General features: G+C 64.3%; 52 protein-coding genes and 1 pseudogene (2 of these 53 cut by a window edge). 39 read left to right on the top strand and 14 right to left on the bottom strand.

Translation table 11 applies throughout. From position 1 onward, the window contains the following. From JJE66_RS24130 to JJE66_RS24100, 7 genes are all read right to left on the bottom strand, one after another. Positions 1 to 388, bottom strand: the 5' portion of a protein-coding gene (locus JJE66_RS24130; protein WP_200516968.1) for a GNAT family N-acetyltransferase. It extends 188 nt beyond the left edge of the window; 388 of the gene's 576 nt are visible here — the first part of the coding sequence; its start codon is at positions 386 to 388; its stop codon lies off the left edge, out of view. Positions 389 to 391: 3 nt separating this feature from the next. Then, positions 392 to 2,749: an Orn/Lys/Arg decarboxylase N-terminal domain-containing protein gene (locus JJE66_RS24125; protein WP_200516967.1), complete on the bottom strand. Its 2,358-nt coding sequence runs from the start codon at positions 2,747 to 2,749 to the stop codon at positions 392 to 394. A gap of 85 nt (positions 2,750 to 2,834) precedes the next feature. Further along, complete coding sequence (locus tag JJE66_RS24120; RefSeq protein ID WP_200516966.1) at positions 2,835 to 4,022, bottom strand: cupin domain-containing protein; 1,188 nt, start codon at positions 4,020 to 4,022, stop codon at positions 2,835 to 2,837. A gap of 206 nt (positions 4,023 to 4,228) precedes the next feature. Continuing rightward, positions 4,229 to 6,436, bottom strand: a complete 2,208-nt coding sequence (locus JJE66_RS24115) for a xanthine dehydrogenase family protein molybdopterin-binding subunit (protein WP_200518748.1) — start codon at positions 6,434 to 6,436, stop codon at positions 4,229 to 4,231. Positions 6,437 to 6,444: 8 nt separating this feature from the next. After that, complete coding sequence (locus JJE66_RS24110; protein ID WP_200516965.1) at positions 6,445 to 7,461, bottom strand: xanthine dehydrogenase family protein subunit M; 1,017 nt, start codon at positions 7,459 to 7,461, stop codon at positions 6,445 to 6,447. Continuing rightward, positions 7,458 to 7,949 carry a (2Fe-2S)-binding protein gene (locus JJE66_RS24105; protein WP_200516964.1) on the bottom strand — a complete coding sequence of 164 codons (492 nt, stop codon included), beginning with the start codon at positions 7,947 to 7,949 and terminating at the stop codon, positions 7,458 to 7,460. The genes JJE66_RS24110 and JJE66_RS24105 overlap by 4 nt, the downstream gene beginning before the upstream one ends. A 145-nt stretch (positions 7,950 to 8,094) precedes the next feature. Further along, entirely contained in the window at positions 8,095 to 8,574 is a 480-nt protein-coding gene (locus tag JJE66_RS24100; RefSeq protein ID WP_200516963.1) for an Lrp/AsnC family transcriptional regulator, read from the bottom strand. Positions 8,575 to 8,707: 133 nt separating this feature from the next. On the opposite strand from JJE66_RS24100, the gene ald reads away from it, so the two are divergent. Next, on the top strand, positions 8,708 to 9,823 hold the full coding sequence (gene ald, locus JJE66_RS24095) for an alanine dehydrogenase (protein WP_200516962.1): 1,116 nt from the start codon (positions 8,708 to 8,710) through the stop codon (positions 9,821 to 9,823). 11 nt (positions 9,824 to 9,834) lie between these two features. Here ald and JJE66_RS24090 read toward each other — a convergent pair whose 3' ends face one another. After that, positions 9,835 to 11,745 (bottom strand): NAD(P)/FAD-dependent oxidoreductase, encoded by a 1,911-nt coding sequence (locus JJE66_RS24090; protein WP_200518746.1) that lies wholly within the window; start codon positions 11,743 to 11,745, stop codon positions 9,835 to 9,837. Between the two features lie 248 nt (positions 11,746 to 11,993). Here JJE66_RS24090 and JJE66_RS24085 point away from each other — a divergent pair, with 248 nt between their 5' ends. The 3 genes from JJE66_RS24085 to JJE66_RS24075 all read left to right on the top strand — a co-directional run bounded on the left by JJE66_RS24085 (position 11,994) and on the right by JJE66_RS24075 (position 14,670). Next, positions 11,994 to 12,212, top strand: a complete 219-nt coding sequence (locus JJE66_RS24085) for a hypothetical protein (RefSeq protein ID WP_200516961.1) — start codon at positions 11,994 to 11,996, stop codon at positions 12,210 to 12,212. A gap of 111 nt (positions 12,213 to 12,323) precedes the next feature. Further along, positions 12,324 to 13,382 (top strand): putative sulfate exporter family transporter, encoded by a 1,059-nt coding sequence (locus JJE66_RS24080; RefSeq protein ID WP_200516960.1) that lies wholly within the window; start codon positions 12,324 to 12,326, stop codon positions 13,380 to 13,382. 316 nt (positions 13,383 to 13,698) lie between these two features. Next, on the top strand, positions 13,699 to 14,670 hold the full coding sequence (locus JJE66_RS24075; protein ID WP_200513218.1) for an IS110 family transposase: 972 nt from the start codon (positions 13,699 to 13,701) through the stop codon (positions 14,668 to 14,670). Positions 14,671 to 14,885: 215 nt separating this feature from the next. Here the strand turns inward: JJE66_RS24075 and JJE66_RS24070 are convergent, their stop codons facing one another. The 5 genes from JJE66_RS24070 to JJE66_RS24050 all read right to left on the bottom strand — a co-directional run bounded on the left by JJE66_RS24070 (position 14,886) and on the right by JJE66_RS24050 (position 19,533). After that, positions 14,886 to 15,758 (bottom strand): ABC transporter ATP-binding protein, encoded by an 873-nt coding sequence (locus tag JJE66_RS24070; protein ID WP_200516959.1) that lies wholly within the window; start codon positions 15,756 to 15,758, stop codon positions 14,886 to 14,888. Next, a complete protein-coding gene (locus tag JJE66_RS24065) occupies positions 15,755 to 16,666 on the bottom strand; it encodes an ABC transporter permease (RefSeq protein ID WP_200516958.1) in 912 nt (303 codons plus the stop codon). Before JJE66_RS24065 ends, JJE66_RS24070 begins: the two co-directional genes overlap by 4 nt. Beyond that, entirely contained in the window at positions 16,663 to 18,084 is a 1,422-nt protein-coding gene (locus tag JJE66_RS24060) for an ABC transporter substrate-binding protein (RefSeq protein ID WP_200516957.1), read from the bottom strand. The genes JJE66_RS24065 and JJE66_RS24060 overlap by 4 nt, the downstream gene beginning before the upstream one ends. Before the next feature lie 165 nt (positions 18,085 to 18,249). Continuing rightward, complete coding sequence (locus JJE66_RS24055; protein WP_200516956.1) at positions 18,250 to 19,023, bottom strand: Crp/Fnr family transcriptional regulator; 774 nt, start codon at positions 19,021 to 19,023, stop codon at positions 18,250 to 18,252. A gap of 180 nt (positions 19,024 to 19,203) precedes the next feature. Then, a complete protein-coding gene (locus tag JJE66_RS24050) occupies positions 19,204 to 19,533 on the bottom strand; it encodes a DUF971 domain-containing protein (RefSeq protein ID WP_200516955.1) in 330 nt (109 codons plus the stop codon). Positions 19,534 to 19,732: 199 nt separating this feature from the next. On the opposite strand from JJE66_RS24050, the gene JJE66_RS24045 reads away from it, so the two are divergent. The 16 genes from JJE66_RS24045 (at position 19,733) to mmsB (ending at position 37,413) form a co-directional block, all read left to right on the top strand. Further along, positions 19,733 to 20,506, top strand: a complete 774-nt coding sequence (locus JJE66_RS24045; protein WP_200516954.1) for a ferredoxin--NADP reductase — start codon at positions 19,733 to 19,735, stop codon at positions 20,504 to 20,506. Positions 20,507 to 20,609: 103 nt separating this feature from the next. Further along, positions 20,610 to 22,352, top strand: coding sequence for a fumarate reductase/succinate dehydrogenase flavoprotein subunit (locus JJE66_RS24040; protein WP_200516953.1), 1,743 nt, complete (start codon positions 20,610 to 20,612; stop codon positions 22,350 to 22,352). A gap of 34 nt (positions 22,353 to 22,386) precedes the next feature. Next, the gene (locus tag JJE66_RS24035; RefSeq protein ID WP_092226673.1) at positions 22,387 to 22,620 is read left to right on the top strand and encodes a ferredoxin family protein; all 234 of its coding nucleotides are present in this window, start codon (positions 22,387 to 22,389) and stop codon (positions 22,618 to 22,620) included. 2 nt (positions 22,621 to 22,622) lie between these two features. Continuing rightward, positions 22,623 to 23,600: a HEAT repeat domain-containing protein gene (locus JJE66_RS24030; protein WP_200516952.1), complete on the top strand. Its 978-nt coding sequence runs from the start codon at positions 22,623 to 22,625 to the stop codon at positions 23,598 to 23,600. Positions 23,601 to 23,714: 114 nt separating this feature from the next. Then, positions 23,715 to 24,887: a fumarylacetoacetate hydrolase family protein gene (locus tag JJE66_RS24025; RefSeq protein WP_200516951.1), complete on the top strand. Its 1,173-nt coding sequence runs from the start codon at positions 23,715 to 23,717 to the stop codon at positions 24,885 to 24,887. Positions 24,888 to 25,195: 308 nt separating this feature from the next. Beyond that, the gene (gene ytfQ, locus JJE66_RS24020; protein WP_200516950.1) at positions 25,196 to 26,161 is read left to right on the top strand and encodes a galactofuranose ABC transporter, galactofuranose-binding protein YtfQ; all 966 of its coding nucleotides are present in this window, start codon (positions 25,196 to 25,198) and stop codon (positions 26,159 to 26,161) included. A 114-nt stretch (positions 26,162 to 26,275) separates the two neighbouring features. Then, complete coding sequence (locus tag JJE66_RS24015) at positions 26,276 to 27,817, top strand: sugar ABC transporter ATP-binding protein (RefSeq protein WP_200516949.1); 1,542 nt, start codon at positions 26,276 to 26,278, stop codon at positions 27,815 to 27,817. Beyond that, positions 27,814 to 28,806 carry an ABC transporter permease gene (locus tag JJE66_RS24010; protein WP_200516948.1) on the top strand — a complete coding sequence of 331 codons (993 nt, stop codon included), beginning with the start codon at positions 27,814 to 27,816 and terminating at the stop codon, positions 28,804 to 28,806. The genes JJE66_RS24015 and JJE66_RS24010 overlap by 4 nt, the downstream gene beginning before the upstream one ends. Beyond that, positions 28,803 to 29,783 (top strand): galactofuranose ABC transporter, permease protein YjfF, encoded by a 981-nt coding sequence (yjfF, locus tag JJE66_RS24005; protein WP_200516947.1) that lies wholly within the window; start codon positions 28,803 to 28,805, stop codon positions 29,781 to 29,783. Before JJE66_RS24010 ends, yjfF begins: the two co-directional genes overlap by 4 nt. After that, complete coding sequence (locus JJE66_RS24000) at positions 29,780 to 30,556, top strand: FadR/GntR family transcriptional regulator (protein WP_200516946.1); 777 nt, start codon at positions 29,780 to 29,782, stop codon at positions 30,554 to 30,556. Before yjfF ends, JJE66_RS24000 begins: the two co-directional genes overlap by 4 nt. After that, positions 30,553 to 31,479, top strand: coding sequence for a Gfo/Idh/MocA family protein (locus JJE66_RS23995; protein WP_200516945.1), 927 nt, complete (start codon positions 30,553 to 30,555; stop codon positions 31,477 to 31,479). The genes JJE66_RS24000 and JJE66_RS23995 overlap by 4 nt, the downstream gene beginning before the upstream one ends. A gap of 2 nt (positions 31,480 to 31,481) precedes the next feature. After that, positions 31,482 to 32,558 (top strand): aldose epimerase family protein, encoded by a 1,077-nt coding sequence (locus tag JJE66_RS23990; protein WP_200516944.1) that lies wholly within the window; start codon positions 31,482 to 31,484, stop codon positions 32,556 to 32,558. Further along, entirely contained in the window at positions 32,555 to 33,436 is an 882-nt protein-coding gene (locus tag JJE66_RS23985) for an SMP-30/gluconolactonase/LRE family protein (protein WP_200516943.1), read from the top strand. Before JJE66_RS23990 ends, JJE66_RS23985 begins: the two co-directional genes overlap by 4 nt. A 73-nt stretch (positions 33,437 to 33,509) precedes the next feature. Beyond that, a complete protein-coding gene (gene chvE / locus JJE66_RS23980; RefSeq protein ID WP_200516942.1) occupies positions 33,510 to 34,583 on the top strand; it encodes a multiple monosaccharide ABC transporter substrate-binding protein in 1,074 nt (357 codons plus the stop codon). Between the two features lie 65 nt (positions 34,584 to 34,648). Further along, positions 34,649 to 36,226, top strand: a complete 1,578-nt coding sequence (gene mmsA / locus JJE66_RS23975; RefSeq protein WP_200516941.1) for a multiple monosaccharide ABC transporter ATP-binding protein — start codon at positions 34,649 to 34,651, stop codon at positions 36,224 to 36,226. Beyond that, a complete protein-coding gene (gene mmsB / locus JJE66_RS23970; protein ID WP_200516940.1) occupies positions 36,223 to 37,413 on the top strand; it encodes a multiple monosaccharide ABC transporter permease in 1,191 nt (396 codons plus the stop codon). The genes mmsA and mmsB overlap by 4 nt, the downstream gene beginning before the upstream one ends. A gap of 83 nt (positions 37,414 to 37,496) precedes the next feature. Here mmsB and JJE66_RS23965 read toward each other — a convergent pair whose 3' ends face one another. Then, complete coding sequence (locus tag JJE66_RS23965) at positions 37,497 to 37,652, bottom strand: hypothetical protein (RefSeq protein ID WP_200516939.1); 156 nt, start codon at positions 37,650 to 37,652, stop codon at positions 37,497 to 37,499. Between the two features lie 131 nt (positions 37,653 to 37,783). Here JJE66_RS23965 and JJE66_RS23960 point away from each other — a divergent pair. The 19 genes and pseudogenes from JJE66_RS23960 to JJE66_RS23870 form a co-directional block, all read left to right on the top strand. Then, positions 37,784 to 38,360 (top strand): annotated as a pseudogene (locus tag JJE66_RS23960) (cytochrome c oxidase subunit 3 family protein). Between the two features lie 2 nt (positions 38,361 to 38,362). Beyond that, positions 38,363 to 38,623 carry a cytochrome C oxidase subunit IV family protein gene (locus tag JJE66_RS23955; protein ID WP_200516938.1) on the top strand — a complete coding sequence of 87 codons (261 nt, stop codon included), beginning with the start codon at positions 38,363 to 38,365 and terminating at the stop codon, positions 38,621 to 38,623. Between the two features lie 111 nt (positions 38,624 to 38,734). After that, a complete protein-coding gene (locus JJE66_RS23950; protein ID WP_200516937.1) occupies positions 38,735 to 39,187 on the top strand; it encodes a cytochrome c in 453 nt (150 codons plus the stop codon). Positions 39,188 to 39,225: 38 nt separating this feature from the next. Then, positions 39,226 to 40,572 (top strand): cbb3-type cytochrome c oxidase subunit I, encoded by a 1,347-nt coding sequence (locus tag JJE66_RS23945; protein WP_200516936.1) that lies wholly within the window; start codon positions 39,226 to 39,228, stop codon positions 40,570 to 40,572. A 61-nt stretch (positions 40,573 to 40,633) separates the two neighbouring features. Next, complete coding sequence (locus tag JJE66_RS23940; protein ID WP_200516935.1) at positions 40,634 to 41,446, top strand: CbbQ/NirQ/NorQ/GpvN family protein; 813 nt, start codon at positions 40,634 to 40,636, stop codon at positions 41,444 to 41,446. Between the two features lie 11 nt (positions 41,447 to 41,457). Further along, the gene (locus JJE66_RS23935; RefSeq protein WP_200516934.1) at positions 41,458 to 43,371 is read left to right on the top strand and encodes a nitric oxide reductase activation protein NorD; all 1,914 of its coding nucleotides are present in this window, start codon (positions 41,458 to 41,460) and stop codon (positions 43,369 to 43,371) included. A 78-nt stretch (positions 43,372 to 43,449) separates the two neighbouring features. After that, complete coding sequence (locus tag JJE66_RS23930; RefSeq protein WP_200516933.1) at positions 43,450 to 44,112, top strand: HAD family hydrolase; 663 nt, start codon at positions 43,450 to 43,452, stop codon at positions 44,110 to 44,112. Positions 44,113 to 44,120: 8 nt separating this feature from the next. After that, positions 44,121 to 45,071 (top strand): sugar-binding transcriptional regulator, encoded by a 951-nt coding sequence (locus JJE66_RS23925; protein ID WP_200516932.1) that lies wholly within the window; start codon positions 44,121 to 44,123, stop codon positions 45,069 to 45,071. Positions 45,072 to 45,394: 323 nt separating this feature from the next. Further along, positions 45,395 to 46,705, top strand: coding sequence for a sugar ABC transporter substrate-binding protein (locus JJE66_RS23920; RefSeq protein WP_200516931.1), 1,311 nt, complete (start codon positions 45,395 to 45,397; stop codon positions 46,703 to 46,705). Between the two features lie 89 nt (positions 46,706 to 46,794). Next, positions 46,795 to 47,667, top strand: a complete 873-nt coding sequence (locus tag JJE66_RS23915) for a carbohydrate ABC transporter permease (protein ID WP_200516930.1) — start codon at positions 46,795 to 46,797, stop codon at positions 47,665 to 47,667. A 3-nt stretch (positions 47,668 to 47,670) separates the two neighbouring features. Continuing rightward, entirely contained in the window at positions 47,671 to 48,501 is an 831-nt protein-coding gene (locus tag JJE66_RS23910) for a carbohydrate ABC transporter permease (RefSeq protein WP_200516929.1), read from the top strand. A 16-nt stretch (positions 48,502 to 48,517) separates the two neighbouring features. Continuing rightward, entirely contained in the window at positions 48,518 to 49,525 is a 1,008-nt protein-coding gene (locus JJE66_RS23905; protein ID WP_200516928.1) for an ABC transporter ATP-binding protein, read from the top strand. Positions 49,526 to 49,544: 19 nt separating this feature from the next. Continuing rightward, positions 49,545 to 50,318: an SDR family NAD(P)-dependent oxidoreductase gene (locus tag JJE66_RS23900; protein ID WP_200516927.1), complete on the top strand. Its 774-nt coding sequence runs from the start codon at positions 49,545 to 49,547 to the stop codon at positions 50,316 to 50,318. A gap of 38 nt (positions 50,319 to 50,356) precedes the next feature. After that, the gene (locus tag JJE66_RS23895) at positions 50,357 to 52,003 is read left to right on the top strand and encodes an FGGY-family carbohydrate kinase (protein WP_200516926.1); all 1,647 of its coding nucleotides are present in this window, start codon (positions 50,357 to 50,359) and stop codon (positions 52,001 to 52,003) included. A gap of 17 nt (positions 52,004 to 52,020) precedes the next feature. Continuing rightward, positions 52,021 to 52,956 (top strand): carbohydrate kinase, encoded by a 936-nt coding sequence (locus JJE66_RS23890; RefSeq protein ID WP_200518744.1) that lies wholly within the window; start codon positions 52,021 to 52,023, stop codon positions 52,954 to 52,956. A 122-nt stretch (positions 52,957 to 53,078) separates the two neighbouring features. After that, positions 53,079 to 54,500, top strand: a complete 1,422-nt coding sequence (locus tag JJE66_RS23885) for an amidase (RefSeq protein WP_200516925.1) — start codon at positions 53,079 to 53,081, stop codon at positions 54,498 to 54,500. 84 nt (positions 54,501 to 54,584) lie between these two features. Further along, the gene (locus tag JJE66_RS23880) at positions 54,585 to 55,535 is read left to right on the top strand and encodes an ABC transporter permease (protein ID WP_200516924.1); all 951 of its coding nucleotides are present in this window, start codon (positions 54,585 to 54,587) and stop codon (positions 55,533 to 55,535) included. After that, positions 55,532 to 56,425, top strand: coding sequence for an ABC transporter permease (locus JJE66_RS23875; protein ID WP_200516923.1), 894 nt, complete (start codon positions 55,532 to 55,534; stop codon positions 56,423 to 56,425). The genes JJE66_RS23880 and JJE66_RS23875 overlap by 4 nt, the downstream gene beginning before the upstream one ends. Beyond that, positions 56,425 to 56,881, top strand: partial view of an ABC transporter ATP-binding protein gene (locus JJE66_RS23870; protein WP_409362842.1) — the 5' portion only. It continues 560 nt past the right edge of the window; the window shows 457 of its 1,017 coding nt (coding positions 1–457); its start codon is at positions 56,425 to 56,427; its stop codon lies off the right edge, out of view. The genes JJE66_RS23875 and JJE66_RS23870 overlap by 1 nt, the downstream gene beginning before the upstream one ends.

Raw genomic sequence — 56,881 nt, 5'->3', positions numbered from 1 at the left:
GGCGGAAGCCGGCCGCCGCACAAGCGTCGATCAGCTCCTGGAGCAGCAAGCGCCCGACCCCGCGGCCGAGATGCTCATGGTGGACGTAGATCGAGTGCTTGGCCGTGTAGCGGTAGGCCGGGCGCTTGCGAAACAGCACCGCATAGGCATAGCCGACGACCTCGCCGCGATAGGTAGCGACCAGATGCGGCAGGCGGGTCTGCTTCAAATTCTTGCGCCGGTCGCGCAGATCGTCCGGCTCCGGCGCGCCGGTTCCCTCGACGTCGCGTGGCACACCATTGCGGACGTGATGGCGGTAGATCGCCAGCATCGCCTCGACATCGCTCTCGCGCGAGGGCCGGACCAGGACCGGCTCGTCGTCTGCGCGCATGACGGCTGTTTCGTTCATCGGCTACTCGGTCGCGACGTAAGTATAGAGCCCGATGCGGCCCTGCGCATCGACCTCCTTGTAGACGCCCTGGATTTCGACATCGAAGCCCGGAAAGGTGTTGAAGCAGGCCTCGAACATCTTGAGATAATCGATCATGGGCTTGGCCCGTTCCGTCAACCGCTCGCCGGGGACGATGGTTGCGATGCCGGGCGGATAGACCACGAAGGGCGTGGTGGCGATGCGGCCTGCGATCGCCTCGATCGGCAGATAGTCGACATCGTTGCGGATCAGGCGGCGCGCGGCGTCGCGGGGGGACATGGCGATCTCCGGCATATGCTCCGGCAGGAACTGCCGCGCCTGCAGCGCGCTGACGTCGGCGGCGCGGAAGAAGCGGTGCATGTCGCCGCAGAGATCGCGCAGACGCACGCCGGCATAGCGCGCCTGCCGCCGCTGGTAGAATTCGGGGATCGCGTCGGCCAGTAGCGCATTGTCGTCGTGTAGGCGCTTGAAGGCGACGAGGCCGGAGATCAGCGTACCGGCCTTGCTGGCCTCGACGCCGGGGGTGAGCAGGAAGAGCAGCGAGTTGAGGTCGTTCTTCTCGGGGACGATGCGGTTTTCGCGCAGATATTGCGCGACCACCGGCGCGGGGATGCCATGCTCGGCATAGATGCCGGTGGCCCGGTCGAAGCCGGGCGTCAGCAGCGTCAGCTTGTTCGGGTCGGTCATGGCAAAGCCTTCGGTGAGGCCGGGGAAGCCATGCCAGGTGGTGTCGGGGGAGAGCTGCCACAGGGCAGGATTGGTGGCGAGCTCATCGGTAGAGAGTGTCTCCCAGGCGACGTTGTGCGCGGCACCGGGGCGGCTGACGTCGGGGATGGCGACGCGGTCCGGAACGAAGGGCTCGAAGAACCAGCGCCGGTCCGGGTTCTGCTCCTTCTCCTCGAACTCCCTGCGCATCGCGCGGATCTTCTTGCGCAGCTCGATGCCGAGGCGGATCGTGTCGTCCCACAGCACTTCGCCGGAACGGCCTTTCATCATCTGCGCGCCGACGTCGAGGGAGGCGAACAGCGGATAAAACGGCGATGTGGAAGCGTGCTGCATGAAACTTTCGTTGAAGCGGCGGTGCTCGACGCGCCGCTTCTGGCCGCGGATGTGACGGTCCTTGATGTGGATCTGCGAGGCCTGCGAGAAGCTCGCGAGCTGCTTGTGCGTCGACTGCGTCGCGATGATGCCCGGCGCCTCCGGCGGAAGGTTGGCTAGGCCCATGGCAAAGCGGCCGGCATAGAGCGGGTGGAATTTCATGAAGCCGGCCCAGGCCTCGTCGAACAGGATGTATTCGCAGAGATGGCCGATGCGCTTCAGGATCATTTCGGCGCTGTGGATCGTGCCGTCATAAGTGCACTGCTCGACTACGGCGACACGGAACGGCCGTTCCTTGCGCCAGGCCTCCTTGTCCGTAACCAGCGGATGATTGCGGATCGCCTCGCGCAGAGCCTTCTCGTCCAGCACGTCCCAGCGCATCGGGCCGATCAGGCCCCAGGCATTGCGGATGGTCGGCACATAGACCGGGACGCCGCCATTGATCATCAGCGCGCCGTGATGGGCGGCCTTGTGGTTGTTGCGGTCGAACAGCACGAGGTCGCCGTCGGTAACGAGCGCGCCGAGCGCGACCTTGTTCGAGGTCGAGGTGCCGTTGAGCACGAAATAGGTTTTCTCGGCGCCAAAGATCGCGGCGGCTTCCTTCTGCGCCTTCAGGGCCGGGCCCTCATGGGTGAGGAGATCGCCGAGATCGAGCACGGAATTGTCGAGGTCGTCGCGGAACACGGATTCGCCGAGATGTTCGACGAAGACCCTGCCGATCGGGCTGCGGTTGTAGAACACGCCGCCGTTATGTCCCGGGCAGGTCCAGAGCTGGTTGCCTTCCTCGGCATAATCGACCAGCGCGCCGAAGAACGGCGTCTTCAAGGTCTCGGCATATTGCTTGAGCCGGCTGATCAGGTTCTTGGCGATGAACGTCGGCGTCTCCTCGGACAGGAAAACATAGCCGTCGATGAAATCCAGCACCTCGACCGGCAGATCCTCGAACCGCTTGCGCCGGATCAGGAGGATGATCGGGAAGTCGAGACCGCGGCGCCGCATCAAATTGATCAGCGCCGAGGTCTTGCCTTCCAGGCCCTTCTTGCCCCAGTCCACCACCATGCAGCCGATCGCGGCATCGGTTTGCACCGCCATCTCGGCGTCTTCCAGTTTGCGCGCCCGGACCACCTCGAAGCCGGAGCGCTGGATCTCCTCGATGATCTGGTTGAAGCGGACGCCCTCGAGGTCGTCGGTGTCGAACACAGGTGCGGCGAACAGGAAGTTGAAGCGCTTGAAATAGTCCATGTCAGATCCCGAATGTGCGAGTCCGACAGGTCTCTGCACATTCGATGACAGTTCTATGACGGTGGCGCGCGCTGCTGTGGAACGCTCAGCTTGCCGCGGCGATGATCATCCGCTTTCGCCCGAAATTCGCCACCGCCGCCTCCGGAACACCGAAATTGTTGGCCAGCAGATGGCGCGGCGCCTTTGCCAGCCAGTCGCCGAGGCTGCTCTCGCGATATGCGCCGTTGTCGAGCACGCCGATGATCTCGGCGTCGTCCTTGCTGATGTTCTCGATCGAGTGGCCGCAATTGCGCGGGATGTAGGCGCAGTCCCCGGGCGACAGCTCGGTGACGGCGACGCGCTTGTCGAAGGCGAACAGGGTCACCCGCGTACGTCCCTTCAGCACGTAGTGCCATTCGTTGGCATCGGTGTGCCAATGCGGTTCGTGCATCGCGCCGGGCTTGAGCTTGAGGACCAGCCCGGTCATTCCGCTCGAGACCGGAAACTCCTTGGCGGAGGCCACGTAGAGCTGGCCGCCGGCCGTGCTGACACGTGGTTTCTGGGACATCAGCGCGAAGCGGTGGGTCCGGTCGCGATCCAGCGCGCGTGCAGTCTTCGCCTGCGGACCGTCGAGCGCCAGCACCTCGCCCTGCATGATGTAGGTCTCGGCCTTCGGATCCGGGCTGAACGTCTCCGTGGAGACACCCAGCGCCTGCGACAAGGTCGGCGCGTCGTAACGGCTCATCCAGTCGCTGATGCCGAACGTGCCGTGCTCGGAGTAGAGTCCGTCGTCGAACGCGAGGATGGCGTGGCAGGGGGCCGGGCCCAGCGTCTGGATGGCGTGGCTGTGGCCGGTCGGAAAATACCAGAGATCGCCGGGTGCGAGGTTGACGATCTCGAGCTGGCCATCCGGATCGACCACCGTCACCTGGCAATGGCCGTCGACGACGTAGGCCCACTCGGCCGAATTGTGCCAATGCATTTCCCGGGCGCCGCCCGCGTTGACGAAGAGATGCGCGCCGGCAATTCCGGTCGCGAGCGGAAGGGTGCGGGTGGTGACCTCGCGCGCCCAGCCTCCCGACGTGGCCTTGATCGGCCCCTTGTCGAGCGATGCGGTGAAGACCATGGGATCACCGGATTTGCGCGGGATCGTCTTCAGGAATTCGGATGCAGGGGCAACGTCGTAGCCGGCGGCATGTCCGTCGGGCGCTGCGAGCGCGGATTTGGTGGCGCCGAGGACGCCGGCACCGAATGCAACGGATTGAATGAAGATACGGCGGCTGGATTTGAGCATTGGAGACCCCGAATATCAGATGGTTGTATGAATGGAATCGCGAAACCGGCTACGTCGCGTCCTCCATCATCTGGGTCTGATGAACGCCCCCTTGCGCCTCAACCGTTCGGCTGAATGGCACCTCAATTATCTTTGATGATGAAATGAAAGCTGCTGTGAAGTGGCGCGCTTGACAGCGCGTTCCGACGCGCGGCCGGCCTCATTCCTCAGTCGAGCAGCTTGTCCAGGGTGATCGGGAAGCGGCGGATGCGTTTGCCGGTGGCGTGATAGACCGCGTTGGCGATGGCGGCGGGAACGCCGACCAGGCCTATTTCGCCCAATCCCTTGACACCAAGCGTGTTGATGCGCGCATCGGGTTCCTCGACAAAGATCACCTCGATGTCGTGAACGTCCGCGTTCACCGGGATGTGGTATTCGGCGATGTTCGGGTTCATGATGCGGCCGAAACGGTGGTCCATCACCGTCTCCTCGTGCAGCGCCATTCCGACACCCCAGACCAGGCCGCCCATGATCTGGCTGCGCGCGGTCTTGGTGTTCAATATCCGACCCGCGGCCACGGCGCTGACCATCCTGGTGACGCGGATGACGGCGAGCTGTTCGTCCACTTTGACCTCGGCAAACACTGCGGAATGTGTATTGCGCGCGTGCGATTTATCTTCCGGAAACTGGTTCAGCTTTTCTCTTTCGATGCGTTCGACCCGGCCGTGGCGCATCGCATCAGCGATTGAGACTGCACGGTGCCTGTCCCGGGCACTGGCGATGGCGCCGTCGCTGAGGACAGTATCGGTGACCTCGGCATCGCCGAGCGCCGATCCCGGCATTGTCCTTGCGAGGCGCAAGAGCTCAGCGCGCACGTCCTCGGCTGCGGCGAGCACCGCATGGGCGGCGGAGGCGGCCATCCAAGAGCCACCTTCGACGGGGGCCTGCGGCAGCGTGGAATCGGCGAGCTTGACGCTGATGTTCTCGATCGGCAGGCCGAGTGCGTCGGCGGCGATCTGCGCCACGATAGTATAGGTGCCGGTGCCGATGTCCGACGCCGCGCAGGACACTTCGGCGTGTCCGTTCGCGGTCAGCACGATGCGGGCTGCCACCGGCATCTGCAGAGCCTCCCATACGCCCGTCGCCATCCCCCAGCCGACGAGGTCGTTGCCGTCGCGCATGGTGCGTGGCTCGGGATTGCGTTTGCTCCAGCCGAAACTGTCCGAACCCTGCTGGTAGCATTCGCGGAGTCGCTTGCTGGTGTAGGGAAGATCCTCGCTCTGGTCGCGATCGGAATAGCAGCGCAACCGCAGCTCGACCGGATCGAGCTTGAGGGCCACCGCCAGCTCATCCATGGCGCATTCCAAAGCGCAGACACCCGTCGCCGCGCCGGGCGCGCGCATATCGGAGGGGGTGGAGACGTCCAGCGGCACCAGCTTGTGCGTGAGGCGTGTGTTCGGGCTCGTGTAGAGCTGGTCCGCCCAGCCGGCGTCATTGCGGGAAAACTCTTCATAGCGCGAGGTCACCGCGATCGCCTCATGCGTGATCGCATCCAGCGTTCCGTCAAGTTTGGCCCCGAGGCCGACGCGCTCGATGGTTGCCGGCCGAAAGCCGAGACCGTACATCTGTTGCCGTGTCAGAACCACGCGCACTGGCCGCTTCAGCGCCAGTGCGCCGAGGCTCGCAAGCACCACTTGGTGCTGCGGCCGCAGACCGGAGCCGAAGGCGCCGCCAACATAAGGCGAGATGACGCGGATTTCGTCCGGCTCTTTCATCAAGGCGCTGCATAGATATTTCTGGACGTTCTGTACACCCTGCGTCTTGTCATAAACGATGAGCTTGCCGCCGGGTTCAAAAACCACCGTTGTGGCAAACAGCTCCATCGGATTGTGGTGCTCGGTCGGGATGACGTAATCCGCCTGATGCCTCACGGCAGCCGTAGCGAGCGCGCTCGGAGCATCGCCGCGTGGCTTGTGCGGCTTTTCGACCTCGAAGGCCCTGTCGCGCTCGCGCTCGAGGTCGGTCGCGAAGGATTGGTCCTGCTGATATTCGATATGGAGCAAGGTCGCGGCGAATTTTGCCGTCTCCCAATCCTCGGCAAGGACCAGCGCGATGGGCTGGCCATTGAATCTGACCTCGTCGTCATAGAGCGGACGGAACGGAGAGCCTTTTTCCGGCGCGACTTCATCCTTCCAGGCTTCGTCCTTGTCCGCCATCGGCGGGCGATGGGCGTGCGTGAGGACATCCAGCACGCCCTTCACGTTCAGGGCGTCAGTGGCCTCCAGCCGCGAAATGCGTCCCCTTGGAATGGTGGCTTCGACGACAAAGCCGTGCACGAGGCCGTCGGCGGCGAACTCGCCGGCATACTTTGCGGCGCCCGTGACCTTGGCGCGACCGTCAACGCGGGACGTGGGTGTTCCGACATAGGCATTCATCGGTGTTCTCACGCGATCTTCTTGTGGGACTGCGATTGCGGCGTGGCATTTGCGGCTTGCGCTAGCGTACGAACGATGGCACGGCGGGCAAGCGCGATCTTAAAGCCATTGTGGGCGTAGGCCTTGGCCCCCTGCAACAGCGCATCCGCGGCGCGCGCGAAATTGGCTTCCGCCGCCGGCTGTCCGCGCAGCAGGGCTTCGGCCTCCAGCTTGCGCCATGGCTTGTGCGCGACCCCGCCGAGCGCAAGGCGCGCCTCGCCGATCTGCTCGCCATCCAACTCCAGCGCGGCTGCGACAGAGACCAGCGCGAACGCATAGGACAACCGGTCGCGAATCTTCAGGTAGCTGTAGCGCTCTGAAAATCCGCGCGGCGGCAGCTCGATCGCGGTGATGATCTCGCCTGCGGCCAGGTTCGTGTCGAGATGCGGGGTATCGCCGGGCAACCGATGGAAATCCACGAGCGGCATGGTCCGGTCGCCGGACGGGCCGGTGATGCGCACGCGCGCGTCCAGTGCTGCAAGTGCCACGCACATGTCGGACGGATAGACCGCGATACACGCCTCGCTCGTGCCAAGAATGGCGTGACCGCGATTGGCGCCCTCGATTGCCGAGCAGCCCGTGCCGGGGTGACGTTTGTTGCACGGCGTCGCGGTGTCGTAGAAATAGGCACAGCGCGTCCGTTGCATCAGATTGCCACCGACGGATGCCATGTTGCGCAACTGCGCCGATGCGCCGGCGAGAATGGCGCTGCCAAGGAGGGGATAATTCCGCACGACCAGAGGGTGATAGGCGAGGTCGGAATTCGGCACCAGTGCACCGATAAGCAGGCCGCCATCGGGTGTCTGTTCGACTTGCCCGAGCTGCAGGCGGGAGATGTCGATCAACCGTGACGGCCGCTCCACATTCTCCTTCATCAGGTCGACCAGATTGGTGCCGCCGGCAATCAGCTTAGCCCCTGGATCGGCATTGAGCAGGCGAACCGCGTCCGCGACGTCAGCCGCCCGCGCATATTGGAAATTGATCATGATTGAGCCATCGCCTGCTGGATCGCGGCGACGATGTTGGGATAGCCGCCGCAGCGGCAGAGATTGCCGCTCATCAATTCGCGAATGTCGTCAATGCTCCTGGCGTGGCCCTCAGCCAGCAACCCTGCTGCGGAGCAGATCTGCCCCGGCGTGCAGTAGCCGCATTGAAAAGCATCATGGTCGATAAAGGCCTGTTGCAACGGATGGAGTTTGCCGTCGCCCCCGAGACCTTCGATCGTCGTCACCTGCGCGCCATCCTTCATCACTGCAAGCGTCAGGCAGGAGTTGACCCGGCGCCCGTCGACGAGAACGGTGCAGGCGCCGCACTGGCCGTGATCGCAACCCTTTTTGGTGCCGGTCAAGCCGAGACGGTCGCGCAGGGCATCGAGCAGCGTCGTCCAAGGCGCAAGATCGAGCGAGCGACTGCTACCGTTGACTATGAGATGCACGGGAATGCGTTCCGGCGCCTGTGGTGAAGTTTCAGCCATGTCGAATCCGCTTCCTGCCGGAGAAGCCGAGCAGCACCGTCCTGCCGATAATTTGCCGGCCTCGCAGTTCCGCTGGCGATAGCGCCCAACGAGCAATAGCGCGCTTTGTTCCTAGGAGATTCCGTTCGCGCGGGCAGCAGCCCTATCAGCGCTTCGTCTCGCCGAACACCACGGTCGGCACCGCGCGGTTGACGACCTCGCGTAGCGCGAAGCTCGATTGCACGCGCGCGACGCGCGGCAGGCGCGACAGCTCGGTGCGATGGATGCGTTCGAAATCCTGGATGTCGCGCGCGAGCACGATCAGGATGTAGTCGTCGGTGCCCGACATCAGGAAGCAGCGCACGACCGAGGGGCACTTCACCACCTCCGCTTCGAATGCCTTCAGCGCCTCGTCGCTCTGGCTCTCCAGCGCAATGCGCACCAGCACCGTGGTTGTGAGGCCGAACCGCGCGAGGTCGAGCGCGGCCTGGTAGGCCTGGATGTATCCGTCGTCCTCCAGCGCCTTCTGCCGCCGTGCCAGCGCCGTGCTCGACAGGCCGACCTTGTTCGCAAGCTCGGTGTGGCTGGCGCGCGCATTGGTCGTGAGTTCCACGAGAATGGCGAGATCTTTCCGGTCAAGGGCCAAGGTTTCGTTTCCAGCGTGAGAGGGCATTTCCGCGCCCGAAACCGGCGCGCGGCATGCGAAACTAGCGGATATTTGCACGAAACCAAACTCGCCACATCGCTACGATCACGGGGTGAATCAAAAGGAGCCCAGGATGCGTGTCGGTGTGCCCAAGGAGATCAAGGTGCAGGAATATCGCGTCGGGCTCACCCCGGGCGCGGTCCGCGAATATGTCGCGGCCGGGCATCAGGTGACGGTCGAAACCGGCGCCGGCAGCGGCATCGGTGCCTCCGACGAGGTGTACCAGCGGGCGGGGGCCTCGATCGGCGCGAATACGCGCGAGATCTTTGCGAAGTCCGACATGATCGTGAAGGTGAAGGAGCCGCAGAAGGATGAATGGACCCAGCTTCGCGAGGGCCAGATCCTGTTTACCTATCTCCATCTCGCGCCGGATCCTGAACAGGCCAAGGGTCTGCTCGCGTCAGGCTGTACTGCGATCGCCTATGAGACCGTCACCGACGCGGCCGGTCACCTCCCCCTGCTTGCGCCAATGAGCGAAGTTGCCGGCCGCCTCGCCATCGAGGCCGCCGGTGCCGCGCTCAAGCGATCGGCCGGCGGCCGCGGCCTGCTGCTTGGCGGCGTGCCCGGGGTGCAGCCGGCACGCGTGGTCGTGCTTGGCGGCGGCGTGGTCGGAACGCAGGCCGCGCGCATGGCCGCCGGCCTTGGTGCTGAAGTCAGCGTGATCGACCGCTCGATTCCGCGCTTGCGCGAGCTCGACGATCTCTTCGCCGGACGCATTCGCACGCGCTTCTCGACCATCGAGTCGGTCGAGCAGGAGGTGTTCAATGCCGACGTCGTCATCGGCGCCGTGCTGGTGCCCGGCGCCAGCGCACCAAAACTCGTCACGCGCGCGATGTTGCGATCGATGCGGCCGGGCGCCGTGCTGGTCGACGTCGCGATCGACCAGGGCGGCTGCTTCGAGACCTCGCATCCAACGACGCACAGCGACCCGACCTATGAAGTCGATGGTGTCGTGCACTATTGCGTGGCCAACATGCCGGGCGCAGTGCCGGTGACGTCGAGCCAGGCACTGAACAATGCGACGCTGCCGTTCGGCCTGATGCTCGCGAACAAGGGGTTCGCCGCGGTGCTGGAAAATCCTCATTTGCGCAACGGACTGAACGTCCATCGCGGTCGCGTCACCAACAAGGCGGTGGCGGAAAGCCTTGGGCTGGACTTCGCGCCTGTCGGCAGCGGGCTTGCGGCGTAGAGTCGCCGGACCTACGCCTTCGTCAGCCTGTACTGCCCCAGATCCGGATCATGCGTCATGCGCCAGTAGTCGACAAACCGCCAGGGCATCGCCGAAAACACGCGGCCACTGCTATTGCGGTAGTAGGTGCTCATGCCCGGATGGGTCCAGATCATCGCCTCGTGCTCGGCATCGACCTTGCGAACGTAATCGTCGAGCACCTCCTTGCGGACGTCGATGGCGGCGACGCCTTGCTCGATCATGTCGACGAGGCAGGCGGAGATGTAGCGGCTCTGGCATTCCGACTGGAAGATGACGCTGCCGCCATGGGCCGGGCCCGAGTTCGGTCCGAGCATGCAGAAGAAGTTGGGAAAATCGGGAACGGTGAGGCCGAGGAACGCGGTCGGATTGTCGTTAGCCCATGCCGCGCGCAGAGTCTTGCCGTCGCGGCCGCTGATGTTGAGGCGGGCGGCCATTTCCGTCACCTTGAAGCCGGTGGCGACGACGATGATATCGGCGGGACGGTGCTCGCCGTCGGCGGTGACGATGCCGCGTGCGTCGAAATGGTCGATTGTGTCGGTGACGAGCTCGACATTGTCGCGCGTCAGCGTCTTGAACCAGTTGTTGTCGAGCAGGATGCGCTTGCCATACGGCGGGTAGGTCGGCACGCATTTCGAAATCAGGTCGGGCCGGTCCTTCAGTTCGGTGAGAATGAAGTCGGTCAATTCCTGGCGATGCCGGTCGTTGCCCTTGTTGACGGCGCGCTCGGGATGCGGCCAGGCCGGGTCCTTGCGCAGGAACGGCAGCAAGCCGTCGCCATAGCGCCAGAACATGTTGAAGCGATACCACTGCACATAGAACGGCAGATGCGCGAGCAGCCAGCGCGCGCCCTCGCTGATCGGATCGGCATAGCCCTTCACCGGCCGCGCCCATTGCGCGCTGCGCTGGTAGACGGTGACGGAAGCAACGCGGCCGGCAATCGTCGGCACCAGCTGCATCGATGTCGCGCCGGTGCCGATCACGGCTACATGCTTGCCGTCAAGCTTGATGTCGTCCGACCACAGCGCCGAGTGCAGGATCGTGCCTTTGAAATCCTCTTCGCCCTTGAAGTGCGCGCGGGAGGGGTCGTTGAGCTGGCCGATGGCGGAGACCAGCGCCGTGGATTCGAATATCTCTTCGCCGTCTTTCGTCTTGAATGTGGAAATCCAGCGCCGCCTGCTGTCGTCCCAGTGCGATGAGGTCAGCTCGGTGTTGACGCGCAGATGCTCACGGATGCCATATTCGTCCGCGACCTTCAGCAGATATCCGAGCAACTCCTCGCGCTGGCAGAAATAGCGCGTCCATGCATTCTGGGTGCTGAACGAGTACGAATAAGAGTGATTCGGCGTATCGACGCCGCAGCCGGGATAGCGGTTGATCCACCAGGTGCCGCCGAGCTCGGCGTTCTTCTCGACGATGGTGTAGGGGATGCCGAGACGGCCGAGCGCTACGCCGAGCGCGATGGCGCAGACGCCGGCGCCGACGATCAGAACGTGTTGCTCTGCGAGCCTGTCGTCGGAAGGACGATTGGCCCAGCGCGGCTCGCGCGCCACAAAGGCCATCTCCTCGCGCATCAAGGGCCCATATTCCGGCGCGACGTTTTCGCCGAGGCAGGTCCGCATCATCTTCAACAGCAGCTCTTCGCCGGGATCGCTGATGACCGGCTTCGGCGTGCCGTCGGCAAAGAGCTTGACGACCGCAGCGCGGATCTCGTCCTGGACCTCCCGGGGTACGCCAGCCTCGGGATCGGGAATGAGGCGGATGTCGCGTTTGGGCAGATAGGGCGGCTTGAGCCAGCGGGCCTCGCCGGTCATGTGCACCAGCACCATCAGCAGGCAGCGGATGTCGCCTTCAGCGATTGTCGAGGCGAGGTCGAGCGGCTTGTGTGGAGATGCGATGTTCATCGTCTTGTTCTGATCTCCGGCGATCCGGCGCGCAACGGCACGGTAGTCGACAAGGACGGAATCGTCCATCTGGCAGCATCAGGTCGCGTTCGGGCGCCCAAACCGGGCCAAAAGAAGAAAACTATTGCCCCGGGTTCGTCGGGCGGAAGGAGTTTCCCCTCCGGAGGGCAAATACGCCAATCGCTTCCATTGCTGTTTGGGGTCGAAACGACGACATTTCCTTCAGAAATTGATGGATTGGCACGGCCATGGAACGCACTGGATTTGAGCCTTTCGGCGAGCAACTGGTGTCCGCGACGGACACGCAGCCGCGGTCGCGCGCGTCAAAGCTCCTGCTGCGGGCCGGCACAGGCCTGTTCTGGTCGCTGGTCGCCGCCATCGTGCTGGCCCGCGCGGCTTTCTTCGAGCCGGGCGTCTACGACAGCTTCAGCCACGTGGCCTCACTCGCCAAAAACCTGCTCTTCTGAGCCCGATTATTCCGGAGCGAGGACAGGACTTCGCTCGACCCTGATATGTCGAAAACTTATTCCCCAGCGGAGCGACCCTGCGTATAAATCTTTCTCCCCAGGGAGAGATTTGTGTCGCAAAATCAAGCATCCAGCCCGGCCGACGCCAAACCAGCCACTGCCGTTAGCCGCATCGTCGCGCTGATTCCCGGCATCCTCCTGTGCATCGCCGTGGCCGGCGTCTCGGCCCTGCTCGAACGTTTCGAACTCGGCATCTTCGAGCATCCCTATGTCGAGGCGCTGGTGATGGCGATCCTGCTTGGGATGGCCGTTCGCAGCTTCTGGAAACCCGCGCCGCGCTGGCAGGCCGGCATCGCCTTCAGCGCCAAGCAGCTGCTCGAAGTCGCGGTCATGCTGCTCGGCGCCTCCATCAGCTTTGCGGCAATCGCGGCCTCAGGCATCGCGCTCCTGGCGTCGATTGCAGCCGTGGTTGTGATCGCGCTCACCGTCTCGTTCGGGCTCAGCCGCCTGCTTGGACTATCGACGCGGCTGTCGATCCTGATCGCCTGCGGCAACTCCATCTGCGGCAATTCGGCAATCGCGGCGGTGGCGCCGATCATCGGCGCCAATAGCGACGAGATTGCATCCTCGATCTCCTTCACTGCGATCCTCGGCGTGATGATGGTGCTGGGCCTGCCGCTGTTGATCCCGCTATTGCAGCTCACCGCCACGCAATACGGCATCCTGGCGGGTCTCACCGTCTATGCCGTGCCTCAAGTGCTGGCCGCGACGGTGCCGGCTGGTCTCGTCTCCACGCAGATCGGTACGCTGGTCAAGCTGATGCGCGTCTTGATGCTCGGCCCCGTGGTCGTCGGCCTGTCGCTGGTCGCCTCACGCTGGCAGACCGGTGCCAAGAAGACCAATATCGGCTTCTTCCGCCTGGTGCCGTGGTTCATCCTCGGCTTCCTCGTGCTGGCGACGTTGCGCTCGCTGGAGATCGTGCCGGGCACGGTGGTTGCCCCGATCACGCGGATCACGAGCTTCCTCACGGTGGTGTCGATGGCGGCACTCGGTCTCGGCGTCGATGTGAAGGTGCTCGCCAATGTCGGCGGCCGGGTAACGGCGGCCGTGACGCTGTCGCTGCTGCTCCTGCTCGGCATCAGCATCGCGCTGGTGCACTGGTTCAAGTGAGGAGCGCGAAGCTGTTGTAGGATGGGCAAAGGCGCGAAAGCGCCGTGCCCACCATGGGGCCGCATTCGTGGTGAGAATGGTGGACACGCTTCGCTTTGCCCACCCTTGTATTGGCGGGCCGGGCTATGATGGGCTGGTTCCGTGAGGAATGGCCCAGCCCGGGTGGCCACCCGGGCTGGGCCGCCGATCGATCGGATCGATGCCCACCGAAGCCCCTGAGAGCTGCGTTTCGTAGCAAGATCGCGGTCGGCACTTCATCGGGACCCGCATGGTTGAACGAACTTCAGGTTCGCATCACAAGGGAGGGTCGAGGAAGATGGCCAAACGTAACACGATCTGTGCCGGAATCGATACTAGCAAAGACAAGCTCGACGTGGCGCTCGATGGCAGTTCGGAGGAGCTGCAGGTCAAGAACACGGCGGAAGGTCACCAGGAGTTGGTGGAGTGGCTGAAGCGCCACAAGGTCAAGAGGGTTGGGATCGAGGCGAGCGGTGGTTATGAGCAGGCGGCGGTTGCCGAACTGCGACGCAAGCGGTTTGTCGTCATCGTATTTCAGCCGATCCAGGTCCGTGCCTATGCCACGTTCCATTTGCAACGGGCCAAGAACGACAAGATCGATGCTGCGTTGATTGCGGCCTGCACCGCCGCGGTCAAGAACATCCATCCCGCTCCAGACCCCCGGCTGCAGCCCTTTGCCGTGCATCTGACGATGATCGACCAGATCAAGGAGGACATCGCAAAGCTCAAAAATCGGCTGGAGAGCTGCCGTGACGAGCGTATCCAGAAGTTCTGGAAGGAGCAGATTGCTCTGTTGGCCAAGCACAGACGAGCCGAGTTCAAGGCCTTGGTGGCAGCGATCCGCAAGCATCGCGATCTCGCCGCACGTCTCGATCTGATCTACAGCGTTGGCGGCAGCGGCTTGCCGACCGCGGTTGCCATCTTGATCAGGATGCCCGAGATCGGTCGGATCACCCGCGAGCAAGCCGCAGCCCTCACCGGACTTGCGCCTTACGATGACGACAGCGGCAAGCATATCGGCGCCCGTCGAATTGACGGCGGACGCCAGCGCTTGCGTCAGGCACTCTACACCGCAGCTCTTCCGGCCTCCTTCCGCTGGAACCCGCAGCTCATGGCCCTGTACAGCCGGCTGATCGCCGCCGGCAAGGGCCACAAGCGCGCGCTCGTCGCCTGTGCCAGAAAGCTGATCGTCATCATCAACGCCGTCGTCGCCCGCGGAACACCGTGGGTCGCTGAACCGCCCAAAACCGTGAGTGTGTCCGTCACCTGATCGCGTTTCTTGGTTCGACCAGGCGACCGTTTCTTCGTCCCGACCTGCCGTCAAGACGACGCCGCGCACCGCGGCCGTCAAGGATGGCCGTCGCGCGCGTCTCACCTCACATCAACTGCCGCCAGGCCACGCCTTGACGGCCGCGGCGCGCGGCGTCAGCCTCAAGGCTATCGGGACGCCATACTTAATGGTTGCTACAAGTTTGCGTGTCTCGGCTAAATCACATCCGCCAGCGAATGGCCGTGCAGCTCGATGTTGAGCCCCTGTAGGCCCATGTCATTGATCTCGCCGCCCATCGCTTTCAGGCTCTCCTCGCGGATCAGCGACATCAGGCCGCGGCGCAGCGCCAGAAATTCCGACGACATCATCATCGATTGCTGCCGTGGCCGCTCCAGCGGAATCGGGATCTCCGCCTTGATCGAGCCGGGGCGGGCGGTCATGCAGTAGACCCGGTCGGAGAGGAAGATGGCCTCGTCGATGTCGTGGGTGACGAACAGCACCGAGATCTTCAGCCGCTGCCACATGTTGGTGAGGATCTGCTGCATGATGACCCGGGTCTGCGCGTCCAGCGCGCCGAAGGGCTCGTCCAGCAGCAGAACTTTCGGCCCGGTCGCGAGCGCGCGGACGATGCCGACGCGCTGCTTCATGCCGCCCGAGAGCTTTTCCGGATAGTGCTTCTCGAAGGCCTCGAGTCCGGCGAGCCCAAGCAGCGTCCGTGCCGCACGCTCGCGCTGCGAGCGCGCCATGCCGCGCATCTTCAGGCCGAACTCGACATTCTCCCGCACCGTCTTCCAGGGAAACAGCGAATATTGCTGGAACACCATGCCGCGCTCGGCGCTGGGGCCGCTGACCCGCTCGCCGTCGACGGTGACCACGCCGGTGGTCGGCTTGAGGAAGCCGGCAACCGCATTGAGCAGCGTCGACTTTCCGCAGCCGGAGGGGCCGACGATCGAGACGAACTCGCCGGGATTCACATGGATCTGCGTATCGGTGACGGCCTGAACCGGTCCCTCGATACTGTCGTAGCTCAGGGAGAAATTCCTGACGTCGATATGGCCCTGCGGTGCCTTGGTCACGATCTCGTTCATCTTGGCCTCCACGGCATCACCAATTGCCCCGCGCCCCGGATGATCAGGCTCGATCCCAGGCCAAGCACGCCGATCGCGATCATGCCGAGCGCGATGTCGGGATACTGGACCAGCGAATAGGCCTCCCAGGTGAAGTAGCCGATGCCGTACTGGCCGGAGATCATCTCGGCCGCGATCAGCGACACCCAGGCCACGCCCATGCCGACGGTGAGCCCGGTAAAGATGTGCGGCAGCGATGCCGGAAAATACACTTCGCGGAAGATCGAGCGTTCGCGCGCGCCGAGGCATTGCGCCGCGCGCACCAGCACGGGATCGACCAGAGACATGCCGTGCAGCGTGTTGACCAGGATCGGGAAGAACGAGCCGAGGAAGGTGATGAAGACGATGCTCTGCTCGTTGGTCGGCCACAGCATGATCGCCATCGGTACCCAGGCGATCGCCGGGATCGGCCGCAGCACCTCCGCCACCGGGAAGACGATCTCGTGTACCAGCTTGAAGCGACCCATGATCAGGCCGGTCGGCACGCCGACGATCGCGGCGAGCGAGAAGCCGAAGAAGATGCGCCGGCAGCTCAGCACGACGTGCAGCAGGAATTTGGGGTCGTGGATCGCCCTGGTAAAGCTCGCATAGACTTCAACTGGCGAGGGCACGTTGGTGAAGCGCACGAAGAACACGACGCGGTAGGTCGTGAGCAGGTGCCAGACCAGCAGGAAGGCGAGCAGCGAGATGATCCCGATCGCGGTCGCGCGCAGCCGGCCCTGGTTGAGCCGATACCAGCGCAGTGCCAGCGTGCCGAAGGAGGGCGGTGTCGCGGGCGGCGTGGTGGCGGGCACGGGGCCCGCCTCTGAAATTGCGGTTGCTGCTGACATGCTGTCCTCGGAATGTCTGAGGATGGCCGGACTGCTCACGTCTTGCCTCCGCTGACTGCCGCCTTCACTGCGTCGTCGAAGCCGAGCACCTTGCCGCTGATCTTGGCGGCATAGGCGTCCGCGTCCTTCTTCAGCAGGAACGGTGCGACCTCGCCAGTGCCGACCGCGAAGAAGGCCTGGTCGGCGAACAGCTTGATGCCGCGCGTGGTGTCGAAGATGTAGGCGACGTTGATCTTCTTGCCCTTGGCCTTGAAGTCGGCATAGGCGCCCAGCGTGCAGGCGGCGGACGAGAACGGCATGATGCCGACCTCGTCGACCCAGACCTCGCCGGCCTTGCGCGGATCGGTGATGGGCTTCTTGCAGAAAGTGTCTTCGCCGGAGATTTCGTAGTTCTTGGTGCTCGCAAGCTGCGCGTCATAGTCGAGCTTCATCTCGGCATAGGCCTTGCGGATGTAGCTGTCATCGGCCCATTTCTTCGGATCGAATTCCTTCATGCGGCCGAGATTCTGCAGCACCTTGACGTCGGTCGCGGCGGCATCGATCAGCGCCGGCTTGATCGTGGGGTCGGTCGTCATGTTGCCGCCGGGGCCGAGGAAGATGTAGACGACTTCCTTGTTGATGCCGGTCCATTCCTGGATTTTCTCGGCGGCAAGCTTCGGATCGTCGCGCAGCCACTGGTTGGCGGCAAGCAGCGCCTTCATATAGGCGACGACCACCTCTGGATATTTTTCGGCGAAATCGGTGCGGACCACGATGCCATGCCAGGTCGGCAAATTGGTCTCGACACCGTCAAAGATCTTTCGCGCAAAACCGCGGAACGGCAAGAGCTCGGCGAAGGGGACGAAGTCGGCATGCGCGTCGATCTTCTTTTCCTGGAGATTGGTCGAGCCGACCTCCGGGCTCTGGCTGACGAGCTGGAAGAAGTCTGCAGAGTAGCCGCGGTCCTGCATCGCCTTCAACACCATGCCGTGCGCGGCGGAGCCGAAGGGCACGCTGACGAGCTTGCCCTTGAGATCGGCGAGCTCGTAATAGGGCGAGTCCTTGTGGACGACGATGCCGTTGCCGGAGCCGGAGAGGCTGTAGGCGGCGACGCCGATCAGACGGCTCTTGCTCTCGGGATTGCTGTCGAAGGTGAAGCCGTTCACGATCAGCGGGTAGTCGCCCATCATGCCGATCTGCAACTTGTTCGCCATCATCGCATTGGTGACGGGCGGGCCGGACGTGAAGTTCTGCCACTCCAGCTCGAACTTGATGTTGGCGTATTTGCCATCCTTTGGCAGATACTTTTCGAGGAGATGGAGCTGGCGGATGACGATACCGGCGGTCACCGTGTTGGTCGTGGTGTCCTGCGTACCGATGCCGAGCGTCACGGTTTCCGCCAAAGCCGGTTGCGCAAGGATTAACGCTAGCGACGTCACCGATATCGCGATCGAGAGCGTGGAAAGATGGCGGACCATTCTCATCCTCATTCGGTTGGATGTGCTGTGGTTGCCATGATTGGGTGAGGGCGTGGACAGGGCAAATCCGGAATGACCGCCGCAGTCGATTAGTTGCCGGGAAAAGCTGATTGCATACTCCTTGGGCAGTCCTGCACTATAAAGCCGCTTACCTGTGCAGCGGCCTTAGTCGGCGCCTTGTCCGCGCATCTCTTCCAGCACATCGGCCCGGCAGACCACGATCTGCGACCGCTTGGTAACGACGATTCCCTTCTCCTGCATGCGCTTGAGGCTGATCGTGACCCATTGGCGGGTGGCGCCGACCATGTGGGCAATGTCGGCATGGGTGAAGGCAGCCGCGATCACCCGACCGTCGCCATCCTCGACCCCGTAGAGATCGACGAGGTGTAGCAGCAGGTGCGCAAGACGCTGCGTGATCGAGCGCGTTCCCAGCATCTGGGCCAGCGCCGAATAGCACTTGCCTTTGAAGGTGAGGCCTTCGATCAGGCCGATGGCCAGGTTGGGGATCTCTACGGCAAGCGACCGCAGCTCCTTTCCGGGCAGGTGCACGACGCTGCAATTGCTGGATGCAACCCCCGACCATTGATGCACGGTGCCCTCGAACACTTCTGGTCCGCCGACGAAATTGCCGACATGCCAGTAGGCCAGCGTGATCTCGCGCCCGAGTGGCGAAGTGTAGAACACGCGGATGCGGCCGCTTTCGATCAGCCAGATGCCGTCATGCTTGCCGCCCTGGCTGAACAGCGTCTGGCCGCGGTTGAGCACTTTGCGGCGGCCCTGCTTCAGCACCAACTCGCGCTCGCGCTGGCCGAGCTTGTCCATCAGCGGCGGCGGCCCGCCGATCCATTGCTGGTTTTCGGTGAGCAGCAGCGAGGAGCTGCCCGCAGGCCGGACTGCCGGGGAAACCGCCCCGCGAACCGCACTCGCCGCCTGCAACATCGTTTGCCTCCGGAACGTTGAAATCGTTCCAAAGAGGAGCAATGTCCGTGCCAGATGGGGGAAGGGCGAAGCCTCCTCGGCCGTCATGCCCGGGCTTGTCCCGGGCATCCACGTGTTTTCTCAATTTTGGCAGTTCGTGGATGGCCGCGACAAGCCCGGCCATGACGCTGGTGACGAAGATCAGACGTTCAGGATGCAGAGTTGTCTGCCGGCAGCCAAACTCAGCAAAAATGGCTTCGGATAAATCCCGCGGTTATGCCCATCCGAGAACGCGATGTTCACTCCATAGCCGAGATCCCCGATCTCGGTGATCGCAATCCCTGGAAACGCTTCCGGGAAGCGGCCGTCGAACCGAGCGCGGGTGCAGTGGGCGCATTTGCAGGAGAGACGCAGCTGCTCGGCGGGAACGCTGAACGCGTCGCCCTCGGTGGTGCGGACGATCAGTGTCGCGAGATCGGCGCTGGCTTCATAGTCGGCCACGGTCGGTGCCACCAATGCGGTCATGGTCATGACGAACCTCCGTCTTCCTCCTACGTCGGTGCGGATGCGCGCGAATAGCAACTAATTGCCGGCGCAGGCCTGGCCGCGTGCCTGCTCTTCAACCACCGCCCGCCAAATGTGAAACTAATCGACCGGGAATTCGACTTCCGCGTTGCCGGAATCCGCTCTCTCCGAAATCTTGCGCGCCAACGAGGACTGAGGAGAGACGATGAGCGCATTTCAGAAGGAAACGGTTTTGTCGGTCCGGCACTGGACCGAGTCCCTATTCAGCTTCACCGCGACGCGCGATCCCGGCTTTCGCTTCCAGAATGGCCAGTTCGCGATGATCGGCCTGGAGGTCGAGGGCAAGCCGTTGATGCGGGCCTATAGCATGGCCAGCGCCAACCATGAGGAAGAGCTCGAATTCTTCTCGATCAAGGTGCAGGATGGTCCGCTGACCTCGCGCCTGCAGACGATCAGGGAAGGCGACATCATCCTGGTCGGCCGCAAGGCGACGGGCACACTGATCACCGGCAATCTCATCCCGGGCAAGCGTCTGCTGCTGCTGTCGACCGGGACCGGGCTCGCACCCTTTGCCAGCCTGATCAAGGACCCCGATGTCTACGAGAATTACGAGACCATCGTGCTCGCCCATGGCTGCCGCCAGGTCTCCGAGCTCGCCTATGGCGAGCACCTCGTCGAAGGCTTGCGCAATCACGAATTCTTCGGGCCGCTGATCCGCGACAAGCTTGTCTATTACCCGACCGTGACCCGCGAGCCGTTCAGGAATCGCGGTCGCATCACCGATCTGATCGCGTCGAACCAGATGTTTGACGATCTCGGCCAATCCGGCCTCGATATCGAGGCCGATCGCATCATGCTGTGCGGCAGCCCGGCGATGCTCGACGAACTGCCCGCGATGTTCTCCGCGCGCGGCTTCGTCGAGGGCAACCACAGCCAGCCCGGCCATTTCGTGATCGAAAAGGCCTTCGTCGAGCGCTGAGGCGCAAATCGCGTCCCGGCGACAACTAATTGCTATCGCCGGGACGTCACCTGAACAAATCTGATGCAAAGCGCCGGACCTGCCGGCGAACCAGGAGCAAGCGATGGCACTAGATCAGATCGTCGACGGACTTTCGGAGGTTTCCTGCGACGTGCTCGTCATCGGTGGCGGCACGGCCGGCCCGATGGCCGCCCTGAAGGCGAAGCTGAAGAATCCGAAGGCCAATGTCGTCCTGCTCGAAAAGGCCAACGTCAAGCGCTCCGGCGCGATCTCGATGGGCATGGACGGTCTGAACAACGCCGTCATCCCCGGCTACGCGACGCCGGAGCAATACACCAAGGAAATCACCATCGCCAACGACGGCATCGTCGACCAGAAGGCGGTCTATAAATACGCGCAAAATTGCTACAAGATTGTCGAGGAGCTCGACAGTTTCGGCATCCGCTTCCTGAAGAACGAGAACGGCGATTACGCCGTCAAGAAGGTGCATCACATCGGCAGCTACGTTCTGCCGATGCCAAACGGCGAGACCGTGAAGAAGGCGCTGTATCGCCAGCTCCGCCGTGCCCGCATCCTGATCTCCAACCGCTACATGGCGACGCGGCTGCTCAAATCCACCGACGGCCGTATCGCCGGCGCAATCTCCGTCAACACCCGCACCGCCGAGATCCTCGTCATCAAGGCCAAGGCCGTGATTCTCTGCATGGGCGCCGCCGGTCGGCTCGGTCTGCCGACCTCGGGCTACATGTTCGGCACCTACGAGAACGCCGCCAATTCCGGTGACGGCTATTCCATGGCCTATCACGCCGGCGCTGCGCTCGCGAATCTCGAATGCTATCAGATCAACCCGCTGATCAAGGACTACAACGGCCCGGCCTGCGCCTACGTCGCCGGTCCCTTCGGCGCTTTCACCGCCAACAACGAAGGCTCCCGCTTCATCGAATGCGACTACTGGTCCGGCCAGATGATGCTGGAGTTCTACAACGAGCTGTTGTCCGGCAAGGGGCCGGTGTTCCTCCAGCTCAAGCACCTCCATCCGAACACCATCGAGGAAATCGAATCCACGCTGCACAAGGTCGAGCGTCCGACGCGCGGCCTGTTCCAGCAAGGACGCGGCATCGACTACCGCAAGGAGTCGATCGAGATGCACATCTCGGAAATCGGCTTCTGCTCGGGCCACAGCGCCTCCGGTGTGTTCGTGGACGACAATGCCCGCACCACCGTGCCCGGCCTCTACGCCGCCGGCGACATGGCGAGTGTGCCCCACAACTACATGCTTGGTGCCTTCACCAACGGTTCGGTCGCGGGCACCGACGCGATGGAATTTGCCGAGAACCATGACTTCGCGGAGTTCGATGCTGCCGAAGTCGCAAAGGAGCGCGACCGCGTGATGGCGCCGACCAAGCGCGAGGACGGCATCCCGCCGAACCAGGTCGAGTACAAGACCCGCCGCCTCGTCAACGACTATCTGCAGCCGCCGAAGGTGACGCGCAAATACGAGCTCGGCATGCGTCGCCTCGCCGAGGCAAGGGAAGACATGCAGGAGCGCATGATCGCGCGCAATGCGCATGAATTGCTGCGCGCCCTCGAAGTGCAGTCGATCATGGATTGCGCCGACATGGCGGTGCATGCCTCGCTCTATCGCGAGGAGAGCCGCTGGGGCCTCTATCACTGGCGCACGGATTTTCCGGAGAAGGACAACGAGAACTGGTTCTGCCATACGCTGCTCAGCAAGCAGCATGGCAAGATGACCAGCGAGAAGCGTGCCGTGGAGCCCTATGTCGTGCCGATCGCGGACGACGAGAAGGACCTCTACGACAAGCAGCGCATCCGCGCCACCGCCTGATCCACCGCCAATTGCAAGCAACAGGAGACATAAAATGCCTCTCGCTTCCCATCAGACCTCGGTTCCGGTGGTCGTCGACGACGCCAAATGCATCGCCGACAAGGGTTGCACCGTCTGCGTCGACGTCTGCCCGCTCGACGTGCTCCGCATCAGCGACATGACCGGCAAAGCCTACATGGCCTATGACGAGTGCTGGTACTGCATGCCCTGCGAGGCCGATTGCCCGACCGGCGCCGTCACCGTCAACATTCCCTATCTGTTGAGGTGATCATGTCGAGCCCGTTCGAATCTTACGACGATCTCGAAGACGCCGACGAGCGGCTCCAGGCCGCCGATCCCGGCGAGCGCCGCGTCGCCATCATCGCGCTCGGCCATTCCGGCGATCCCGCGGCCGTCGGCCATCTCGCCAACATGGCCGCCGATCCCGATGCCGGTGTGCGCCAGCAGGTCGCGATGGCGCTCGGCGAGTTCGACGGGCCGGAAGCAGCAGGTGCGCTGGTGAAGCTGCTGGTTGATCCCGAGAGAATCGTCGCAGCGGCCGCGGCCGATAGCATGGCCGAGTTCAAGGATCCGGCTTGCGCCGATGTCATCCTGCCGCTGGTCAGGCACGCCCACGCTTTCGTGCGCATGGGCGCGCTGCGCGCGCTGAAGGAGCTGCGCCGCAAGGATATGCTCAAGCCGGCGCTGGAAGCGCTGCAGGATACCGAGGCCGCCGTGCGCGTGCAGGCGATCGGCGTGATCGGTTTTCTCAAGCTGGAGGAATCCATTCCAGCGTTGACCGCACTGATCAACGACCCCGATGCGCATGTACGGCGTGCGGCAGTAAGCGCGCTGGCCTTCTCGCAGATGAAGCCCGCGGCGGAGACGGTGACGCGCGCACTGAAGGACACCGACTGGATGGTCCGCGAGATGGCGGCGGAGACGCTCGGTCTCAACGTCAACGGATTGATCGCCGCCGATCAGCTCGTCGGCGCGCTCGCCGACGAGTTCTGGCAGGTGCGGCTGAAGGCGATCCGCAGCCTCGGCAAGATGAAGATCGAGCGCGCGGTGCGCCCGATCGGCAATTGCGTCAACCACGACCAGGCGAATCTGCGGAAGGAAGCCGCCGCCGCGCTCGGCGAGATCGCCCATCCTGACGGCGAGGCGTTCCTGGCCGTCATAGCCGACGATCCCGATCCCGATGTTCGCAAGAACGCGCGCTGGGCGCTCCAGCAAATTGCGGCCCGAAAGGCGCGGGCAGGGGCATAGAAGCGGGGCGCGCTGCTGCTCTGGACTTCCCCCGCCAGACGTTTATTGGTCTTCGCCAATGGGATTGGCTGCCGCATAAACGCGGTCAATCCAAGAAATTGCGAGGACGCGGCCATGACGACTTTGACTGTCAAAGACCTTCTCCCCGAGGATGGAACGAAGGGGACGCTGGTCGGCCGCGTCTGGCTGCCGCAGGCGAACGGCCCGGCCGTTGTTGCCGTGCGCAGCGACGGCGTCTTCGACGTCACCGCCAAATTCCCGACCGTCAGCGCGCTATGCGAGGAGGACAATCCGGCCAAGGCGCTGGCCGCGACGAAGGGCGAACGCATCGGCGATCTCGATGCCACCGTCGCCAATACGGCGCCCGATGGGCGCGATCCGAATAAGCCCTGGCTGCTCGCGCCGGTCGACCTGCAGACCCTGAAAGCGGCCGGCGTCACCTTCGCGATTTCGATGCTGGAGCGCGTGATCGAGGAGCGGGCGAAGGGCAACCCGGCCTCGGCCGAAGCGATCCGGAAAGAGGTGACGCGGCTGATCGGTGACGATCTCTCAAAGCTCAAGCCGGGCTCGGATCAGGCGATGCACCTGAAGCAGGTGCTGATCGACCAGAACGCCTGGAGCCAATATCTCGAAGTCGGCATCGGCCCAGATGCCGAGGTCTTCACCAAAGCGCCGACCTTGTCGTCGGTCGGTACCGGCATGGATGCCGGGCTGCATCCGAAGTCGACCTGGAACAATCCCGAGCCGGAACTCGTGCTGTTCGTGTCGAGCCGCGGCAAGATCGTCGGCGGCGCGCTCGGCAACGACGTGAATTTGCGCGACTTCGAGGGACGTTCGGCGCTGCTGTTGTCGAAGGCCAAGGACAACAACGCGTCCTGTTCGATCGGCCCTCTGCTGCGGCTGTTCGACGACAGTTTTTCGCTCGACGATGCGCGCAAGCTCGACATCAGCCTGAACGTGAAGGGGGCGGACGGTTTTGTCCTCGACGGCCATTCCTCGATCAGCATGATCAGCCGTGATCCGACCGATCTGGTCGCGCAGACGATCGGCAAGGTGCATCAATATCCGGATGGATTCGTGTTGTTCCTCGGCACGATGTTCGCGCCGGTCAGGGATCGCGATGCGCCGGGGCAGGGGTTCACTCACAAGCGCGACGACATCGTTACGATCGCTGCACCTCAGCTCGGCAAGCTCGTCAACCGCATGCGCACCAGCGACGAATGCGAGCCCTGGACCTTCGGCATCGGTGCGCTGATGAAGAACCTGGCGCAGCGCAAGGTGATTTAGTTTCTTCGCCTCTTCCCGCTTGTGCCTCGTCATGGCCGGGACAAGCCCGGGCACGACGCGTTGCTGAGCGCGCAGTCGACCCACAAATTTTCCTTCATCTTTGCGTTGCATCCGTGGAACAAAATCGCGCCAGGCGTGTCGTCTGCGCAGCTCGCCAGCACCCCGATGTCATTTGGCCAAATAGTCAGATAATATGACTATACGAGGCCAATTTTCCGTGAAATAGTGCCTCCGCCGCCTCGAAGGTCGGCCTGAGGGTGCCATGCTACCAAGCGGTGCCCCGGATAACATCTTGGGAGACACGCCTGATGACCCTCAAAGCCCTCTTTGCGGCCAGCGCCACAGCCGCGTTGCTGCTCGCACTGCCGGCCCATGCCGCAGAGCTCACCATCGGCTTCTCGCAGATCGGATCGGAATCCGGCTGGCGCGCGGCCGAGACCTCGGTCTCCAAGCAGGAGGCCGCCAAGCGCAAGGTCAATCTCAAGATCGCCGACGCGCAGCAGAAGCAGGAGAACCAGATCAAGGCGATCCGCTCCTTCATCGCGCAGAATGTCGATGCGATCTTCCTCGCGCCCGTGGTCTCGACCGGCTGGGATTCCGTGCTGAAGGAAGCCAAGGAGGCCAAGATCCCGGTCGTGCTGCTCGATCGCGACATCGACCCTTCCGGCAAGGAACTCTATCTCACCGCCGTCACCTCGGACAGCGTGCACGAAGGCGCGGTCGCTGGCGACTGGCTGGCCAAGACCGTCGGCGACAAGGCCTGCAACATCGTCGAGTTGCAGGGCACGGTGGGTGCCAGCGTCGCCGCCAATCGCAAGAAGGGCTTTGACACCGCCATCGCCAAGCACGCCAATTTGAAGGTGGTGCGCAGCCAGACCGGTGACTTCACCCGTGCCAAGGGCAAGGAAGTCATGGAGAGCTTCATCAAGGCCGAAGGCGGCGGCAAGACGATCTGCGCGGTCTACGCCCACAATGATGACATGATGGTCGGAGCGATCCAGGCCATGAAGGAAGCCGGCCTCAAGCCGGGCAAGGACATCCTCACGGTGTCCATCGACGCGGTCCCCGATATCTTCAAGGCGATGGTCGCCGGCGAAGCCAATGCGACGGTCGAGCTGACACCGAACATGGCGGGGCCGGCCTTCGACGCCGTCGCGGCGTTCAAGGAGAAGGGCACCGTTCCGCCGAAGTGGATTCAGACCGAATCCAGGCTTCTCACGGCTGCCGACGATCCGCAGAAGGAATACGACAGCAAGAAGGGCCTCGGTTACTGAGGCGGGCGCTTCGCCGGACCACGCTTTGTGGTCCGGCCCCCTTCGAATCCGCCGCACGAACGAATAGGCTGGGTGTCCGCAGCATAAGCGGGCGCCGGTGGGAGTGACGTCGTTATGGAGAACAGCCTTGATCCTGCTCCTTCCCTGTTGGAGGCGCGCGGGATCAGCAAGAGCTTCGGAGCGGTGCGCGCGTTGCAGGAGGTCGACTTCACGCTTCGCGCCGGCGAGATCCATGCGTTGCTCGGCGAGAACGGTGCCGGCAAGTCCACGCTGATCAAGGTCATCACCGGCGTATTCCCGCGCGATGCCGGTGTCGTCGGCCTCGGCGGCGAAGAGGTCGCGCCGCGTTCGGCCAAGGCGGCGCTTGAGGCCGGCATTGCCACGGTCTACCAGGAGGTCAACCTGCTGCCGAACCTGTCGGTGGCGCAGAACCTGTTTCTCGATCGCCAGCCGATGCGTTTCGGCATCGTGCGCGAAGGCGAGATGCGCCGCCGCGCCAAGACGCTGCTCATGGAGTTCGGTCTCGACATCGACGTTGCCGCGCCGCTCGGCAATTATTCAATCGCCATCCAGCACGTCACCGCGATCGCCCGCGCGGTAGATCTCTCCGCACGCGTGCTGATCCTGGACGAGCCGACCGCGAGTCTCGACCGTCACGAGGTGGACATCCTCTTCGGCATCATGCGCCAGCTTGCCAGGCACGGCATCGGCATCGTCTTCGTCAGCCATTTCCTCGATCAGGTCTACGAGATCTCCGACCGCATCACCGTCTTGCGCAATGGCCGCCTGGTCGGCGAGCGCGAGACCGCCTCGTTGTCGCGGCTCGAGTTGATCCGGATGATGCTCGGTCGCGAGCTGGCGGAGACCACCAGTGCGCGGGCGGTGGCCGGTGAGCACAAGGCGCGTGAGGTCTGCGCCAGTTTCGAGAACTACGGCAAGGCCGGCTATGTCGCTCCGTTCAATCTCGAGCTGCGCCATGGCGAGGTCGTCGGCCTCGCCGGGCTGCTTGGCTCGGGCCGCACCGAGACGGCGCGGCTGGTGTTCGGCGCCGAGCGCGCGGATGGCGGGCAGGCAAAAGTGGAGGGGACGCCCGTGCGACTCCAGTCGCCGCGCGACGGCGTACGCCATGGCTTTGGCTATTGCCCGGAGGAGCGCAAGACTGATGGCATCGTTGCCGAGCTGACTGTGCGCGAGAACATCGTGCTGGCGCTCCAGGCCAAGCGCGGCCTGCATCGGCCGCTGTCGCGGCGCGAGCAGGACGAGATCGCACGCCGTTACGTCAAGATGCTCGACATCCGCCCGCCCGAGGCCGAGCGCCCCGTGGGTCTGCTGTCCGGCGGCAACCAGCAAAAGGTGTTGCTGGCGCGCTGGCTCGCGACTTCGCCGCGGCTCCTTGTGCTGGACGAGCCCACGCGCGGCATCGATGTCGGCGCACATGCCGAGATCATCCGCCTGATCCGCGAGCTCTGCGACGACGGGCTGGCGCTGCTCGTGATCTCCTCCGAGTTGGACGAGATCGTGACCTATTCCGATCGCGTGGTCGTGCTGCGCGATCGTGCCCATGTCGAGGAGCTCACAGGCGAGGCGGTCGACGTCACCAATATTCTCGCGGCCATCGCCGCCGACGGTGCCGCGATCCAGGAGGCGCGGGCATGACCGCGCTGTTGCCGCGCCGCGGCCTTGCCCAGATTCTCGCGCTGATCGTCATCCTCGCGGTCGACCGCGTGGTGTCGCCGCAATTCTTCGATCTGCGCCTTCAGGATGGCCGTCTGTTCGGCAGCGTCATCGACGTGCTCAACCGCGGCACGCCGGTGGCGCTGCTCTCGCTCGGCATGGTACTGGTGATCGCGACGCGCGGCATCGATCTCTCGGTTGGTGCGGTGATGGCGATCTCCGGCGCGATCGCGGCAAGCCTTGCCGACGGCCACAGCCTGCCGGTGGTGCTGGCTGCGGCGCTCGGCACAGGCCTTGTCTGCGGCCTTTGGAACGGTTTTCTCGTCGCGGTGCTCGGCATGCAGCCGATCGTGGCCACGCTGATCCTGATGGTGGCGGGACGCGGCATCGCCCAACTGATCACCGAAGGGCGCATCGTGACGTTCTCCTCACCGGACCTGGTGTGGCTCGGCAATGGCGCCATTCTCGGCCTGCCGGTTCCGATTGCGATTGCGCTTGGCATGCTGATCCTCACCGGCGCGGTGGTGCGCGGTACCGCGCTCGGACTCCTGATCGAGGCGACCGGCGGCAATGCGCGGGCGAGCGAGCTGGCCGGCGTCGGCACCCGCGCGATGATCCTTTCGGTCTATGTCTGGTGCGGCGTCTGCGCCGCGCTCGCCGGCGTAATCGCGGCAGCCGACATCATGGGGGCGGACGCCAACAATGCCGGGCTCTGGCTCGAGCTCGACGCGATTCTCGCGGTCGTGATAGGTGGCACCTCACTGTTCGGCGGGCGCTTCAGCCTCGTCCTGGCGGTGTTGGGCGCGCTGATCATCCAGACCATGAACACCGGCATCCTGCTGTCCGGCTATCCGCCGGAGTTCAACCTGCTGGTCAAGGCCGTGGTGGTGCTCGCGGTGCTGCTGCTGCAATCGCCGAAACTGTCGGGTTTTGCCGGCATGATGGCGCGGCTGCGGAGGACGAAGCCATGAAAGGCCTGCCGCCCGTTCTCATCACGGCCATCGTGCTTGTCCTTGGCTTCGCAGCCTGCGCCGTGCAATTCCCCAACATTGCCTCGACCCGCGTGGTCGGCAATCTCCTCACCGACAACGCCTTCCTCGGCATCGTCGCGACCGGCATGACCTTCGTCATCATCTCCGGCGGTATCGACCTCTCCGTCGGCTCCGTGATCGGCTTCACCACCGTGTTCGTGGCGCTCGCGATCGAGCACTGGGGCGTGCCGCCGCTGGTCGCTTTCGTCGCGATCCTCGCGCTCTCGGCGGCCTTCGGCGCCGCGATGGGCGCCGTGATCCATGTTTTCGACCTGCCGCCCTTCATCGTGACGCTCGCCGGCATGTTTTTGGCGCGCGGCGCCAGCTTCCTGCTGTCGACGGAATCGGTGCCGATCACTGCGCCGGTCTACTCGACCGTGTCCGACTTCGCGTTGCGCATGCCCGGCGGCGGGCGGCTGACCGCGATCGCCATCATCATGCTCGCGATCGTGATCGGCGGCGCTTTGTTGTTGCGTCTCACCCGGTTCGGCGCCAACGTCTACGCACTTGGCGGCGGCCGGTCGACCGCGAGCCTGATGGGCGTCGCGGTCGGCAAGATGACGATCAAAATCTACATGCTTTCGAGCCTGCTCGCCGGCATCGCCGGCATCGTCTTCTCCTTCTACACCAGCGCGGGCTACTCGCTCTCGGCGGTCGGCGTCGAACTCGACAGCATCGCGGCCGTGGTCATCGGCGGCACGTTGCTGACGGGCGGGCAGGGCTCGGTGATCGGCACCTTCCTCGGCGTGCTGATCCAGGGCATGATCCAGACCTACATCAATTTCGACGGCACGCTGTCGAGCTGGTGGACCAAGATCGCGACCGGCGTCTTGCTGTTCGTCTTCATTGCCTTGCAGCAAGGGCTGGTCGCGCTGGCGCGCCGGCCGGTGGCGAAGCGCGCGGGAGCCGTCTCATGACCTCGCGCATCGTCGTCATCCCGACACGACGGGCTCACTCCAACCACGCGGAGGTGGCGCGCTCGATCGGTGTCGACATCATCGCGGGCCGTTACGCGGAAGGAACGCGGGTGCCGGGCGATGCCGAGCTGACCGCAATGTTCGGCGTGTCACGGCCGGTGTTGCGCGAAAGTGTGAAGACGCTGGTCGCCAAGGGGCTTCTGACCACGAAGGCGCGGGTCGGCACCGTCGTGCGCGAGCGCACGGCCTGGAACATGTTCGACGCCGACGTCCTGGCCTGGCATCTCGATGCCGGCATCGACAAACGCTTCCTCAACGACCTCGCCGAGATCCGTCTCGCGGTCGAGCCGCGGGCGGCGGTGCTGGCGGCGAAGCAGCGGTCGGAGGCTGATGTCGCCGAACTTCGCCGCTGCATGGAACGCATGCGGCTCGAGGCGTCCGATTCGGTCAGCTTTGCCGATGCCGATCTCGCGCTGCATGTTGCGGTGGCGCGGGCATCGGGTAATCTGTTCATGCGCTCGATCGGGCATGTGATCGAGGCCGCGTTGCGCGCCTCGTTCCTGCTCAGTGCCCCGGTCGAGCCGGAGGACCGCGACACCGTGCTGCTCTGGCATCAGAAGATCGTCGATGCGATCGCAGCTGGCGATGCCGAGACGGCGTCGGAGGCGATGGTCTATGTCATTCACAACGGCATGCGCCGTCACGAGGGCACCGTGATCGAGACGGCCCCCGCCGAGCCGCGGCCGTCCGCGGAAAGTGGAGAACAAGCGTGACTGAATTTCGCATCGCCATCGTCGGCTTCGGCAAGATCGCGCGCGACCAGCATGTCGGCGCGATCGCCGCGACGCCGGGCGCGATGCTCGCCGCAGTCGCGAGCCGCAACGCTTCACTGCCCGAATTGCCGCATTTTGCGACCATCGAGGAGCTGCTGGAGAAGGGGCCGCCGATCGATGCGGTGTCGCTGTGCACGCCGCCGCAGGTGCGACGCGCCCAGGCCGCGGCCGCGCTTGCCGCCGGCAAGCATGTCATGCTCGAGAAACCGCCCGGCATCGGCGTCTCCGAGCTCGATCCGCTGACCGCGATGGCGACGGAGGCCAAGCGCACGCTGTTTGCGACCTGGCATTCGCGCCATGCGCCGGCGGTCGAGCCGGCCCGCGAATGGCTGGCTGCGCGCCGGATCAAGTCGGTGCACATCAATTGGAAGGAAGACGTCCGCGTCTGGCATCCCGGTCAGGCTTGGATCTGGGAGCCCGGCGGGCTCGGCGTGTTCGATCCCGGCATCAACGCGCTGTCGATCCTGACCCGCATCCTGCCGAAGCCGGTGTTCGTCACGGCGGCAGAGCTTGCCTTTCCAGCCAATTGCCAGTCGCCGATTGCCGCCAATTTGACGCTGACCGATATCGGCGGCCTGCCGATTACGGCCGAGTTCGACTTCCGCCAGACCGGGCCGCAGAGCTGGGATATCGTCGCGGAAACCGATCAGGGGCGGATGATTTTGTCCCGCGGCGGCAGGATCATGGCGGTTGACGACAAGGTTGTTGCCGACGCGCCCGATCAGGAATATCGCGAGCTGTACCGGCGCTTTGTCGCGCTCGCCGCCACCGGAACGAGCGACGTCGATCTGGCGCCGCTTCGCCTCGTCGCCGACGCCTTTCTGCTCGGCAAGCGCACTCTGGTCGAACCATTTGTGGACTGAACATGGCTGGCTCGAAAATAACAAAAGATGTTTTCGGAACGCTGCCGGACGGCCGCAATGTCGAGCGCATCGCGCTGCGCGGCGAGGGCGGCTTCGAAGCCCGGATCATCACCCATGGCGCGGTGATCCAGGCGCTGATCGCGCCGGCCGCCAAGGGCGGTACCGACGATGTCGTGCTCGGCCATGACGCCTTCGCCGGCTATCTCGCCGAACGGAAGTTCTTTGGCGCCACCGTCGGCCGCTACGCCAACCGCATTGCCAACGGGCAGTTTTCGCTCGATGGCGAAACCTTCCAGCTTCCCGTCAACAACGGCCCGAATGCGCTGCACGGCGGCCTCGACGGTTTCGACTGCAAGCTCTGGGACATTGCCGAGATCGACGATGGCGCCAAGCCTGCGGTCACGCTGACCTACACGAGCCCGGACGGCGAAGAAAATTATCCCGGCAAGCTCGACGTGCGCCTGACCTACAGTGTCACCGGCCCGACCGAGCTTTCTCTCATGATGGAGGCGCGGACCGACCGTCCGACCATCGTCAACCTGACCAACCACAGCTTCTTCAATCTGGAAGGCGCCACGTCCGGCACGCCCATCCTCGATCACAAGCTCACGGTCGCCGCCGAGCACTTCCTCGCCATCGACCCCACCGCCATTCCGCTGCCCGAGCCGCCGCGCGCGGTGGCGGGCACGCCGTTCGATTTTAGCGAAGCACGCCCGGTCGGCGCGCGCATCCGCGAGAGCGACCCGCAATTGCGCAATGGCAAGGGCTACGATCACACTTACTGTCTCGCGCGCGATGGCAAGCTCGCGCTCGCGGCGCGGCTCGAGGCGCCGCGCTCGGGACGGATCATGGAGCTGCTTACCGATCAGCCCGGCCTTCAGGTCTATTCCGGCAACTATCTCGACGGCACGATCTCGGGCAAGGGCGGCAAGCTGATCCGGCAGTCGGATGCGATTTGCCTGGAACCGCAGATGTGGCCGAATTCGCCGAACCGGCCGGACTTCCCCAGCCCGCGCCTCGATCCCGGCGGCATCTACCGGCATCACACCGTCTATCGCTTCGCAGTGAGGGCGCCATGACGGAAGAGGTGCCGACCTCCGTCCTCTCCGACCATCCTTGTCATCTCGGCGAAGGGCCGACCTATGACGTCACCACCGATACCGCATGGTGGTTTGACATCCGCGAAGGGCGCCTGTTCGAGGCAAATCTCGGCAGCGGCGCGGTCCGCGTCCACGCGCTCGGCCGGATGGCGAGCGCGCTCGGGCGGATCGATGCCGAGCGCCAGCTGATCGTCGCGGAGGACGGGCTTTACATCCGCGCGCGCGTCGATGGTGCAATGACGCTGTTCCGGCCGCTCGAAGCGGATAATCCCGCCACGCGCTCCAATGATTGCCGCGTGCACCAATCCGGCACGTTCTGGATCGGCACCATGGGCCGCAAGGCCGAGCGAGGGGCCGGCGCCATCTACGCGCTCCACCGTGGCAAGATCTCGACGCTGTTTCCCGGCATCAGCATTCCCAACTCGATCTGCTTCTCGCCGGATGGCGCGACCGGCTACTTCACCGATACCGCGCGCGCCGTGCTCTATGCGGTGCCGCTCAATCCCGCCACCGGCCTGCCGCGCGGCGAGCCGGAGGTGCTGCTGCGCCACACCGGCATCGGCGGGCTCGACGGCTCGGTGTGCGACGCCGACGGGCAGATATGGAACGCCTGCTGGGGTGCCAGCCGCGTCGATGTCTATTCCCCGCAAGGCGAGCGTCTGCGCTCGTTGCGCGTGCCGGCCAAGCAGGCGAGTTGTCCCGCCTTTGTCGGCCCGGATCTGTCGCGCCTGCTCGTCACATCCGCGTGGCAGGATATGGACGCCGAGGCCCGCGCCGCCGATCCGCAAGCCGGCTGCACTTTTCTGTTACACGCATCCGCGCGCGGTCGCGCGGAGCCCGACGTCAAGCTCGCATAGGAGATCCGAAGCCGACCTCTACCGACGTTCTCGACGACTTAAGAAACAGTCAGACACCCAAAGGGAGTGAAGCATGTTGAAGTTGAAGACGACATTTCTCGCATTGGCGCTCGCCGGCGCCGCAACGATGGCCGCAGGCGTTACCGCCTCCGCGCAGGAGAAGGCAACGGTCGGCATCGCGATGCCGACAAAATCCTCGGCGCGCTGGATCGACGACGGCAACAACATGGTCAAGACCTTGAAGGAGCGCGGCTACAACACCGACCTGCAATATGCCGAAGACGACATCCCGAACCAGCTTTCGCAGGTCGAGAACATGGTGACCAAGGGCGCGAAGGCGCTGGTGATCGCCGCCATCGACGGCACCACGCTGTCGGACGTGCTCAAGCAGGCCAAGGCCAAGGGCATCATCGTGATCGCCTATGACCGCCTGATCCGCGGCACGCCGAATGTCGATTACTACGCGACCTTCGACAATTTCCAGGTCGGCGTGCTGCAGGCGCAGTCGATCGAGAAGGGGCTTGGCCTCAAGGAAGGCAAGGGCCCGTTCAACATCGAGCTGTTCGGCGGCTCGCCCGACGACAACAACGCCTACTTCTTCTACAATGGCGCGATGAGCGTGCTGAAGCCCTATATCGACAGCGGCAAGCTCGTGGTCGTCTCCGGCCAGATGGGCATGGACAAGGTCGCGACCTTGCGCTGGGACGGCGCTACCGCCCAGGCGCGCATGGACAATCTGCTCAGCGCCTACTACGGCAACAAGAAGATCAATGCCGTATTGTCGCCCTATGACGGCATTTCGATCGGCATCATCTCCTCGTTGAAGGGCGTCGGCTACGGCAGCGCCGACCAGCCGATGCCGATCATCTCGGGCCAGGACGCCGAAGTGCCGTCGATCAAGGCCATGCTGCGCGGAGACCAGTATTCCACCATCTTCAAGGATACCCGTGATCTCGCCAAGGTAACCGCCGACATGGTCGATGCCGCGCTCGCCGGCAAGCAGGTCACTGTGAACGACACCAAGACCTACGAGAACGGCGTCAAGACCGTTCCCTCGTATCTGCTCAAGCCGGTCGTGGTCTACAAGGACAATTGGGAGAAGGTTCTGGTTGACAGCGGCTACTACAAGAAGTCGCAATTCCAGTAAGAACTTCTCTTTCTCCCTCTCCCCGTTCTTGCGGGGAGAGGGACCTGACAGATGGAACAAAACCGATGACCGCCATGCTGGAGATGCGTAACGTCAGCAAGAGCTTTTCGGGTGTGCAGGCGCTGCGCGACGTCAATTTCTCGGTCGAGGCCGGGCAGATCCACGCCCTCGTCGGCGAGAATGGCGCCGGCAAGTCGACCTTGATGAAGGTGCTGAGCGGCGTCTATCCCGCAGGCAGCTACGAAGGCACCATCGTCTTCGAGGGCGAGGAGCGCCGCTTCCGTGATATCAACGATTCCGAGGCGCTTGGCATCATTATCATCCACCAGGAGCTGGCGCTGATCCCGCTGATGTCGATCGCGGAAAACATCTTTCTCTCTCATCCGCCGTCGAGGCTCGGCGTGATCGATCGCAATGAGGTCTACCGGCGCACCCGCGAGCTGCTCGCGCAGGTCGGCTTGAAGGAGTCGCCGGATACGCTGATCACCGATCTCGGCGTCGGCAAGCAGCAGCTGGTCGAGATCGCGAAAGCGCTGTCCAAGCGCGTGCGGATGCTGATCCTGGACGAGCCGACCGCGAGTCTCAACGAGGCCGACAGCGCCGCGCTGCTCGAACGCCTGATGGCGTTCCGCGGGCAGGGCATCGGCTCGATCCTGATCTCGCACAAGCTCAACGAGGTTGCCCGCGTCGCCGACCACATTACCGTGCTGCGCGACGGCCGCACCGTCGACAGCATCGATTGCCACGCCGAGCCGATCCGGGAAGACCGCATCATCCGCAGCATGGTCAATCGCGATCTCGCCCATCGTTTCCCCGAGCGCAGCGCGAAAATAGGCGAGCCCGTGCTCGAAGTGACCAACTGGTCGGTCTATCACCCCATTCATCCCGAACGGCAGGTCATCAAGAACGTCAATTTCGGCGTCAAGCGCGGCGAGGTCGTCGGCATCGCCGGGCTGATGGGGGCGGGCCGCACCGAGTTCGCCATGAGCCTGTTCGGCCGGTCCTGGGGTACCAATATCAGCGGCCGCATCGCCCTCGAAGGCCATGAGATCGCGCTGTCGAATGTTGCCGCCGCGATCGACGCCGGGCTTGCCTATGTCACCGAGGACCGCAAGCAACTCGGCCTGATCCTCGCCGACGACGTTCGCAAGAACATTACGCTTGCGAGTCTCGACCAGGTTGCGCCGGGGAGGGTGATCGACGACATCGCCGAACTGAAGGTGGCCAGCGATTACCGCAACCGCATGCGCATCCGCTGTTCCGACGTCTATCAGGAAACCGGCCAGCTCTCCGGTGGGAACCAGCAGAAGGTCGTGTTGTCGAAATGGCTGATGACCGACCCAAAAGTGCTGATCCTCGACGAGCCGACCCGGGGCGTCGACGTCGGTGCCAAATACGAGATTTACTGTATCATCAACGAGCTGGCGGAGGCCGGCCGTGGCGTCGTGGTGATCTCCTCGGAGATGCCCGAGCTGCTCGGCATCTGCGACCGCATCTGCGTCATGAACGACGGCGCCTTCGTCGGCGAGTTCCCGGGCGCTGAGGCGACGCAGGAAAAGATCATGCGCGCTATCATGCGCAACGAACGAAGCAATGGCAACGGCGCGGCCGAGGTCGCGGAGATGGGAGGATCGCGGCCATGACCGACAAGACGGTTTCGCTGCCGGAGGAGCGCCGCCACGGCAGCTTCATCAAGAACAATTTGCGCAACTACGGCATGCTGATGTCGCTGATCGCGATCATGCTGTTTTTTCAGGTCATGACCGGTGGGACGCTGCTCCAGCCGCTCAACCTGACCAATCTGGTGCTCCAGAACAGCTACATCGTCATCATGGCGCTGGGCATGCTGCTGGTGATCGTCACCGGCCACATCGATCTCTCGGTCGGTTCGGTAGCGGGCTTTGTCGGCGCGGTCGCGGCGGTGCTGATGGTGAGCTACAAGGTCGACTACACGCTCGCTTTCATCGCCTGCCTCGTGCTCGGCGCGGCCATTGGCGCTGCGCAGGGCTATTGGGTCGCCTATTTCAAGATCCCGTCCTTCATCGTGACCCTGGCCGGCATGCTGGTGTTTAAGGGCCTTGCGCTCGCGGTGTTGCAGGGCCAGTCGCTCGGACCGTTCCCGTCGACCTTCCAGAAGCTCTCATCGGGCTTCATTCCCGAATTGCTGCCCGAAGCCGGCACACTGCATCCGACCTCGATGCTGATCGGTGCTGTGCTGGCGTTGGGACTGGTCTACGCCAGCGCCAAGAGCCGCACGCGTGAAGTGTCGCACGGTATCGAGGTTGAGCCCTATGCGTTCTTCCTGGGCAAGAGCATCGTGCTCGCTTGCGCCGTGCTCTATTTCACCTATCTGATCGCCTCGCATCGCGGCCTGCCCAACGTGCTGGTGATCATGACCGCGCTGATCGCGCTCTACGGCTTCGTCACCCGCCGCACCGTGATCGGCCGGCAGGTCTACGCGGTCGGGGGCAATGCCAAGGCGGCAAAATTGTCGGGCATCAAGACCGAGCGGTTGACCTTCCTCACCTTCGTCAACATGGGCGTGCTTGCCGCACTCGCCGGCCTCGTCTTTGCCGCCCGCCTCAACACCGCGACCCCGAAAGCGGGCCTCGGCTTCGAGCTCGACGTCATCGCCGCCTGCTTCATCGGCGGCGCCTCCGCCTATGGCGGCGTCGGGCGCGTCGGCGGCGCCGTGGTCGGCGCCATGATCATGGGCGTGATGAACAACGGCATGTCCATCCTCGGGATCGGCATCGACTATCAGCAGGTGATCAAGGGCCTGGTGCTGCTCGGGGCGGTGTGCATCGACGTGTATAACCAGCGGCGGTGAGGCGGCGTAGCCCGGATGGAGCGAAGCGAAATCCGGGACACTGTTCCTGCATTCAGCTTCGCGTCATGCGGGCTACGGCGGCGTTACTGCGTGGTGAACAGTATCGTGGCGATTGCGACGGATAGGCTCACGGCCGAAACCGTTGCAACGGTTGACAGCACGCCCATCTTCCGCAGCGCGATTGCGAAGACGATGATGATCGGCGTTGCGGTGACCAGCCCAAATTGTGCTTCGCTCATTGTTGATCACCACTCCATGGAAAGCTGATGCGTTCCTATCGCGCTCCGGCGTTCGCCAGTTTGTCCGGCGACAAATTCGGAACGGGACGGGTGAGCTAAGGCTGGCCGGGGGTCCTGATCCGGAAGAGCAGATGTCGGCGGCTGGTTGCGAACAACAGGGAACCGGCTGGGGAATCCTGGAGGGCCTCCCCGGCGATCCCATGATCTGGGTGCTAATCTTCAGCGAGTTCGCCGCCTTCGGCCTGTTTCTCGGCGCCCTTCGTCGTCGCCCGCGCGATCCATCCGGCGGTGTTCGCGGCGGGGCAGGCCATGCTTGATTCGAATCTTGCTGGCCTCAACACCGTCGTGCTGGTGACCAGCGGCTGGGCGGCCGCCCGCGCGACGAAAGAGGCGCGCGCCGGACGGAGGTCGACGGCCCGTTACTGGCTCCTCATTGCCATGGCGCTCGGGGGCTTCTTCATCGCGATCAAGCTCGCCGAGTATGCCGGAGAGATCGGTCGCGGTATCGGCCTCGAAACCAGCCCGTTCTTCACGCTCTACTTCCTCCTGACCGGCTTCCATCTCTTGCACGTCGGCCTCGGCATCGTGATCCTCGGCGTGGTCTGCCGCCGCGCCGAGACGGTGGGCGTCGAAACCGGCGCCGCGTTCTGGCACATGGTCGATCTGATCTGGATCGTCATGTTCCCGATCCTCTATCTAGTGCGGTGACTGTGCCGGATCGCCTGGACATCACCTGGATCGCGCTGATCGGCCTCGCGCTCGCGACCCTGCTGGTGCCGCCGCTGCTGCCGCGGCCGCTGCTTGCGAACGCGCTGGTCTTGGTCCTTGCCGCCATCAAAGGGCGCCGGATTGCGCTCGATTTCCTCGATCTGCGGGCCGCGCCCGCGCTCTGGCGCGGCCTCGTCAACGCCTGGATCGTCATCCTCGTGCTGTTTGCCTGGCTCGCCTCGGCCATCGTCACCTTGATCTGACGCGGCCAACGCTTGCGTTCATTGCGCCCCGACAAAGACCCGTCCGGGCCGATCGGCAAGATACAGCATCACTGTTTCCTCACGACAGGACCCACACGGAAAGGACTGGCAATGGCTGAACGCCTGACCAAGTCGGCGGCTCGAAACGTCTTCTACGGCGGCTCGGCCTTCTTCTTCGCGATCTTCATAGGGCTGACCGCGCACAGCCACTACTACATGGTCACGACCTCGACCGACGCGCCCACGCTGACCGCATCAGTTGCGCGCGGCAAGCATGTCTGGGAGCGCAACTCCTGCATCAACTGCCACACGCTGCTCGGCGAGGGCGCTTATTTCGCACCGGAGCTCGGCAACGTCTGGGATCGGTGGGGCGGCAAGGAGGATCCGGCCGGTGCGCGCGAAACGCTAAAGGCTTGGATGCAGTCGCAGCCATCGGGCGCGGAGGGCCGGCGGCAGATGCCGCAGTTCAATCTCAGCGATCAGGAGCTCAATGATCTCGCCGACTTCCTGCAATGGGTGAGCACCATCAAGCGCCAGGACTGGCCGCCGAACAAGGCCGGCTGAGCCCACAGCTTTCCTCTTCAAGACAGAGAGACCCCGAGATGAAATATCAGACCCAGAAAGTCGCGATGCTGTATTTTTACGGCGCGCTGACGCTGTTCCTGGCCCAGGTCCTGTTCGGCCTGCTCGCCGGGACCATCTACGTTCTGCCCAACACCTTGTCCGTCATCCTGCCGTTCAACATCGTCAGGATGATCCACACCAACGCGCTGATCGTGTGGTCGCTGATCGGCTTCATGGGCGCGACCTACTTCCTGCTGCCGGAGGAAACCGAGACCGAGCTGTACAGCCCGGTGCTGGCGAAGATCCAGTTCTGGATGTTCTTTGGCGCGGCAGGGACGGCCGTGGTCGGCTACCTCTTCCATTACCATGAAGGACGCGAGTTCCTCGAGCAACCCTTCGTCATCAAGGTAGGCATCGTCGTGGTCTTCCTGATATTCCTGTTCAACGTGACGATGACGGCGCTCAAGGGCCGCAAGACCACGGTCACCAACATCCTGCTGTTCGGCCTGTGGGGCGTTGCGATCTTCTTCCTGTTCGCCTTCTACAATCCGGCCAATCTCGCGGTCGACAAGATGTACTGGTGGTACGTCGTCCATCTCTGGGTCGAGGGCGTCTGGGAGCTGATCATGGCCTCGGTGCTCGCCTATCTCATGATCAAGCTCAACGGCATCGACCGCGAGGCGGTCGAGAAGTGGCTCTACGTCATCATCGGTCTTGCGCTGTTCTCCGGCATTCTCGGCACCGGCCACCATTTCTACTGGATCGGCGCGCCCGGGTACTGGCAGTGGATCGGCTCGCTGTTCTCCACCCTCGAGGTCGCACCGTTCTTCACCATGGTGATCTTCACGGTGCAGATGACCTGGAAGGCCGGCCGCAAGCATCCGAACCGCGCCGCGCTGTTGTGGTCGGTCGGCTGCTCGGTAATGGCGTTCCTCGGGGCCGGCGTCTGGGGCTTTCTGCACACGCTGTCCTCCGTGAACTACTACACTCACGGCACGCAGGTGACCGCCGCGCACGGCCATCTCGCCTTTTTTGGCGCCTATGTGACGCTGAACCTGTCGGTGATGGCTTATGCGATCCCGCAGCTCAAGGGACGCGCGCCCTATAATCAGTGGCTCTCCATGGCGAGCTTCTGGATCATGTGCACGGCTATGATGACCATGACTTTTGCGCTGACCTTCGCCGGCGTGATCCAGGTCCATCTCCAGCGCGTGCTCGGCCAGAGTTACATGGACGTGCAGGACCAGCTCGCCTTCTTCTACTGGGTGCGCCTCGGCTCCGGCGTGTTCGTCGCAATCTCTGCGCTGATGTTCGTTTGGGCGGTGCTGGTGCCCGGCCGCGAAAAGCCGGTGATCATCCCGGGTGCGCTGCAACCGGCCGAATGAGCGAGAACGGCGGCCGCCAAAAATCGCGGTCGCCCGTCCAAACGATTACCGGAGAAGGACCATGAAAGCAGCACTTCACGCCGTGCCGGCCTCCGTGCCCGCGCTTCCGGCCTACGTCCCGAGCGGCAACGAATGCGTGCTGTTCGAGCACGCCTGGCGGCATCGGCTGCCGGTTCTGCTGAAGGGGCCGACCGGTTGCGGCAAGACCCGCTTTGTCGCGCATATGGCGGCGCGGCTGGGATTGCCGCTCCACACCGTCGCCTGCCACGACGATCTCACCGCTGCCGATCTCACCGGCCGCTTCCTGCTGAAGGGCGGCGACACCGTGTGGACCGACGGTCCGCTGACACGCGCGGTGCGGGAAGGCGGCATCTGCTATCTCGACGAAGTCGTGGAGGCGCGCAAGGACGTCACCGTGGTCCTGCATCCGCTCACCGACGATCGCCGCATCCTGCCGCTGGAGCGGACCGGCGAAGAGCTCGCAGCGCCCTACAGCTTCATGCTCGTGGTCTCCTACAATCCCGGCTACCAGACGCTGCTCAAGGCGCTGAAGCCGTCGACGCGGCAGCGCTTCGTCGCCATTGAGTTCGGCTTCCTGCCGCCGGAGCAGGAGGTTGCGGTGGTCGTGGCCGAGAGCGGTCTCGCGCCGGATGATGTGCGGCCACTGGTCGCGCTGGCCGGTCGTTTGCGGGCGCTCAAGGGGCACGATCTGGAGGAGGGCGTCTCGACCCGCCTGGTCGTCTATTGCGCCACTCTGATTGCCGCGGGAGCGTCGATCGCCGATGCCGTACTTGCCGGCATGATCGAGCCGTTGACCGACGATGCCGACGTCAAGGCAGCGCTGCTCGACGTCGCACGCGCCTTGATCTCCTGAAGGAGTGCGAGATGCTCGATTTCCTCGAGCTCGAAGAAACCGTCGGCCGCGCCTGGCATCGCCTTGTCGGCGGGACCGCGAGTTATTCGGTCCATCCGGATCACGCGGTGTTGCTGACCGACGTTCGCCCGCGTATCGCCGTGATGTTCCGCGCGCTCGGCGGCGAGGCGGGCGTCCAGATTGCGAGCGCCGGTGCCCGCCGGACCGGACACCGGCTCGGATGGCGACAGCGCATCGGGCTCGGTGACGAGCGGCTCGAGCAGGTGGGGCGGGATGCTGCGACGATCTTCCTGCCTGACAGCATTGCGATCTTCGCCGATCGCGCGCTGAACGCCGCGCTGTACCGCTGGCTTGCTGCCTGGTTCGCATTTGCGCCCACTGAGGAGATCGGTGAGGTGGATCTGCTGCGGCGCGATCTCCTGATGTTGCGGCGGGCCAGCGAGGTCGCTGTGCTCGTGCTGACGGAATGTCCGGGCCTGGCCGAGGACTACGCCCGGTTGGCCGCGGCCGTGGCGATGGCCCGGCCACGCCGGCCGCTGCCACGCATCGAGCAGGACATGGAGCTGATCGTGCGCACGCTGCTCGGCGCAGATGTGCCGCCGGCGGGCAGACTGTGGCCGGCCATGATGGGCACGGGTGCGCTGCCGGACAAGGCTCCGCCCGGATATCGCGCTATCCTGCCATGCCCGCTGTGGGGCGATTGCTGGACGCGCGAGTTTGCGCCGGCGGGAATGCACGATGACGTGGCAGCCGGAAGCAACGCGGCCACGCCACCGGACGAGCGCAAGCGTTTCGCCGTTCGCGAACGCGACGATGGCGCCAACCGTCGCGATCCCTTCGTGCTCAACCGCTTCGAAAAGATCCTGGCGATGGCCGAGATGGTCAATGTCGATCGCCCGGCCGACGACAATGAGGACGAGGACGCGCAAAAAGCGGCCGACGATCTCGAGGAAATCACGCTCGGACGGCGCAGCGGCAAGCCGGCGACCCGGCTGAAATTCGATCTCGACCTGCCGCCCGAAGCGCTGGATGCCTCGCGGTTGAGCGCGGACCTAACCTATCCCGAATGGGATTATCGCAGCCGATCCTATCTGCCCGATCAGTGCCGCGTACTCGCCGGCGCCGCGTCCGAGCGAGGTGAGACCTGGGTTCCTGACGAGGGCATGCGCCGGCACATTCGCCAGGTCCGCCGCCGCTTTCAGGTTCTGCGGCCACGCCACGAATTGATGCGCGCGCAGGCCGATGGTCACGACCTCGATCTCGATGCGCTGGTGCGGGCGCGTTGCGATCTTCGTGCCGGCAGCGGCGCACTCGATCGCGTCCATGTGGCGATGCGGCCGCAAGGTCACGATCTCGCCGTCACGCTGCTGGTCGATGTCTCGCTCTCGACGGATGCGTGGGTGGACGGTCATCGGGTGCTCGACGTCGAGAAGGAGGCGCTGCTCGTGCTTGCGCACGGGCTTTCCGCCTGCGGCGATCACCACAGCATTTTGACCTTCACTTCACGCCGGCGCGCCTGGGTGCGGCTCGAGACGGTCAAGGCGTTCGGCGAGCCGATGAGCGGAGCGGTGGAGCGCCGCATCGGCGCGCTGAAGCCGGGCTATTACACGCGGATCGGAGCCGCGATACGCCACGCGTCAGCCGAACTTGCACGCCAGCCACAGCGTCAGAAACTGCTGCTCGTCCTCACCGACGGCAAGCCGAACGACGTCGATCACTATGAGGGGCGTTTCGCAGTGGAGGACACCCGCAAATCGGTGCAGGAGGCGCGCCGGTTCGGCATCGCCGTGTTCGGCGTGACCGTTGATGCGATGGCGCAGTGCTATTTTCCAACGCTGTTCGGCCGCGGCGGCTACGCGATCGTCGGCAACATCCAGCGGCTGCCCGCTGCGCTGCCGGCAATCTATCGGCAGTTGGCCCATTGAACCAGCAGGACAAGACTCGCGGCTCGTGTTCCCATGTGAACTATTGCTCATCAATTGGGTATATGATCGAATGGCGGGATGGACCAGGACCGGCCCAAACCCGATCTGATCATCTTCGATTGCGACGGCGTGCTCGTCGACAGTGAGCTGCTGAGCTGTCGCTGCCTGTCGGAAGTACTGGCGGAGTTCGGCCTTCAGCTCGGCTTGGAGCAGGCGCTCGCGCTTTTCCTCGGACGCAGCACGAAGGCGATCGAGCAGCACTATCGCGTTCTCGGCCAGACCTTGCCTGATGATTTCCTTCCGCGTCTGAAGGCACGCGTGCTCGAGACGTTTGCCGCGGCGCTCCAGCCCATCCCTGGCGTCGGCGCGGTGCTATCCGAATTGAAAACGCCGTGTTGTGTCGCATCGTCCAGCGACATCGATCGGGTCTCGCTATCGCTTGATATCACCGGCATCGCGCCGCATTTCGGTGACCGGCTTTACACCGCGCAGATGGTCAGGCAGGGCAAGCCGGCGCCGGATCTCTTTCTCCACGCCGCCGGGAAGATGCGGGCCGATCCCGCGCGCGTGCTGGTGATCGAGGACAGTATTAGCGGCGTGCAGGCCGCCAAGGCGGCCGGCATGACCGTCTGGGGATTTGTCGGCGGGAGCCATTATCGCGATCGCGACGGCCGCGCTATATTGACCGCCGCCGGGGCCGATCGGGTCTTCGCGCGCATGAGCGATTTCTGGGAGTCGTGATTTCAGCCATGGCCGTCGAGAGCGACAGATCGAGACTCGACGACGCCGCGCGCGCCGGTTGGCTGTATTTCATTGCTGGCCACACCCAGGATGAGATCGCAAAGATGCTCCAGGTGTCGCGCGCCTCGGCGCAGCGGCTGGTGTCTTTGTGTCTCGCCGAGCGGCTGATCACCTTCCGGCTCGAGCATCCGATCGCTGCCTGCATGGAGCTGGCGGCACGCCTCAAGGAGCGGTTCGACCTCAGTCATTGCGAGGTGGTGCCGGCCGATCCTGCAGCGCCGCAGGCCACCGCCGGCATTGCCGAGCGCTGTGCCAACCTGCTGGACGCGACGCTGCGCTCGGAGACGCCCGTGATCGTCGCGCTCGGCACCGGCCGCGCGGTCCGCGCTGCGGTCGAGCGTGTCACGCCGATCGACCGGCCCAACCACCAGATCGTGTCGCTGGTCGGCAACATCTCCGCCGACGGCTCGGCGAGCTTCTACGACACCGTCGGCCGGCTCGCCGACCGCACCGGTGCGCGGCATTATCCAATGCCGCTGCCCTTCCTGATGTCGTCCGAGGACGAGCGCAACAAGATGGTGCGGATCGAGCCGATCGCCAAGGTGAAGGCGGTGGCGGCCAAGGCTGATCTACGCCTCGTCGGTATCGGCCAGATGGACCAGAAGGCGCAGGTCCATGTCGACGGCTTCGTCACCCGCGACGAGCTGTTCGAGATGATGCGGCAGGGCGCCATCGGCGAGATCACCGGCTGGGCCTATGATGCCAAGGGCCGCCTGCTCAAGGCCGGAACCAACAAGCGCCTGACCAGCATCCCGCCGGAAGTGCCGGCGAAGACCACGACGATTGGTGCCGCAATTGGCGCGGCCAAGGTGCCGGCGATTGCGGCTGCGCTGAACGGGCGCCTGATCAATGGATTGATCACCGACGAGGCCACCGCAAGGGCGATCCTGGAGCGGTAGGGCGTTCGCTGCAACGGCGTCGGGACTCGGCTCCCTCGCCCGCTTGCGGGAGAGGGGTGGGGAGAGGTCTCTCCACCGGCAAAACTCCCCCGGAGGAGAAAGCCCTCACCCGTATCGCATCTGCGATGCGATACGACCTCCCGCGAGCGGGAGAGGTGATGCGAGCCGCAACACCTGGACTCATCTGACCCATTCCTCCCGCACCGCAGCACTCATAAGTTGCGGGAACGCTCGCGCACCTGCTTGACAAGTGTCGCCCCTCGTCCGAACATACGCTCAACGCGTGGGCATATGCTCAAAAGCGCGGGCTTAGGGAGGTCACCGTGAAACGATTTCTGGGCGCCGTCTGCGGCGCGTCCGTACTGCTTGCCGTCCCCGCGATGGCCGAAACGACCCTGACGATCGCCACCGTCAATAACGGCGACATGATCCGCATGCAGGGGCTGACCGGCGAATTCACCAAGAAGAACCCCGATATTACCGTGAAATGGGTGACGCTGGAGGAGAACGTGCTGCGCCAGCGCGTCACCACCGACATCGCCACCAAGGGCGGCCAGTTCGACGTGCTGACCATCGGCACCTACGAGGTGCCGATCTGGGCCAAGAAGGGCTGGCTGGTGCCGCTCGCCAATCTCGGCGCCGATTACGACGTCGCCGACCTGCTGCCGAAGATCAGGGATGCGGTTTCCGTCGACGGCAAGCTCTATGCCGCGCCGTTCTACGGCGAGAGCTCGATGATCATGTACCGCACCGATCTGTTCGAGAAGGCTGGCCTGAAGATGCCGGAAAAACCAACCTGGGATTTCGTGATCGATGCCGCCAAGAAGCTGACCGACAAGAACGGTGGCGTCTACGGCATCTGCCTGCGCGGCAAGGCCGGCTGGGGCGAGAATATGGCCTTCCTCACGGCGATGGCCAATTCCTACGGCGCGCGCTGGTTCGACGAGAAGTGGGAGCCGCAGTTCAATACGCCGGAATGGAAGGCGACGCTTACGACCTACGTCAATCTCATGAAGGACGCCGGCCCTCCCGGCGCGAGCTCGAACGGCTTCAACGAGAACCTCGCGCTGTTCAATGCCGGCAAGTGCGGCATGTGGATCGACGCGACGGTGGCGGCGTCCTTCGTCACCAACCCGAAGGATTCCAAGGTCGCCGACAAGGTCGGTTTCGCGCTCGCGCCCAACACCGGGCTCGGCAAGAACGCCAACTGGCTGTGGGCCTGGAATCTCGCGATCCCCGCCGGCTCCAAGAAGACGGAAGCCGCCGAGAAGTTCATCGCCTGGGCAACCAGCAAGGACTACACCAAGCTGGTGGCGTCGAAGGACGGCTGGGCCAACGTGCCGCCGGGCACGCGCACCTCGCTCTATCAGAATCCCGATTATCTGAAGGTCGCCCCCTTCGCCAAGCTGACGCTGGCCTCGATCGATGCCGCCGATCCGAACCACCCGACCGTGAAGCCAGTGCCCTACGTGGGCGTGCAATACGCCGCGATCCCTGAATTCCAGGGCATCGGCACCCAGGTCGGCCAGCAGTTCTCGGCGGCGCTTGCGGGATCGATGACGGTCGATGCGGCGCTCGCCGCCGCGCAATCCGTCACCGAGCGCGAGATGAAGCGCGCCGGCTACATCAAGTGAACCCGAGCTCTCCCTGAGCTCAAACTTGCGGCCATCCACTCTTCGCTTGATGGATGGCCGCCCTTTCCCCCGCCCGAGGAGACGCGTGGATGGCAACCCGGCAGACGCAATTGCTTGCGCGGTCGCTCCTGACCCCGGCCGTCGGGCTCCTGTTCATCTGGATGATCGTTCCGCTGGCGCTGACGATCTACTTCTCGACGCTGCATTACAGCCTGCTCGATCCCGGCTCCGAAGCGTTCGTCGGGTTGGAGAATTTTCGCTACTTCCTCACCGATCCCGCCTTCCTCGCCTCGCTCCAGAACACGCTGGTCCTGGTCGGCTCGGTGCTGGCACTCACGATCTTCCTCGGCATTCCCCTGGCGCTGTTGATGGACCAGCCCGTGATCGGCCGCAACTTCGTCCGGCTGATGGTGATCGCGCCGTTCTTCGTGATGCCGACGGTGAGCGCGCTGGTCTGGAAGAATTTGTTGATGCATCCGGTCTCCGGCCTGTTCGCGTGGCTCGCCAAGCTGGTCGGGCTGACGCCGGTCGACTGGTTCAACGATGTGCCGCTATTCTCGGTGATCCTGATCGTCGCCTGGCAATGGCTGCCGTTCGCAACGCTGATCCTGCTCACCGCACTGCAATCGCTCGACGAGGAGCAGAAGGAGGCGGCCGAGATGGATGGCGCGAGCGCGGTCTCGACCTTCATCTACATCACGCTGCCCCATCTGGCGCGCCCGATCACGGTGGTGATCCTGATCGAGACCATCTTCCTGTTGACGGTGTTCGCCGAAATCTTCGTGACCACCGGCGGCGGGCCGGGCCTGCAGACCACCAACATCGCCTTCCTGATCTATTCGCAGGCGCTGATCCAATTCGATGTCGGCAGCGCCTCGGCGGGAGGCCTCGTGGCCGTCGTCATCGCCAATGTCGTCGCCTTCTTCCTCGTCCGCATCGTCGGCCGCAACCTGGAAGCCTGAATCATGGCGCGCAAGTCAACAACGCAGCGGGTGGTGATCTCGACGATCGGGGCGTGGTTCTTCGGATTCCTGATCTTCTTCCCGATCCTCTGGATGGTGCTGACGAGCTTCAAGACCGAGCTTGACGCCTTCGCCATTCCGCCGTCCTTCCTGTTCTTCCACTGGACCACGGAGAACTACGTGACGGTGCAAGAGCGCAGCGACTATCTACACCACGCGCTGAACTCGATCATCATCGCCGGCGGCTCGACCCTAATCGCGCTGCTGATCGCGATCCCCGCAGCCTGGTCGATGGCGTTCTCGCCGACCAAGCGTACCAAGGACATCCTGCTCTGGATGCTCTCGACCAAGATGATGCCGCCGGTCGGCGTGCTGGTGCCGATCTACCTGATCTACAAGAGTTTCGGCCTGCTCGATTCCCGCATCGGCCTCGTCTTCATCCTCTGCCTCGGCAATCTGCCGATCGTGATCTGGATGCTGTTCACGTATTTCAAGGAGATCCCGCGCGACATTCTCGAGGCTGCGCGCATGGACGGCGCCACGATTGGCCGCGAGCTCGTCTATGTCCTGACGCCGATGGCGATTCCGGGGCTCGCTTCGACCATGCTGCTCAATCTGATCCTGGCCTGGAACGAGGCGTTCTGGACGCTGAACCTGTCGACCTCGAACGCCGCGCCGCTCACCACGTTCATCGCGTCCTACTCCAGTCCGGAAGGACTGTTCTGGGCAAAGCTGTCGGCGGCATCGACGCTGGCGATCGCGCCCATTCTCGTCCTCGGTTGGTTCAGCCAGAAGCAGCTCGTGCGCGGGCTCACCTTCGGCGCGGTAAAGTAAGAAGGGCTGCCGGATCATGGGTCAGATCACACTTCAGGACGTGCAGAAATCCTTCGGTCCCGTGCACATCATCAAGGGCGCCGACCTCGAAATTGCCGACGGCTCCTTCGTGGTGTTCGTCGGTCCCTCCGGCTGCGGCAAGACCACGCTCTTGCGCTTGATCGCCGGGCTCGAGGATGTCTCCGGCGGCAAGATCCTGATCGACGGCAAGAACGTGGTCGACACGCCGCCGGCCAAGCGCGGGCTGTCCATGGTGTTCCAGTCCTATGCGCTCTATCCCCATATGAGCGTGCGCGGCAATATCGGCTTCGGCCTGAAGATGGCGGGCCTTTCTAAGGATGAAACCAACCGCAAAGTCGAGGCGGCGGCCGCCACGCTGAACCTCACACCGTATCTCGACCGCAAGCCGCGCGAGCTCTCCGGCGGCCAGCGCCAGCGCGTCGCGATTGGCCGGGCCATCGTCCGCGAGCCCAAGGCGTTCCTGTTCGACGAGCCGCTGTCGAACCTCGATGCAGCGCTGCGCGTGCAGATGCGCATCGAGGTGACGCGGCTGCAGAAGCAGCTCGGCACCACCGCGATCTACGTCACCCACGATCAGGTCGAGGCCATGACCATGGCCGACAAGATCGTCGTGCTCAACGGCGGCAAGATCGAGCAATACGGCTCGCCGCTCGAGCTCTACGAGAGGCCCACCAATCTCTTCGTCGCTGGCTTCATCGGTTCCCCAAAAATGAATCTCGTGACCGGCGAGCCGGCCAAGCAGCAAGGCGCCACCACTATCGGGGTGCGGCCCGAGCACCTCAAGATCGAGCGCGAGGGTGCAGGCGGCTGGCAGGGGACGATCGCCGTCGCCGAGCATCTCGGCAGCGACACGTTCCTCTATGTCGATGCCGGGCCGCTCGGGATGCTGACGGCGCGCTACATCGGCGAATTGAGCCTGCATGCAGGTGATCGCGTCTCGCTGGTGCCTGACCCCACGCGCATCCACCGCTTCGACCAGAGCGGCAACGCCATTCGGGGCTAACAAGAAACGGAAGACCGCCATGTACCTGGAAAAATTCAAGCTGAGCGGCAAAACCGCGTTCATCACCGGCGGCGGGCAGGGCATTGGCCTTGCCTGCGCGGAAGCGCTGGCCGAAGCCGGCGCCAAGGTGATCATCGGCGATCGCGACAGCAAGGTCGCCGGCGACGCCAAGGCCGGCATGAAGGCGAAGGGATTTGACGTCGAGACCGCGATCATGGACGTCACCGACACCAAGCGGGTGGCGGAGGTGGCGAACGATCTGGTCGCCCGCCACGGCAAGGTCGACATCCTCGTCAACAATGCCGGCATCGCGCGGAGCGAAACCCCGGCGGAGACGGTCACCGACGAGCATTGGCTCAACGTCATCGACGTCAATCTCAACGGCACCTTCTGGTGCTGCCGGGAATTCGGCAAGCACATGCTCAATGCCAGGAGCGGTGCTATCGTCAACGTCGGCTCGATGTCCGGCTTCATCGTCAACAAGCCGCAGGAGCAGTGCTTCTACAATGCCTCCAAGGCCGGCGTGCACCATCTGACCAAGTCGCTCGCCGCCGAATGGGGCACGCGCGGCATCCGCGTCAATGCGGTGGCGCCGACCTATATCGACACGCCGCTCAACGCTTTCGTGAAAAGCACCCCGAAAATGTACGACGCCTGGATCGGTGGAACTCCGATGGCCCGGATGGGACAGGTCGAGGAGATCGCCTCGGTCGTCTTGTTCCTGGCCTCGGAGGCCGCGAGCCTGATGACCGGCAGCATCGTGCTGGTGGATGGCGGCTACACTTGCTGGTAGGCTTGCGTCAAAATTGACGAGAGCGACCGGGAGCGACAATGCCGCGAGCGTATATCGGCGTCGACGTGGGGACCACGAGCACGCGGGCGGGGGTGTTTGACGAGGCCGGCACCTTGCTCGCGACCGCCAGGCATCCGATCCGGATCTGGCACGAGGCCGGCGATATCGTCGAGCAGTCGTCCCAGGACATCTGGGAGGCCTGCGTCAAATCGGTGCGGGCAGCAATGGCGGAAGCAGCGGTCGCGCCCGACAGCGTCGGCGGCGTTGGTTTCGACGCGACCTGTTCCCTGGTGGTGCTCGACCGCCAGGGCGAGCCGGTCACGGTCAGCGCCTCCGGTCAGGCACAGCGCAACGTCATCGTCTGGATGGATCACCGCGCCACGGCCGAGGCGCGGCTGATCAACGAGACCGAGGATGCGGTGTTACGCTATGTCGGCGGCTCGATCTCGCCCGAGATGGAGATGCCGAAGCTGTTGTGGCTGAAGCGGCATCTGCGCGCGAGTTTTGATGCCGCCGGACATTTTTTCGATCTGGCAGATTATCTGACCTGGCGCGCGACCGGCTCGCTCCAGCGCTCGACCTGCACCGTCACCTGCAAATGGAACTATCTTGCCCATGACGGTGGCGGCTGGAGCCCGCAATTCTTCAAGCGCATCGGGCTGTCGGACTTCGTCGGCGAAAAATACGCCCGCATCGGCACCGAAATCGTCGCCCCCGGCACGCGGCTCGGCGCCGGTCTCACCCGCGCCGCCGCCGCCGACCTCGGCCTGTCGCCGGGCACGCCGGTGGGGGCGTCCCTGATCGACGCCCATGCCGGCGGCATCGGCGCGATCGGCGGGCGCGACGGAACGGGCGGAACGACGGATGTCTGCGATCGCCTCGCCTACATCATGGGAACGTCGGCCTGTATCATGGCGACGACCAAGCAGCCGTGCTTCGTGCCCGGCGTCTGGGGTCCCTATTATTCCGGCATGGTGCCGGACTTCTGGCTCAACGAGGGCGGCCAGTCGGCCGCGGGAGCTGCGATCGACCATCTCCTCAAGTCGCATCCCGGCCATGCCGAGGCCAGTGCGGCGGCGCGCGGCGAGGGCGTCGACCTCATCACCTATCTCGAACGCCGCATCATCGCGCGCACGGGCGATGCGAGCCGCGCGGCGCTACTGGCGCGCAACGTCCATGTGCTTCCGGAATTCATCGGCAATCGCTCGCCCTATGCCGACCCCGATACGCGCGCGGTGATCGCGGGCCTCGATCTCGATACCGATGTCGGTGCGATGGAGCGGCTGTTTCTCGCCGGCCTGTGCGGGCTCGCTTATGGACTCGCCGAGGTGATCGAGGCCTTTGCCGCGCAGGGCGTTCATGCAGGCATCATGATCATGGGTGGCGGCGCCAGCCGCAGTCCGCTGGTGCGGCAGATCATGGCCGATACCACGGCCCTCACGGTCGCGCTGCCGCAGACGCAGGAGCCGGTGCTGCTCGGCGCCGCGATGCTCGGGGCGGTCGCCGGCGGTGCCTATGCCTCGATCGGCGAGACCATGGCGAAAATGTCGGCGCTGGGAGGACAGAGCGAGCCGACCACACCCGCCATGGCCGCGTTTCACACCCGCAAGCGCGAGGTCTACAAGCTGCTGCGCGAGATCGATCGCGGCAGCCGTGCGGCGATGCGCGATATCGCCAAGGGCTGAAGGACTGGTTGAAAGAGATGCTGATTTCCTGCGGCGACGCGCTGATCGACTTCGTGCCGACCCAAAACGCGGATGGACGCGAGGCGGTGATGCCGGCGGTCGGCGGCTCCTGCCTCAACGTCGCGATCGGCATGGCGCGGCTCGGCGCGCCCACGGGCTTCGTCGGCGGCATCTCGACCGATTTGTTCGGCCGCATGATCGCCGACCACGCCACGGCCTCGAACGTCCAGCTCGATCTTGCCACCCGCAGCGATCACCAGACCACGCTCGCCTTCGTGCGCATCGTCGCGGGCGAGTCGCATTACGCCTTCTATGATGCCGAGACCGCGACGCGGAGCTGGACCTACCGGCGCGGGTCCATTCCCTTTGCGAACATCGAGGCGCTCCATGTCGGCTCGACCACGCTGGTCAACGACCAGGGCGCGGCCGAGACCAAGGCCCTGATCGCGGACGCGCTGATGTCGTCGACGATCTCCTTCGATCCGAACTGCCGGCCCAATCTGGTCCAGGACAAGCCGGCCTACCTCGTCCGCATGGCCGAATTCGCAGCGACTGCCGATCTCATCAAGATGTCGGATGTCGACTTCGCCTATCTCTTTGGCGAGGAGCCGTATCGGCAACGCGCGAGCGCGCTGTTGGGACAAGGGACAAGCCTCGTCGTCGTCACCCGCGGCAACAACGGCGCCATCGCCTGGCATTCAAGAGCAGGGCAGATCGAAGTGCAAGCGCCTATGGTTGCGGTTGCCGACACCATCGGCGCCGGCGACAGTTTTCAGGCGGCGCTGCTGTTCGCCCTGCACAAGCAGAGGCGTCTCGCCCGGCAGCAATTGAAGGATATCAGCGCCGACGAGCTTCGCCGCGCGCTGTCCTTTGCCGCCAATTGCGCCGGTCTCACCTGCACCCGCCCGGGCGCTGATCCGCCCTGGAGCTACGAGATTAATTGGAGCGGGTAGTCCGCGTCAGGGTTTCTGCAGTGTCCGGGATGTTCCGGCGGAGTGCGGCCATGCGTCGGCAGAAATGGACAGGTGAGGTGCGCGCTGGCAAGGTCCGCGCGTCCTGACGCGAGCCTGTCCTTATGAGCAACGATCTCTGTTTCCTCTCCGCCATCGAGCTGCGCGAACGCGTCATTAGCAAGCAGGTCTCCCCGGTCGAGATCACGCGCGCCGTGCTCGCCCGCGCCGAGGCACTCCAGCCCGAACTGAACTGCTTCATCACCCTCTGTGGCGACGAAGCGATAGCGGAAGCGCGCGAGGCCGAGCGCAAAATGATGGCGGGTGAGTCACTCGGTCTGCTGCACGGGCTTCCCGTCACCGTCAAGGACATCGTCAACACCAAGGGCGTGAAGACCACCTTCGGCGCCGTCCCGTATAAGGACAATGTGCCCGCTGAGGACGCGGTCGCGGTCGCAAAGCTGCGCGCCGAAGGTGCGATCCTGATCGGCAAGACCACCACACCGGAATTCGGCAGCAAGTGCCTGACCGATTCACCGTTGTTCGGCCGTACCCGCAACGCCTGGAGTGCAGAGCGCTGCTCCGGCGGCTCCAGCGGCGGCGCGGCCGTGGCAGTGGCGAGCGGCATCGCGCCACTTGCGATCGCAACCGATGGCGGCGGCTCGACGCGGATTCCCGCCGCCTGCAACGGCGTGGTCGGGCTCAAGCAAAGCAATGGCGTGATCGCGCACAGCCAGGCGCTCGACGCCTTCGGCAACCAGACCTACATCACGCCGATGACGCGCGATGTCGCCGACACCGCGCTGATGATGCAGGCGATGACCGGCGAGGATGCCTGCGATCCCTGGTCGATCGGCGTGCCCGTGCCCGATTTCATCGGCACCGCCGCGCCGCGGGGCGATCTGCGCGGGCAGAAAATCCTGTTCTGCGCCTCGCCGCCCGGACGCCCGGTGTCATCAGATGTCGCCACGGCCTTCAAGGCGAGCCTCGATCGGCTCGCGAGCCTCGGTGCCGAGCTGGAAGAGTTTTCCGGCGAGGGGTTTGACATCGAGCCGATCTGGCGCGCCATCAACCACACGGTCTGGCGCACGCGCTTTGCCAAGCTCGTGGCCGAGCACGGCGACGTGCTCAGCGAAGCCTTCGTCAAGCAGGTCGCGCTTGCGACCAATGTCAGCGGCATCGCCTATCAGGAGGCGATGTTCGCGCGCACGGCGTTGTTCCGTCGCGTGCAATCCCTGCTTGCGCGCGGACACCTTCTGGCGATGCCGACCATCACCCGCACCGCGCTGCCGATCGACCAGGACCTGTTCGGCACCATCGAAATCGATGGGGCGCATTTCGACAGCGTCCGGCCGCACTGGTTCCCCTGGACCATGCCGTTCAACATGACCGGCCACCCCGCGATCAGTCTCCCCTGCGGCTTCGGCCGCGATGGCCTCCCGATCGGGCTCCAGCTCGTCGGCCGCTTCAGGGCCGATGCGGAATTGCTGCGTGTCAGCGCGCTGTTCGAGGCCTCCCACGACCTTCTCGCCCGCTGGCCGAGCTGAGATGGGGCACATGCGGCAAAGGGCTTGCGTCCGGCGTCCGGACATGTTGATCGTGCCGCTCATGAGCCCCGAACCTGAACGCGCATGAGCGTATTCGTCCTCCGACGTGTCCTGACCTTGCTGGCGACGCTGGTCGGCGCATCCGTGATCATTTTCCTGGTGCTGGATGCGCTGCCGGGCAATGCCGCGCAGATGCTGATGGGCGCAGACGCCTCGGCGGATGCTGTGCGCGCGCTCACCGTCAAGCTCGGGCTCGATCAGCCGCTGGCGGTTCGTTACCTGTACTGGATCAAGGGACTGTTGGTCGGCGATCTCGGCAACTCCTATGTCTACGGCACGCCCGTCGGCGCCCTGATCGCGGAGCGGCTGGTGCTGACCATTCCGCTCGCGATCATGTCGATGCTGATCACGGTGACGCTGGCGCTCTCGGCCGGCATCTACACCGCCGCCAACCACAACAAGCTCGGCGATGTCGGCGTGATGTCGCTGACGCAGGTGGGCATCGCGCTGCCGAATTTCTGGTTCGCGATTCTCCTGGTGCTGCTGTTCGCGGTACGGCTGCAATGGCTCTCCGCGGGCGGCTTTGCCGGCTGGGACGACGGCATCTGGCCTGGCGTCAAATCGCTGCTGCTGCCGTCGATCTCGCTCGCGGTGGTGCAGGCCGCGATCCTTGCCCGCGTCACCCGCTCCGCGGTCCTGGAAGTGCTGCGCGAAGACTTCGTCCGCACCGCGCGCGCGAAGGGGCTCGGCAAGCGCGAGGTGTTGTGGAGCCACGTGCTGCGCAACGCCATGATCCCGGTGATGACGGTGATGGGCCTGCAATTCGCCAATCTGCTCGCCGGCACCATCGTCATCGAGAACGTATTCTATCTGCCGGGCCTCGGCCGGCTGATCTTCCAGTCGATCGCCAACCGCGACCTGATCGTGGTGCGCAACTGCGTGATGCTGCTCGCGGCCATGGTCGTCGTCGTCAATTTCGTGGTCGACGTGCTCTACGCCTTCATCGATCCCCGCATCAAGGTTCACGATTTGTGAGCGCGCCCCTGACCACTTCGGTTGACGCGCCGGTCGCAACGCGCCCCTTACCGGCCAAGACGTTCTGGGGCCGTGCGCTGCGCCATCGCAGCTTCGTGCTGGGCGGCGCGCTCAGCCTGCTGGTGATCGGCTCGGCGTTGCTCTCGCTGGTGTGGACGCCCTGGTCGCCCTACGAGATCGATATCGCCTCGAAACTCCGGCCGCCGTCGGCGGCGCACTGGCTCGGCACCGATACCTTCGGCCGCGACATCGTCTCGCTGCTGCTTGCCGGCGCCCGCTCCACCATCCTGGTCGGCATCATCGCAGTCGGCATCGGTCTCACCTTCGGCGTCTGTCTTGGCCTGATTGCGTCGGCCAGGCGCGGCTGGACCGAAGAGATCATCATGCGCTTCTCCGACTTCACCTTCGCCTTTCCGGCGGTGCTCTCGGCGATCATGCTGGCAGCGGTCGCAGGCCCAGGCATGGTAACCTCGATCATCGCGATCGGCATCTTCCAGATCCCGACCTTGACCCGGCTGACACGCGGCTCGGCCAACGCAATCTGGGCGCGCGAATTCGTGCTGGCGGCGCGCGCCTCGGGGAAGGGCAAGTTCCGCATCACCATCGAGCACGTTTTGCCGAACATCCTGTCGATCTTGATCGTGCAGGCGACCATCCAGTTCGCGCTGGCGATCCTCGCCGAGGCCGCGCTGTCCTATCTCGGCCTCGGCACGCAGCCGCCGCAACCGTCCTGGGGCCGCATGCTGAACGATGCGCAGACCATGCTGTTCCAGTCGCCGATGCTCGCAGTCTACCCGGGTGCTGCGATCGCGATCGCCGTGCTCGGCCTCAATCTGCTCGGCGACGGCTTGCGCGACCTGTTCGACCCCAGACTGGCGCGGGAGCGGTGATGATGGCTGATCCCGCAACCGTGCCGCTGATCGAAGTCGCTGGTCTCGGCGTCCGCCTCAACACCAGCCGCGGCCCGGCGCAAGCCGTGCGCGGCGTCAGTTTTGCGCTGAAGCGTGGCGAGACGCTCGGACTCGTCGGCGAGTCCGGCTGCGGCAAGTCGGTCACGGCGTTGTCGCTGATGGGGTTGTTGCCGGACAGTGCGGTCGTGACCGGCAGCATCCGTTTCGACGGGCGCGAGCTCGCGCGGTTGCCGGATGCGGAGTATTGCGGCTTGCGCGGCAACCGCATCAGCATGATTTTCCAGGAGCCGATGACGGCCCTGAACCCGATGCACGCGATCGGCCATCAGGTCGCCGAGCCGCTGCGGCGTCACAAGAAATATTCCGCCGCGCAGGCACGGAGAGAGGCAATCGCCTTGCTCGACCGCGTCGGGCTGCCCGATCCGGCAAAGCGCA

Source organism: Bradyrhizobium diazoefficiens (assembly GCF_016612535.1).
GTDB lineage: Bacteria > Pseudomonadota > Alphaproteobacteria > Rhizobiales > Xanthobacteraceae > Bradyrhizobium > Bradyrhizobium diazoefficiens_C.
This window is presented reverse-complemented; position numbering and strand designations above follow the sequence as displayed.

Excerpts from the sequence above, each read along its gene's own strand:
- JJE66_RS24125 (WP_200516967.1), bottom strand. The coding sequence starts at position 2,749 with ATGGACTATTTCAAGCGCTTCAACTTCCTGTTCGCCGCACCTGTGTTC.
- JJE66_RS24120 (WP_200516966.1), bottom strand. The coding sequence starts at position 4,022 with ATGCTCAAATCCAGCCGCCGTATCTTCATTCAATCCGTTGCATTCGGT.
- JJE66_RS24115 (WP_200518748.1), bottom strand. The coding sequence starts at position 6,436 with ATGAATGCCTATGTCGGAACACCCACGTCCCGCGTTGACGGTCGCGCC.
- JJE66_RS24110 (WP_200516965.1), bottom strand. The coding sequence starts at position 7,461 with ATGATCAATTTCCAATATGCGCGGGCGGCTGACGTCGCGGACGCGGTT.
- JJE66_RS24105 (WP_200516964.1), bottom strand. The coding sequence starts at position 7,949 with ATGGCTGAAACTTCACCACAGGCGCCGGAACGCATTCCCGTGCATCTC.
- ald (WP_200516962.1), top strand. The coding sequence starts at position 8,708 with ATGCGTGTCGGTGTGCCCAAGGAGATCAAGGTGCAGGAATATCGCGTC.
- JJE66_RS24090 (WP_200518746.1), bottom strand. The coding sequence starts at position 11,745 with ATGAACATCGCATCTCCACACAAGCCGCTCGACCTCGCCTCGACAATC.
- JJE66_RS24085 (WP_200516961.1), top strand. The coding sequence starts at position 11,994 with ATGGAACGCACTGGATTTGAGCCTTTCGGCGAGCAACTGGTGTCCGCG.
- JJE66_RS24075 (WP_200513218.1), top strand. The coding sequence starts at position 13,699 with ATGGCCAAACGTAACACGATCTGTGCCGGAATCGATACTAGCAAAGAC.
- JJE66_RS24070 (WP_200516959.1), bottom strand. The coding sequence starts at position 15,758 with ATGAACGAGATCGTGACCAAGGCACCGCAGGGCCATATCGACGTCAGG.
- JJE66_RS24060 (WP_200516957.1), bottom strand. The coding sequence starts at position 18,084 with ATGGTCCGCCATCTTTCCACGCTCTCGATCGCGATATCGGTGACGTCG.
- JJE66_RS24055 (WP_200516956.1), bottom strand. The coding sequence starts at position 19,023 with ATGTTGCAGGCGGCGAGTGCGGTTCGCGGGGCGGTTTCCCCGGCAGTC.
- JJE66_RS24050 (WP_200516955.1), bottom strand. The coding sequence starts at position 19,533 with ATGACCATGACCGCATTGGTGGCACCGACCGTGGCCGACTATGAAGCC.
- JJE66_RS24045 (WP_200516954.1), top strand. The coding sequence starts at position 19,733 with ATGAGCGCATTTCAGAAGGAAACGGTTTTGTCGGTCCGGCACTGGACC.
- JJE66_RS24040 (WP_200516953.1), top strand. The coding sequence starts at position 20,610 with ATGGCACTAGATCAGATCGTCGACGGACTTTCGGAGGTTTCCTGCGAC.
- JJE66_RS24035 (WP_092226673.1), top strand. The coding sequence starts at position 22,387 with ATGCCTCTCGCTTCCCATCAGACCTCGGTTCCGGTGGTCGTCGACGAC.
- JJE66_RS24030 (WP_200516952.1), top strand. The coding sequence starts at position 22,623 with ATGTCGAGCCCGTTCGAATCTTACGACGATCTCGAAGACGCCGACGAG.
- JJE66_RS24025 (WP_200516951.1), top strand. The coding sequence starts at position 23,715 with ATGACGACTTTGACTGTCAAAGACCTTCTCCCCGAGGATGGAACGAAG.
- ytfQ (WP_200516950.1), top strand. The coding sequence starts at position 25,196 with ATGACCCTCAAAGCCCTCTTTGCGGCCAGCGCCACAGCCGCGTTGCTG.
- JJE66_RS24015 (WP_200516949.1), top strand. The coding sequence starts at position 26,276 with ATGGAGAACAGCCTTGATCCTGCTCCTTCCCTGTTGGAGGCGCGCGGG.
- JJE66_RS24010 (WP_200516948.1), top strand. The coding sequence starts at position 27,814 with ATGACCGCGCTGTTGCCGCGCCGCGGCCTTGCCCAGATTCTCGCGCTG.
- yjfF (WP_200516947.1), top strand. The coding sequence starts at position 28,803 with ATGAAAGGCCTGCCGCCCGTTCTCATCACGGCCATCGTGCTTGTCCTT.
- JJE66_RS24000 (WP_200516946.1), top strand. The coding sequence starts at position 29,780 with ATGACCTCGCGCATCGTCGTCATCCCGACACGACGGGCTCACTCCAAC.
- JJE66_RS23990 (WP_200516944.1), top strand. The coding sequence starts at position 31,482 with ATGGCTGGCTCGAAAATAACAAAAGATGTTTTCGGAACGCTGCCGGAC.
- JJE66_RS23985 (WP_200516943.1), top strand. The coding sequence starts at position 32,555 with ATGACGGAAGAGGTGCCGACCTCCGTCCTCTCCGACCATCCTTGTCAT.
- chvE (WP_200516942.1), top strand. The coding sequence starts at position 33,510 with ATGTTGAAGTTGAAGACGACATTTCTCGCATTGGCGCTCGCCGGCGCC.
- mmsA (WP_200516941.1), top strand. The coding sequence starts at position 34,649 with ATGACCGCCATGCTGGAGATGCGTAACGTCAGCAAGAGCTTTTCGGGT.
- mmsB (WP_200516940.1), top strand. The coding sequence starts at position 36,223 with ATGACCGACAAGACGGTTTCGCTGCCGGAGGAGCGCCGCCACGGCAGC.
- JJE66_RS23965 (WP_200516939.1), bottom strand. The coding sequence starts at position 37,652 with ATGAGCGAAGCACAATTTGGGCTGGTCACCGCAACGCCGATCATCATC.
- JJE66_RS23950 (WP_200516937.1), top strand. The coding sequence starts at position 38,735 with ATGGCTGAACGCCTGACCAAGTCGGCGGCTCGAAACGTCTTCTACGGC.
- JJE66_RS23945 (WP_200516936.1), top strand. The coding sequence starts at position 39,226 with ATGAAATATCAGACCCAGAAAGTCGCGATGCTGTATTTTTACGGCGCG.
- JJE66_RS23940 (WP_200516935.1), top strand. The coding sequence starts at position 40,634 with ATGAAAGCAGCACTTCACGCCGTGCCGGCCTCCGTGCCCGCGCTTCCG.
- JJE66_RS23935 (WP_200516934.1), top strand. The coding sequence starts at position 41,458 with ATGCTCGATTTCCTCGAGCTCGAAGAAACCGTCGGCCGCGCCTGGCAT.
- JJE66_RS23930 (WP_200516933.1), top strand. The coding sequence starts at position 43,450 with ATGGACCAGGACCGGCCCAAACCCGATCTGATCATCTTCGATTGCGAC.
- JJE66_RS23925 (WP_200516932.1), top strand. The coding sequence starts at position 44,121 with ATGGCCGTCGAGAGCGACAGATCGAGACTCGACGACGCCGCGCGCGCC.
- JJE66_RS23915 (WP_200516930.1), top strand. The coding sequence starts at position 46,795 with ATGGCAACCCGGCAGACGCAATTGCTTGCGCGGTCGCTCCTGACCCCG.
- JJE66_RS23910 (WP_200516929.1), top strand. The coding sequence starts at position 47,671 with ATGGCGCGCAAGTCAACAACGCAGCGGGTGGTGATCTCGACGATCGGG.
- JJE66_RS23905 (WP_200516928.1), top strand. The coding sequence starts at position 48,518 with ATGGGTCAGATCACACTTCAGGACGTGCAGAAATCCTTCGGTCCCGTG.
- JJE66_RS23900 (WP_200516927.1), top strand. The coding sequence starts at position 49,545 with ATGTACCTGGAAAAATTCAAGCTGAGCGGCAAAACCGCGTTCATCACC.
- JJE66_RS23895 (WP_200516926.1), top strand. The coding sequence starts at position 50,357 with ATGCCGCGAGCGTATATCGGCGTCGACGTGGGGACCACGAGCACGCGG.
- JJE66_RS23890 (WP_200518744.1), top strand. The coding sequence starts at position 52,021 with ATGCTGATTTCCTGCGGCGACGCGCTGATCGACTTCGTGCCGACCCAA.
- JJE66_RS23885 (WP_200516925.1), top strand. The coding sequence starts at position 53,079 with ATGAGCAACGATCTCTGTTTCCTCTCCGCCATCGAGCTGCGCGAACGC.
- JJE66_RS23880 (WP_200516924.1), top strand. The coding sequence starts at position 54,585 with ATGAGCGTATTCGTCCTCCGACGTGTCCTGACCTTGCTGGCGACGCTG.